The 56,884-nt window shown below is 40.2% G+C and carries 62 protein-coding genes and 1 pseudogene (2 of these 63 running past the window's edge); 48 read left to right on the forward strand and 15 right to left on the reverse strand.

The window, feature by feature from the left end; translation table 11 throughout:
* Positions 1–199 carry the end of an ABC transporter ATP-binding protein gene (locus ACQKMH_RS04990; protein WP_427586342.1) on the forward strand. It extends 596 nt beyond the left edge of the window, so the window shows 199 of its 795 coding nt (coding positions 597–795); its start codon lies beyond the left edge, outside the window; it ends in the stop codon at positions 197–199.
* A 164-nt stretch (positions 200–363) separates the two neighbouring features.
* Here the strand turns inward: ACQKMH_RS04990 and ACQKMH_RS04995 are convergent, their stop codons facing one another.
* Positions 364–918: a MerR family transcriptional regulator gene (locus ACQKMH_RS04995; protein WP_427586343.1), complete on the reverse strand. Its 555-nt coding sequence runs from the start codon at positions 916–918 to the stop codon at positions 364–366.
* 268 nt (positions 919–1,186) lie between these two features.
* On the opposite strand from ACQKMH_RS04995, the gene ACQKMH_RS05000 reads away from it, so the two are divergent.
* Positions 1,187–1,618 carry a VOC family protein gene (locus ACQKMH_RS05000; protein WP_427586344.1) on the forward strand — a complete coding sequence of 144 codons (432 nt, stop codon included), beginning with the start codon at positions 1,187–1,189 and terminating at the stop codon, positions 1,616–1,618.
* Between the two features lie 123 nt (positions 1,619–1,741).
* Here the strand turns inward: ACQKMH_RS05000 and proC are convergent, their stop codons facing one another.
* Complete coding sequence (proC, locus tag ACQKMH_RS05005) at positions 1,742–2,587, reverse strand: pyrroline-5-carboxylate reductase (protein ID WP_427586345.1); 846 nt, start codon at positions 2,585–2,587, stop codon at positions 1,742–1,744.
* Positions 2,588–3,106: 519 nt separating this feature from the next.
* Here proC and ACQKMH_RS05010 point away from each other — a divergent pair.
* The 3 genes from ACQKMH_RS05010 (at position 3,107) to ACQKMH_RS05020 (ending at position 5,578) form a co-directional block, all read left to right on the forward strand.
* Positions 3,107–4,075, forward strand: a complete 969-nt coding sequence (locus ACQKMH_RS05010) for an MBL fold metallo-hydrolase (RefSeq protein ID WP_427586346.1) — start codon at positions 3,107–3,109, stop codon at positions 4,073–4,075.
* Between the two features lie 23 nt (positions 4,076–4,098).
* Positions 4,099–4,890, forward strand: a complete 792-nt coding sequence (locus ACQKMH_RS05015) for an SDR family NAD(P)-dependent oxidoreductase (protein ID WP_427586347.1) — start codon at positions 4,099–4,101, stop codon at positions 4,888–4,890.
* Between the two features lie 160 nt (positions 4,891–5,050).
* A complete protein-coding gene (locus ACQKMH_RS05020) occupies positions 5,051–5,578 on the forward strand; it encodes a hypothetical protein (protein ID WP_427586348.1) in 528 nt (175 codons plus the stop codon).
* Between the two features lie 88 nt (positions 5,579–5,666).
* Here the strand turns inward: ACQKMH_RS05020 and ACQKMH_RS05025 are convergent, their stop codons facing one another.
* The gene (locus ACQKMH_RS05025) at positions 5,667–6,326 is read right to left on the reverse strand and encodes a C40 family peptidase (protein ID WP_427586349.1); all 660 of its coding nucleotides are present in this window, start codon (positions 6,324–6,326) and stop codon (positions 5,667–5,669) included.
* Positions 6,327–6,740: 414 nt separating this feature from the next.
* On the opposite strand from ACQKMH_RS05025, the gene ACQKMH_RS05030 reads away from it, so the two are divergent.
* From ACQKMH_RS05030 to ACQKMH_RS05040, 3 genes are all read left to right on the forward strand, one after another.
* Positions 6,741–8,000, forward strand: a complete 1,260-nt coding sequence (locus tag ACQKMH_RS05030) for a DNA polymerase thumb domain-containing protein (protein WP_427586350.1) — start codon at positions 6,741–6,743, stop codon at positions 7,998–8,000.
* A gap of 26 nt (positions 8,001–8,026) precedes the next feature.
* Entirely contained in the window at positions 8,027–8,359 is a 333-nt protein-coding gene (locus ACQKMH_RS05035) for a YolD-like family protein (RefSeq protein ID WP_427586351.1), read from the forward strand.
* 205 nt (positions 8,360–8,564) lie between these two features.
* Complete coding sequence (locus ACQKMH_RS05040; protein ID WP_427586352.1) at positions 8,565–8,888, forward strand: iron-sulfur cluster biosynthesis family protein; 324 nt, start codon at positions 8,565–8,567, stop codon at positions 8,886–8,888.
* 41 nt (positions 8,889–8,929) lie between these two features.
* Here ACQKMH_RS05040 and ACQKMH_RS05045 read toward each other — a convergent pair whose 3' ends face one another.
* Positions 8,930–9,829 (reverse strand): alpha/beta hydrolase, encoded by a 900-nt coding sequence (locus ACQKMH_RS05045; protein ID WP_427586353.1) that lies wholly within the window; start codon positions 9,827–9,829, stop codon positions 8,930–8,932.
* A gap of 132 nt (positions 9,830–9,961) precedes the next feature.
* Between ACQKMH_RS05045 and ACQKMH_RS05050 the strand changes: the two genes are divergently transcribed.
* Both ACQKMH_RS05050 and ACQKMH_RS05055 read left to right on the forward strand, forming a co-directional pair.
* Positions 9,962–10,222, forward strand: a complete 261-nt coding sequence (locus ACQKMH_RS05050; RefSeq protein WP_230156865.1) for a YqkE family protein — start codon at positions 9,962–9,964, stop codon at positions 10,220–10,222.
* Between the two features lie 186 nt (positions 10,223–10,408).
* Entirely contained in the window at positions 10,409–10,846 is a 438-nt protein-coding gene (locus ACQKMH_RS05055) for a MarR family winged helix-turn-helix transcriptional regulator (RefSeq protein ID WP_427586354.1), read from the forward strand.
* Positions 10,847–11,464: 618 nt separating this feature from the next.
* Here the strand turns inward: ACQKMH_RS05055 and ACQKMH_RS05060 are convergent.
* From ACQKMH_RS05060 to mciZ, 3 genes are all read right to left on the reverse strand, one after another.
* Positions 11,465–11,890, reverse strand: coding sequence for an organic hydroperoxide resistance protein (locus tag ACQKMH_RS05060; RefSeq protein WP_427587512.1), 426 nt, complete (start codon positions 11,888–11,890; stop codon positions 11,465–11,467).
* A 359-nt stretch (positions 11,891–12,249) separates the two neighbouring features.
* Positions 12,250–13,158 carry an aldo/keto reductase gene (locus ACQKMH_RS05065; protein ID WP_427586355.1) on the reverse strand — a complete coding sequence of 303 codons (909 nt, stop codon included), beginning with the start codon at positions 13,156–13,158 and terminating at the stop codon, positions 12,250–12,252.
* Between the two features lie 56 nt (positions 13,159–13,214).
* Positions 13,215–13,376, reverse strand: coding sequence for a Z-ring formation inhibitor MciZ (gene mciZ, locus ACQKMH_RS05070; protein ID WP_230156873.1), 162 nt, complete (start codon positions 13,374–13,376; stop codon positions 13,215–13,217).
* A 75-nt stretch (positions 13,377–13,451) separates the two neighbouring features.
* Here mciZ and ACQKMH_RS05075 point away from each other — a divergent pair, with 75 nt between their 5' ends.
* Together ACQKMH_RS05075 and ACQKMH_RS05080 are read left to right on the forward strand one after the other, a co-directional pair.
* Positions 13,452–14,003: an NUDIX hydrolase gene (locus ACQKMH_RS05075; protein WP_427586356.1), complete on the forward strand. Its 552-nt coding sequence runs from the start codon at positions 13,452–13,454 to the stop codon at positions 14,001–14,003.
* Positions 14,004–15,176: an endonuclease Q family protein gene (locus ACQKMH_RS05080; RefSeq protein WP_427586357.1), complete on the forward strand. Its 1,173-nt coding sequence runs from the start codon at positions 14,004–14,006 to the stop codon at positions 15,174–15,176.
* Positions 15,177–15,230: 54 nt separating this feature from the next.
* Here ACQKMH_RS05080 and ACQKMH_RS05085 read toward each other — a convergent pair whose 3' ends face one another.
* The gene (locus tag ACQKMH_RS05085) at positions 15,231–15,794 is read right to left on the reverse strand and encodes a GNAT family N-acetyltransferase (RefSeq protein ID WP_427586358.1); all 564 of its coding nucleotides are present in this window, start codon (positions 15,792–15,794) and stop codon (positions 15,231–15,233) included.
* A 140-nt stretch (positions 15,795–15,934) separates the two neighbouring features.
* On the opposite strand from ACQKMH_RS05085, the gene spoIIM reads away from it, so the two are divergent.
* The 17 genes from spoIIM to lysA all read left to right on the forward strand — a co-directional run bounded on the left by spoIIM (position 15,935) and on the right by lysA (position 31,735).
* Positions 15,935–16,582, forward strand: a complete 648-nt coding sequence (gene spoIIM, locus ACQKMH_RS05090; protein ID WP_427586359.1) for a stage II sporulation protein M — start codon at positions 15,935–15,937, stop codon at positions 16,580–16,582.
* A gap of 119 nt (positions 16,583–16,701) precedes the next feature.
* Positions 16,702–17,160, forward strand: coding sequence for a Fur family transcriptional regulator (locus ACQKMH_RS05095; RefSeq protein ID WP_427587513.1), 459 nt, complete (start codon positions 16,702–16,704; stop codon positions 17,158–17,160).
* 198 nt (positions 17,161–17,358) lie between these two features.
* On the forward strand, positions 17,359–17,586 hold the full coding sequence (locus ACQKMH_RS05100) for a YqzK family protein (protein WP_230156881.1): 228 nt from the start codon (positions 17,359–17,361) through the stop codon (positions 17,584–17,586).
* A gap of 5 nt (positions 17,587–17,591) precedes the next feature.
* Entirely contained in the window at positions 17,592–18,485 is an 894-nt protein-coding gene (xerD, locus tag ACQKMH_RS05105; protein WP_427586360.1) for a site-specific tyrosine recombinase XerD, read from the forward strand.
* Between the two features lie 291 nt (positions 18,486–18,776).
* Complete coding sequence (deoB, locus tag ACQKMH_RS05110) at positions 18,777–19,964, forward strand: phosphopentomutase (RefSeq protein ID WP_427586361.1); 1,188 nt, start codon at positions 18,777–18,779, stop codon at positions 19,962–19,964.
* A 15-nt stretch (positions 19,965–19,979) separates the two neighbouring features.
* Complete coding sequence (locus ACQKMH_RS05115; protein WP_427586362.1) at positions 19,980–20,792, forward strand: purine-nucleoside phosphorylase; 813 nt, start codon at positions 19,980–19,982, stop codon at positions 20,790–20,792.
* Between the two features lie 64 nt (positions 20,793–20,856).
* Positions 20,857–22,161, forward strand: coding sequence for a pyrimidine-nucleoside phosphorylase (locus ACQKMH_RS05120; protein WP_230156888.1), 1,305 nt, complete (start codon positions 20,857–20,859; stop codon positions 22,159–22,161).
* A gap of 205 nt (positions 22,162–22,366) precedes the next feature.
* Positions 22,367–23,533, forward strand: a complete 1,167-nt coding sequence (locus ACQKMH_RS05125) for a D-alanyl-D-alanine carboxypeptidase family protein (protein ID WP_427586363.1) — start codon at positions 22,367–22,369, stop codon at positions 23,531–23,533.
* Between the two features lie 131 nt (positions 23,534–23,664).
* Positions 23,665–24,015 carry an anti-sigma F factor antagonist gene (gene spoIIAA / locus ACQKMH_RS05130; protein WP_057914308.1) on the forward strand — a complete coding sequence of 117 codons (351 nt, stop codon included), beginning with the start codon at positions 23,665–23,667 and terminating at the stop codon, positions 24,013–24,015.
* Between the two features lies 1 nt (position 24,016).
* The gene (gene spoIIAB, locus ACQKMH_RS05135) at positions 24,017–24,457 is read left to right on the forward strand and encodes an anti-sigma F factor (protein ID WP_034308139.1); all 441 of its coding nucleotides are present in this window, start codon (positions 24,017–24,019) and stop codon (positions 24,455–24,457) included.
* 13 nt (positions 24,458–24,470) lie between these two features.
* Entirely contained in the window at positions 24,471–25,238 is a 768-nt protein-coding gene (gene sigF / locus ACQKMH_RS05140; RefSeq protein WP_034308137.1) for an RNA polymerase sporulation sigma factor SigF, read from the forward strand.
* Between the two features lie 308 nt (positions 25,239–25,546).
* Positions 25,547–26,836, forward strand: a complete 1,290-nt coding sequence (locus ACQKMH_RS05145; protein WP_427587514.1) for an NCS2 family permease — start codon at positions 25,547–25,549, stop codon at positions 26,834–26,836.
* A 152-nt stretch (positions 26,837–26,988) separates the two neighbouring features.
* Entirely contained in the window at positions 26,989–27,612 is a 624-nt protein-coding gene (locus ACQKMH_RS05150) for a stage V sporulation protein AA (RefSeq protein ID WP_427587515.1), read from the forward strand.
* The gene (locus ACQKMH_RS05155) at positions 27,602–28,024 is read left to right on the forward strand and encodes a stage V sporulation protein AB (protein WP_063233148.1); all 423 of its coding nucleotides are present in this window, start codon (positions 27,602–27,604) and stop codon (positions 28,022–28,024) included. Before ACQKMH_RS05150 ends, ACQKMH_RS05155 begins: the two co-directional genes overlap by 11 nt.
* A gap of 43 nt (positions 28,025–28,067) precedes the next feature.
* Positions 28,068–28,649 carry a stage V sporulation protein AE gene (locus ACQKMH_RS05160; RefSeq protein ID WP_427586364.1) on the forward strand — a complete coding sequence of 194 codons (582 nt, stop codon included), beginning with the start codon at positions 28,068–28,070 and terminating at the stop codon, positions 28,647–28,649.
* Between the two features lie 4 nt (positions 28,650–28,653).
* Positions 28,654–30,120, forward strand: coding sequence for a spore germination protein (locus ACQKMH_RS05165; protein WP_427587516.1), 1,467 nt, complete (start codon positions 28,654–28,656; stop codon positions 30,118–30,120).
* A 286-nt stretch (positions 30,121–30,406) separates the two neighbouring features.
* Positions 30,407–31,735 carry a diaminopimelate decarboxylase gene (gene lysA, locus ACQKMH_RS05170; protein ID WP_427586365.1) on the forward strand — a complete coding sequence of 443 codons (1,329 nt, stop codon included), beginning with the start codon at positions 30,407–30,409 and terminating at the stop codon, positions 31,733–31,735.
* Positions 31,736–31,772: 37 nt separating this feature from the next.
* On the opposite strand, the gene ACQKMH_RS05175 is transcribed toward lysA, so the two are convergent.
* A complete protein-coding gene (locus ACQKMH_RS05175) occupies positions 31,773–32,642 on the reverse strand; it encodes a DUF1002 domain-containing protein (RefSeq protein ID WP_230156894.1) in 870 nt (289 codons plus the stop codon).
* 582 nt (positions 32,643–33,224) lie between these two features.
* Here ACQKMH_RS05175 and ACQKMH_RS05180 point away from each other — a divergent pair.
* A complete protein-coding gene (locus tag ACQKMH_RS05180) occupies positions 33,225–33,569 on the forward strand; it encodes a GNAT family N-acetyltransferase (RefSeq protein WP_427586366.1) in 345 nt (114 codons plus the stop codon).
* A gap of 28 nt (positions 33,570–33,597) precedes the next feature.
* On the opposite strand, the gene ACQKMH_RS05185 is transcribed toward ACQKMH_RS05180, so the two are convergent.
* The gene (locus ACQKMH_RS05185) at positions 33,598–34,131 is read right to left on the reverse strand and encodes a DUF309 domain-containing protein (RefSeq protein WP_427586367.1); all 534 of its coding nucleotides are present in this window, start codon (positions 34,129–34,131) and stop codon (positions 33,598–33,600) included.
* A 163-nt stretch (positions 34,132–34,294) separates the two neighbouring features.
* Positions 34,295–34,387, reverse strand: coding sequence for a YjcZ family sporulation protein (locus ACQKMH_RS05190; RefSeq protein WP_081108854.1), 93 nt, complete (start codon positions 34,385–34,387; stop codon positions 34,295–34,297).
* A 216-nt stretch (positions 34,388–34,603) separates the two neighbouring features.
* Between ACQKMH_RS05190 and ACQKMH_RS05195 the strand changes: the two genes are divergently transcribed.
* The 18 genes from ACQKMH_RS05195 to ACQKMH_RS05280 all read left to right on the forward strand — a co-directional run bounded on the left by ACQKMH_RS05195 (position 34,604) and on the right by ACQKMH_RS05280 (position 52,561).
* Positions 34,604–35,371, forward strand: a complete 768-nt coding sequence (locus ACQKMH_RS05195; RefSeq protein WP_427586368.1) for a segregation/condensation protein A — start codon at positions 34,604–34,606, stop codon at positions 35,369–35,371.
* Complete coding sequence (gene scpB, locus ACQKMH_RS05200) at positions 35,358–35,939, forward strand: SMC-Scp complex subunit ScpB (protein WP_427586369.1); 582 nt, start codon at positions 35,358–35,360, stop codon at positions 35,937–35,939. The genes ACQKMH_RS05195 and scpB overlap by 14 nt, the downstream gene beginning before the upstream one ends.
* A gap of 40 nt (positions 35,940–35,979) precedes the next feature.
* Positions 35,980–36,396, forward strand: a complete 417-nt coding sequence (locus ACQKMH_RS05205; RefSeq protein ID WP_427586370.1) for a hypothetical protein — start codon at positions 35,980–35,982, stop codon at positions 36,394–36,396.
* 22 nt (positions 36,397–36,418) lie between these two features.
* The gene (locus ACQKMH_RS05210) at positions 36,419–36,904 is read left to right on the forward strand and encodes a YpuI family protein (protein WP_427586371.1); all 486 of its coding nucleotides are present in this window, start codon (positions 36,419–36,421) and stop codon (positions 36,902–36,904) included.
* 123 nt (positions 36,905–37,027) lie between these two features.
* Entirely contained in the window at positions 37,028–37,903 is an 876-nt protein-coding gene (locus ACQKMH_RS05215) for a superoxide dismutase (RefSeq protein ID WP_427586372.1), read from the forward strand.
* A 450-nt stretch (positions 37,904–38,353) separates the two neighbouring features.
* Positions 38,354–38,917, forward strand: coding sequence for an alkyl hydroperoxide reductase subunit C (ahpC, locus tag ACQKMH_RS05220; protein WP_057217417.1), 564 nt, complete (start codon positions 38,354–38,356; stop codon positions 38,915–38,917).
* Positions 38,918–39,089: 172 nt separating this feature from the next.
* Positions 39,090–40,736 carry an FAD-dependent oxidoreductase gene (locus ACQKMH_RS05225; RefSeq protein ID WP_427586373.1) on the forward strand — a complete coding sequence of 549 codons (1,647 nt, stop codon included), beginning with the start codon at positions 39,090–39,092 and terminating at the stop codon, positions 40,734–40,736.
* A 163-nt stretch (positions 40,737–40,899) separates the two neighbouring features.
* The gene (locus ACQKMH_RS05230; protein WP_427586374.1) at positions 40,900–42,060 is read left to right on the forward strand and encodes a D-alanyl-D-alanine carboxypeptidase family protein; all 1,161 of its coding nucleotides are present in this window, start codon (positions 40,900–40,902) and stop codon (positions 42,058–42,060) included.
* On the forward strand, positions 42,053–42,646 hold the full coding sequence (locus ACQKMH_RS05235; RefSeq protein WP_427586375.1) for a nucleoside recognition domain-containing protein: 594 nt from the start codon (positions 42,053–42,055) through the stop codon (positions 42,644–42,646). The genes ACQKMH_RS05230 and ACQKMH_RS05235 overlap by 8 nt, the downstream gene beginning before the upstream one ends.
* Position 42,647: 1 nt before the next feature.
* Positions 42,648–43,187, forward strand: a complete 540-nt coding sequence (locus tag ACQKMH_RS05240; protein WP_427586377.1) for a spore maturation protein — start codon at positions 42,648–42,650, stop codon at positions 43,185–43,187.
* 275 nt (positions 43,188–43,462) lie between these two features.
* Positions 43,463–44,203 (forward strand): pseudouridine synthase, encoded by a 741-nt coding sequence (locus ACQKMH_RS05245; protein WP_427586378.1) that lies wholly within the window; start codon positions 43,463–43,465, stop codon positions 44,201–44,203.
* A gap of 215 nt (positions 44,204–44,418) precedes the next feature.
* Positions 44,419–44,949 carry a thiol-disulfide oxidoreductase ResA gene (resA, locus tag ACQKMH_RS05250; RefSeq protein WP_427586380.1) on the forward strand — a complete coding sequence of 177 codons (531 nt, stop codon included), beginning with the start codon at positions 44,419–44,421 and terminating at the stop codon, positions 44,947–44,949.
* An 18-nt stretch (positions 44,950–44,967) separates the two neighbouring features.
* Positions 44,968–46,617 carry a cytochrome c biogenesis protein ResB gene (resB, locus tag ACQKMH_RS05255; protein WP_427586381.1) on the forward strand — a complete coding sequence of 550 codons (1,650 nt, stop codon included), beginning with the start codon at positions 44,968–44,970 and terminating at the stop codon, positions 46,615–46,617.
* On the forward strand, positions 46,610–47,788 hold the full coding sequence (gene ccsB, locus ACQKMH_RS05260; RefSeq protein WP_427586382.1) for a c-type cytochrome biogenesis protein CcsB: 1,179 nt from the start codon (positions 46,610–46,612) through the stop codon (positions 47,786–47,788). Before resB ends, ccsB begins: the two co-directional genes overlap by 8 nt.
* Before the next feature lie 299 nt (positions 47,789–48,087).
* A complete protein-coding gene (locus tag ACQKMH_RS05265) occupies positions 48,088–48,804 on the forward strand; it encodes a response regulator transcription factor (RefSeq protein WP_427586383.1) in 717 nt (238 codons plus the stop codon).
* Entirely contained in the window at positions 48,804–50,594 is a 1,791-nt protein-coding gene (locus tag ACQKMH_RS05270; RefSeq protein ID WP_427587517.1) for an ATP-binding protein, read from the forward strand. The genes ACQKMH_RS05265 and ACQKMH_RS05270 overlap by 1 nt, the downstream gene beginning before the upstream one ends.
* Before the next feature lie 217 nt (positions 50,595–50,811).
* A complete protein-coding gene (gene sigX, locus ACQKMH_RS05275) occupies positions 50,812–51,372 on the forward strand; it encodes an RNA polymerase sigma factor SigX (protein ID WP_427587518.1) in 561 nt (186 codons plus the stop codon).
* A complete protein-coding gene (locus ACQKMH_RS05280; RefSeq protein WP_427586384.1) occupies positions 51,338–52,561 on the forward strand; it encodes a GerMN domain-containing protein in 1,224 nt (407 codons plus the stop codon). The genes sigX and ACQKMH_RS05280 overlap by 35 nt, the downstream gene beginning before the upstream one ends.
* A gap of 128 nt (positions 52,562–52,689) precedes the next feature.
* Here ACQKMH_RS05280 and serA read toward each other — a convergent pair whose 3' ends face one another.
* The 4 genes and pseudogenes from serA to ACQKMH_RS05300 form a co-directional block, all read right to left on the reverse strand.
* Complete coding sequence (serA, locus tag ACQKMH_RS05285) at positions 52,690–54,264, reverse strand: phosphoglycerate dehydrogenase (protein ID WP_427586385.1); 1,575 nt, start codon at positions 54,262–54,264, stop codon at positions 52,690–52,692.
* A 765-nt stretch (positions 54,265–55,029) separates the two neighbouring features.
* Entirely contained in the window at positions 55,030–55,545 is a 516-nt protein-coding gene (locus tag ACQKMH_RS05290) for a hypothetical protein (RefSeq protein ID WP_427586386.1), read from the reverse strand.
* Between the two features lie 6 nt (positions 55,546–55,551).
* On the reverse strand, positions 55,552–55,965 hold the full coding sequence (locus ACQKMH_RS05295) for a hypothetical protein (protein ID WP_427586387.1): 414 nt from the start codon (positions 55,963–55,965) through the stop codon (positions 55,552–55,554).
* Positions 55,966–56,517: 552 nt separating this feature from the next.
* Positions 56,518–56,884 (reverse strand): annotated as a pseudogene (locus tag ACQKMH_RS05300) (cupin domain-containing protein) (its annotated part continues 253 nt past the right edge of the window); the annotation flags it as partial.

Here is a 56,884-nt window from a genome sequence, read left to right on the forward strand (position 1 = left end):
GTTAACGACGTTGATGGTGACTCACAATATGCAGCAGGCAATCGATCTCGGAAATTCCTTGATCATGATGGATAAAGGACAAATCATTTTTGAAGCAAGAGGTGCTGAAAAGCAGAAGCTTACCGTTGAAAAACTGCTTAACGAATTCCAGCGCATCAAAGGTGAAAAAATGCTCAATGACCGTGCAGTGTTGATTTAAATGATGAAAAGGCCCGACCCAAGTGAAAGATTAACCTTGGACCAGGGCCTTTTTATTTTGGGGGCAATTAATCCGTTGGGTTCTTGAATCGAATGTATATCCATGAAGAACCTGGCATAGGAAAGATGGCTCTGATTTGGCCCCATTAACATCCTTGAATGGAATTAATCGCTGTCGGCTGTGTTCCATGAAGAAGTATCGTTCTTTCTGTTATTTCCAAAAATCATTTTTATGAATGGTATTTTCTTCGTTTTTTTAGTGGCGGCAGTTTCTTCAGCTGCGAGGAAATAATCGAATGGCTGGGCTGTTGGTGTTTCTAACGCTTCAATACGAGCTTCAAGCTTTTTCACGAGTTTATGCATTTCTTCCATTTCACTTCTGTGCTGTAAAAGTTGATAGGATACAACATCATCCGCTTTTGTTTTCAGTCCATTTTCAAGCCTGACGACCCGTTCTATCAGTTGGTCATGATCTTTATTCATTTCGGAGTGTTTCGGGACGGAGGCTTTCCTGATCTTTTTCTCTGATATACTGACCTTTTGGAGAATGATACCCTCGTTCAGTTGATCTTGGATTTTTCTCAATAAGGCAATGTCATCATCTGAAAATTGGTAGTGCCCAAGTTGATTCCGTTCTACTTCCATGTTCAATTGGGTAACCCAGCGTTGAATCGTACTATGGGATACATTCAGTAACCGGGCAACTGCACTTGTATTCATCGAGATTCCCCCTTTTGGTTGTTGAATTCGATAAGGAAGAGGGAATTCCTTTACAGATGACAAAACATGTATTCATTCGGCAAAGAAAGTGGATTTCCTACGTAATTTGCATGTAAACGGTCAATGAAGAAATTTCTTGGAGGCATTTGACGTTCCTTGTTTTAGTTCAATAGTTGGGAGGCGTATGTCTTATGGTCATTTAAGGCGAAAAGGAAATTTGAACTAGATGTCGAATTACCATTTGAGCAACGAAAAAAGGAGGACTAGTATGAACAGGATTAACATTGTAACTTTAGGTGTTAAGGATATGAATAAATCCTTAAGGTTTTATCGGGATGGATTGGGATTTCATACATCGATTAAAGAGGACCAGCCCTCCATTGTTTTTTTTAATAATACGGGGACGAAACTTGCTTTATATCCTTTGGAGGAATTGGCTAAAGACATCAATGAGAAAGAACCGCCTAAGCAAAGTGGATTCTCGGGCATTACCCTTGCGTATAACGCTAAATCAATTGGTGAAGTGGATGATGTGATCAACAAGGCGGAAAAGGCCGGAGGAACAATCGAGAAATTTCCTCAGGATGTTTTTTGGGGAGGATACAGCGGATATTTTTCAGACCCCGATGGTTACTATTGGGAGGTTGCGTATTCGAAGGATTGGAGTTTTGATGAAAATGATATGCTGATTATAAAGTGAACGTTCACTTCGGAAGAAATTAGGCCTCCTGTATTCCTATATAAGCCGTTCGAATCATAATGGGCTGTTGCCCTGCCACTGCCTATACGGAGTGTTAGTCAACAGCCAGGTCATCATGTTCATTTACTGCGAAACTACATACTTGGCAAGCTCTTTACTTATTTGATTGCCCATTCGCTTCGATTGTTCGGTCGCTTCTTGTACACAGGCAATGAACGCTTCCTGCACTTGATGTGCTTGTAGTGCCTTCAATCCGGCTTCCGTCGTTCCGCCTGGTGAAGTTACTTCCTTCCTAAGCACGGCAGGTGTTTTAGGTGATTTCTGTAACATATCGGCTGCACCCAACAGTGTCTGGAGAATTAATTGCTTCGCGGTTTCGGAATCGAGGCCTATTGTTTCAGCTGATTGTTCCAATGCTTCCACCAAGTAATAAATATAAGCCGGTCCGCTTCCTGATAAGCCCGTTACCGCATCGAGCTGAGTTTCTTCTACGATTGCCACCGTCCCAACCGTTTCAAAAAGGGTAATTGCCGTTTGTAATTGCGATTCTTTCGTATGACCATTAGCGGCAATGGCGGTTGCTGATTTTCCTACGGCTGCTGATGTATTAGGCATGGCACGGACGATGGAGAACTCCTTGTTGGCGATCCCTTCAAGGCTTGATGTATGGACACCGGCCACAACAGATATGAACAGCATTTCTTCGCGAATGTATTCTTTTATTGATTGCATCGTTTCTAAAATATCTTTCGGCTTCACAGCCAGTACGACAAGGTTTGCATCCTCTAATAATCGTTGAAGCGATCTTGTTGTGGTTACACCGTATTGTTTCTTTAAATAATCAAACCGGTCATCATTTGATTTATTTGTTACAAAAATATTTGCTGGGTCAATTACCTGTTGAGTCACCAGCCCCGAAATGATTGCTTCTGCCATCGATCCAGCTCCGATAAATGCGATTTTTTTCATAGTTCTCGCTCCCTTTTCTTTTGTTTACGGTCTTTTTTGAAAAATAAAAAGACCCCTCATCCAATAAAGGACGAAAGGTCTAGCTTCCGTGGTACCACCTTTGTTCAACTTTTCCATAACAAATAAACAGAAAAGCTGCACTTGAATCCTCTAACGCGGGAATTACGTCAGGTTTTCCTGAAGGCTCATAAGGTAGGTTCAATAATGAGGGGGCGGTGAAGCCTTTCAGCACATTCCGAGCTTCACTCTCTTTACGCCATCAATAAATTTACTTGGCCTTAATCAAAGCCATGCCGTCTTTAATTACTTGTGATTATGAAGGATAGATCAGTACTCTGTCAATGATAATATATGCATGGACGTCAAAAAATAGACATGAATTATGTGAAAATAATGACAGTAATTAAAAATACATGTAAAATGGTAATTATACACTCATTTTCTTGATAAGTGCACCAAGAATCCGGTCTTGCGTATAAAAAGATTTATATAAATATAACTTCTAAGGTGGAAATGATTATGGCGAATTGGAATGGAGATATTGCAAAAATAGCTTTGCCCACGCCGTTTGCAGTGGGTGATGTAAATGTTTACGTAGTTAAAGGGGATGCTTTAACGTTAATTGACACTGGAGTCAAAACGAAACGATCAAAGGAAGCCTTGATTCAGGGGCTTGGCGATTTGGGTCTAAAACTGTCTGATATCGAACAAATCATCTTGACCCATCATCATCCTGATCATGCTGGTGCTCTTGATTTCTTTGATAAGGAAATTCCGGTTTATGGACATAAAAATAATCAGCGCTGGCTGACTATCAGTGATGAATTCCTTGAAATCCATAATCGTTTTTTCCTTGATTATGCCACGAAGTTTGGAGTGGCAGAAGAGCTGAAAAGTAAACTGATACATAACCGCGATGAAATCAGGTTCCTTAGTGAACGGAAGTTGCAGGGATATTTGGCTGAGGGGGATGAGCTTCCTGGTCTTCCGGGCTGGAAAACGATCGAGACTCCAGGGCATGCACAAAGCCATTTATCCTTCTACCGGGAAAGTGACGGTGTCATGATTGCCGGTGATCATTTACTAGCTAAGATTTCACCTAACCCATTAATGGAACCTCCGCTCCTTCCAGGCGGCTTAAGGCCTCGTCCGTTACTGCAATATAACGCATCACTTCAGAAATTATTGGAATTCTCCATATCCACCGTGTACTCCGGACATGGATCCGAAGTTGCAGGAGATGCGGTTGCCGACTTGATTCAATATAGATTCGAACGGCAGCATAATCGGGCCATGCAGGTGAAAAGCATGCTTCAAGATAAGCCTTTATCCGCCTTTGAAGTGTGTCAGCAACTGTTTCCGAAAGTATATCTACAGGAAGTCGGTCTTACACTTTCGGAAACAGTCGGTCAACTGGACTATTTAGAAGATTTGGGTGAAGTCGAAACAGAAATCCAATCTGGAGTCATTCTATATTCAATCGCTTAATGTTTTCAAGGAGGCTCATTTTTTTGAATAAGTTGCAAGGAAAAGTAATTGTTATTACCGGAGCTTCCGGAGGAATTGGCAAGGAAGTTGCAATCAAAGCGGCAAAGCAGGGAGGCCGTCTCGTTCTTTTGGCTAGAAGCCTGGATAAATTACAACAGCTAAAGAATGAGCTAATCAACCAATTTGGTGTTGATGCATATGCATATAAGCTTGATGTTGCAGACACCGATCAGGTGAATAGGGTATTTAATGACATCCATGCCCAAATAGGTGAAGTGGATGTATTGGTCAACAATGCTGGTTTCGGCACGTTTAAAGAAGCCCAGGATACGGAATTGGACGAAACAAAGGCAATGTTTGCTGTCAACGTGATTGGATTGATGGCCTGTACAAAATTAGTGCTTCCGTATATGAAGCAGAGAAAATCAGGTCATATCATCAATATCGCTTCACAGGCCGGTAAAATTGCCACGCCTAAATCCACTTTGTATTCGTCGACCAAGTTTGCAGTTCTTGGCTATTCAAACGCACTTCGGCTTGAGTTGATGGAAGATCATGTTTTTGTGACCACAGTCAATCCAGGGCCTATAGAAACGAATTTCTTTAACATTGCGGATGAATCAGGAACATATTTAAAGAATGTTGAAAAATTCATGCTTAAGCCTGAGGATGTCGCATCTAAAATCGTAGCGGCGATGCTGACCAATAAGAGGGAAATCAATCTCCCTGGCTGGATGGATTTAGCTGGGAAATGGTATAACATGTTTCCAAAGATCACCGAAACTTTAGGAAAAAAAGCATTTTTTAAAAAATAGGCTAGACTTTCGATACCACAACAATACGAAAGATGGTCTAGTCAAAAAGGGGGAGTGTCTAATGACATTCCCCTTTTGTGTGAAAATAAAAAGGAACTTCTTTGAATAAATTGGTAACCATTTCATCGGGAAATCCGTCTATTTCTTAGGAGGGATTTTCATGAAGATGGTAATAAACCTTTTTATATATATACTAGTTTCCTTTATTTTGGGGGGCTGTCAATCCTCTGATTGGAACATGCATGAGGCCGTTGATAAAGGGGAAGATGGTTTCATTACCGATCTTGACGATAAAAAGATTTTGATTAAAGGGACGTACTATAAGGTGACCAACCATACATATATTCAAGATCAACATGGGAAGGACCTCGATTATTCTGACTTGGAGATCGGGATGAAAGTGAAACCATGGCACCATGGCGAGGTCATGGAATCATTTCCTGGGAAAGCGGAAGCGGTGTTGATTCTTGTTTTGACGGACGAAAAGAGCTTAGCTGAACAAAGGGCGGTCACGGCTGCCATCGAGCATGTCAGCAAAGCGGAAAGTCAGCGATTCATGGTCCTCGAAGTCGTCCATTTACCCTCGGAGCATGTGTATAATATCGAAATGATGAATCGCTCCAACTTGGATTCATCTTTCATGGTGACTGTAGAAGATTTAACGGATGAAATATTATATATAAAATAAATCAATAAAACCGGACTGAATCATTTATGAATTCTGTCCGGTTATTTTATGGGGATTCGCTTACAAGAATGAGCGAATGTCCTGGATGTTATAAAGTTTTCGCACCTAGGTATTTCGGTTTCCAATAAGAGTTATCCATATTAGTGATGGTTATTCCTTTTGAAGACGTAGAACTAATGAATTGACCATTTCCGATATAGATCCCAACATGTGATACGCCTGTTCTTCCGGAAGAAGTATCAAAGAATACAAGATCCCCCTTAGATGGTGAAGATACTTTTAAACCAGTATTGGAATAGAGCAATGATGCTGTACGCGGTAAGGTAATTCCTTGTGATTTCTGGAATACATAATAAATGAAGCCTGAACAGTCAAATCCAGCTGGTGTTGTCCCGCCCCATTTGTAGGGTTTGCCGATTAAGGTTTTTGCATAACTGATCAAGCTGGTATTATTGACCTTATAAACACCAAGCGCATTAAATGTGCCTCGGCCGGCAATTCCGTCGGCGGTTAATCCTTTAGCTTTCTGGAATTTTTTTACTGCGGATACAGAATAAGTGCCGTAATATGTAGTCAGTGAACCTGAATATGTGAAATAACCTTTGGTTTTTAAAAGTTGTTGTAGTTGTTTGACATCGCTATGTGTCATTCCGGGTTTGAGGGTTTGATCTCCGATATTTGCAAAGGCTTGCAGGGGGGTTAGCATCATGGCAGATGCAACAGCAGCTGAAGCGATCCATTTCTTCATAATTTTCATTTCCTCTCTATCTATCTCTCTATTATTCTTAACAATATTATCCTACAATACCATTATGACAATTAGACATAATTTTGATTACAATTTCATTACAAAAAATGAGTAGTAAGACTTAAGATAATATAGACGAAAGTCTGTTGAAATGGATAAAAAAATTTAATAAAACTAAGTATTTGGGCATGATTAAAATTATTCAAGTTACGAATTTATCTATTTCAAAAAAACTATATGGATATTGAGGGTAATTTTGGTATTTTATCTATTATTAGGCTGCATTATATTTTTCGAGGAAATTCCATTAAAAAGTAGAAATTTGTATGAAAACTTCCATTGAATAAGAACGTATATTCGGTTAAAGTTATGAATATAATAAAAGCGAACATATATTCTTGTTAGGGTGAAAAAATGATGGATTATGGGACGATGCCGAAACAATCAATTATGTGTATCGATATGAAAAGTTTTTATGCAAGCTGTTCAGCGGTCATGCTTGGTTTGAACCCACTTGATTGTTATTTGGCGGTGGTTGGTGATTTGAAGAGGACAGGGAGCATTGTGCTTGCGGCTTCTCCAAAGATGAAGAAGGAGTTTGGCATCAAGACAGGTTCGCGGATGTTCGAGATTCCGAATGATCCAAGAATTGTCGTCGTTGAACCCAAAATGGCGACCTATTTAAGGGTCGCGACGGAAATCACCCGTTTGTTTAACCGTTATGTGCCTAAAGAAGCGATTCACGTATACAGTGTGGACGAAAGTTTTGTGAAAGTCGATGGTGCCGCTTCTTTATGGGGAGATGCCCGGATGATAGCTGAAAAGATAAAAGATGAAATCGAACGGGAATTACAGCTTCCCTGTGCCATTGGAATTGGTCCGAACATGCTTATGGCAAAACTTTGTCTTGATTTGGAAGCCAAACATGTAGGGATTGCCGAATGGAAGTATGAGGATGTGCCAAGCAAATTATGGCCGATTTCCCCACTTCGTGAAATGTGGGGAATCGGCAGGCGCGTAGAAAAAACCCTTCATGGAATGGGAATATTTACGGTTGGGCAGCTTGCCAATTATGATCTTGAATTACTTGAAGCGAAGTTTGGAATTATGGGCAATCAGCTTTACCATCATGCGTGGGGAATAGATTTATCGGACATGGGGGCAGTGATCATCGAAGGACAGGTCAGCTTTGGCAAAAGTCAGATTCTGCTGCGGGATTATAAGGAGGAGCATGAGGTAAAGCAGGTCATGCTGGAAATTTGCGAGGAAGTTGGAAGAAGGGCACGCACCCACCGCAAGGCAGGAAGGACGGTCAGTTTAAGTATTGGTTACAGCAAGGATGAGTTTGGCGGAGGTTTCCATCGTTCGCGTTCGATTAGCGAACCGACCAACATTACGATGGAGTTATATAAAGTTTGCCTGGAGCTTTTTCATGAGAACTATAAGCAAAAAACGGTTCGGAGCATAGAGGTCAGGCTCTCGAATATTGTGGATGATAACGAGATGCAGCTGACTTTATTTGATGCTTCGCGCTGGAAGAAGCGGGAGTTGAGTTACACGGTTGATCGAATTCGCCATAAATATGGATCCAAATCGTTATTGCGTGCAGTTTCGTATACCGAAGCAGGCACAGCTGTTTACCGAAGCAGGCTGCTTGGCGGGCATAAGGCGTAAGGCTGAATTTGAAGGGAGGGAAAAGAATGATTCGTGATCGCGGCCGTATCAAATGGACATCGATGATGTTGCCGGAGCATGTGAAAATGCTGCGGGATTGGGTGGTGGAGGATGGCCATGAAGCGAAGCGCATCGTGGATGAGCAGCAATTGGAAGAAATGAATGTGGTGATGGGGGAAGCGATGGAGGAAAGAAAGGATGTCACGATTGCTCATTATGAAGGAAACCGGTATCAGCTGTTAATTGGCAGGATTCATTATTATAATGAGCTCACCCAAAAGCTTCATGTCATCGATCGTTTTCAGCAGGCTCATTATATCAGGCTTTCTGATATAGCGGATGTAAGGATAATGGAATAATGGAGCGAAGGGTTCCCGAGAGCCGCCCTTTCATTTTCGAAACAATTTCCGTCCTCTTTCATAATGAAAGGAAATCATCGGGGCATAGAGAATCCGCACTTGTTAGCACAGTTAGCGAAGGAAAAGGAAGCAGGCAGTTTCGTTAACAGAAACGTTTTTATCGTTTATAATGAGGAAATGCAAAGACTTCGGGAGGCATGTAATCATGTATATTGAATGGACGGAAAGAGCGGCAGAGAAAATAGCCAGTAAGATACAGGGGCAAAAAGGATATTTACAGTTGAAATATGATACGGATGGCTGTGGCTGCGTTGTAAGTGGCGTGACGGCGCTATGGCTGGTCAACGAACTTGAAGAAGGTACCGAAAAAGCGGAAACGAACGGACTCCCTCTATACGTAGAAACATCAAAAATGATTTTTCTGGATGAAGTCATGAAAATAGACTTTGTGCCGGAAGCGAACAGCTTTCAGTTAAAAAGCCCGAATCAAATCTTAAATCCGAGGATGAGCTATTTTAATAAAATCTAACACAACAAAGAGGGAATCTTGGATACCCTCTCTTTTCCTTCTCAGACAAGTTTGAGAAACTGATCGATTTGATTTTCATATTCTTGTGGATTTTCATTATAGGATTGAGCGTGGGCCCCTTGTTTAGCAATATACAGCTGCTTTGGGCCCTCTTTTGCTGCATATAATTCCATCGTCATGGAAGCGGGGATGAAGCTGTCATTTTCACTATGGATGAAAAGCACGGGGTTTCGGATGTTTTTCATATAATTGATCGGGGACACTTCATTTGTCCAATATCCGTCACGGAATTTGATGAACGTACGCCCAAGCGGCAAAACGGTCCAAGTGGGAATGGGGATTTCAAGCTTGAGCTGGTGTTTGATCTGATCCTCGAAATTTGAAAATGGACAGTCGGCAATGTAAAAATCAGCGCCATCTTCAAGCATTCCGGCATATAAAAGAAGGGTTACGGCCCCCATGGATTCCCCATGAATGCCAATGTGAAGATCGGAACCTTTACGTCTTTTCAATTCATCGATAACGGCCTTTAGGTCGAATTTTTCATAATGTCCATAACTGCTCGTCTTGCCACCAGAATCCCCATGACGGCGGTGGTCATAAATGATGGCATTGAAGCCCCGCTTAAGAAAAATATTCATGTACTTAATCGAATTGACTTTGTTCTCCGTCACACCATGAGAAATGACCACCCACTTATTGGTTTCATACGGTTCGATAAATAAACATTTCAAAGAATATCCGGAGGGTGAAGGTATCCAGATTTCCGTTTTAGGCAGATTATCGAAATCCTCCCTAATCAGGCGTTTAGCCAGGATTTCACGATTTTGGATAAAATCATCTTCCTTCTTTTTCATGTACATGATCCGATTGGAAAAATAAATGCCGACGCCGATGATATAGGTTAGAATTCCAGCTATTGCAAGCCACCATTTTTTCATGAATGCTCCTCCTTGGTTGATTTTCTTTATTTTACCATGAGGGAAATGGGAAAACACTGTTTTGAAAACCTAACGAGAAAAACGGCAATCGTGATATAATGATTTCATTATACTGGCTAGGAGGTTTTAAGGATGAAAAAGAAACAGCCGCGCAATCAAAATCAAAGTAAAAACCAAGATAAAGATTCATCATCATTGAAACTTGGTGATATGCTCAATCAAGATATCATGTCCCAGCTTCGTCAAAAACAAAAAGAATTGAATGAGGCTGAAGTGGAGAAGAAGGCAGCGGAAGAAGAAAAAAAACGTGCAGAAAGAAAACAGCGTGAGAAAAACAAATCATTCGAAGAGCTATTGGGTGAAAGCAATCTGAACTGGAAGAACTATAAATAAAATAAAGAAAAAAAGGAGCGGTCTAAGAAAGAGGGCTGTCTCCCTTTTTGGACTTGTTTCATCGATAAGAAGAACCATTCTTTAGAAAAGCAGACTATTCCTTTATTTTATAAATGATAACGATTATATTAGAGGTAAGTTCGATATGCATTCATATCGGATGGACTACTACTAGCTGGTGATTTGATGCAAAGTAAAATAGAAAATGTACTGGAAGACCAATTATGTTTCCTGCTTTATGCAAGTTCAAGGGAAATGACGAAAAAATATAAACCGCTGCTTGATAAACTCGAAGTGACATATCCACAGTACCTCGTTCTCCTTCTACTATGGGAGCAGGATACACTTACAGTCAAAAAAATAGGGGAATTACTTGCCCTGGACTCAGGAACGCTTACCCCCATGTTAAAACGAATGGAACAGAATGGTCTGATTGTTCGTGAACGTTCCACTCAAGATGAACGGTCCGTCATGATTCAGCTGACGGAAAAAGGAATGGGTTTACAGGAAGAGGCTTGTTTCATTCCCGATCGCATTTCAGCTATGTCGGGTGAGGATAAGAAGGTGGTCGAGGATTTGAAAGCCTCACTGCTCCAACTATTGAAAACATTACAGAAGTTTTAGCGAAAAGAAAAAACGCTTGGGGAGCACAAGTGTTCAGTTTGTAGACAAAAAGGTTTCGGATTGGTCTCATTCCGAAACCTTTTTGATTTTTTATTGGTTTGAAGCAGTTATAGAGAATAGCTACCTCACCAAGGTCATTATTTAGGCGATTTTTGGCCCTTGCCAAGTCCAGTTGGCTATCTTCTACATTCATGGCAGCGAAAGTAAGCATCGCCTGCATCGACAATTTTTTAATTCCCCTTAAAGTAGTCTGTTCGAGGACGTGTATATGGTAAAGTTGGTTTGATTTAATTTCTTCTTTGAAGAAGTCCTTGATAGGCACGTGTTTCCTTACAAACGATTTTCTTTCGGAAGCTTTCATTTTTTAAAAAAGACTGTAGGCAAAAGGTGTTCTATATAAAAGTTAAAACAAAGTTGATTAGAGCGGGTGTGCGAGACTCCTGCGGGAATACGCGTCCGCAGGCGCAAAGGGCGGACCGCCCGCGGAAAGCGAGTGCCTGGAGTGGAAATGAACGGTCAAATTTCAAAAAACTAAAAAAACTGTGGACAAACTCCATTATTATTGAGTTTGTCCACAGTCTGAAACGCTTGGGATAGCCCAAGCGTTTTTTTATATTATTAATCTACATCGATTTCAATAGTGACGTCCACATTGCCGTTGATAGCTTTTGAATAAGGGCACATTTGATGCGCTTTATGAACAAGAGTTTCAAATGTCTCTTTATCGATTCCAGATCCCTTCACAGCTAAAGTGACAGCTAAGCTGTATTGGTGCATTTCCCCCATCAATAAACTGACGCTGGCGGTGACTTTGGAATCAAATGAAATGCGTTCAATTTTACCGACTGATTGCAAAGCACTATCAAAACATGCAGCATATCCAGCAGCGAAAAGCTGTTCCGGGTTGGATGCTTCAGGCATCTGTTTGGCCCTTGGTGTTCCAGGCATCGCTATATCAACCGTAAAGTTACCATCAGCAGAAATTGCTGTTCCTTCTCTTCCGCCATCAACCGTTACAGACGTTGTAAATAAAGTTTTTGTCATCATTATTTCTCCCTTGTCTTTATATTTTAATTGTGCACAACTGAATTGTACAACATCGTTTTTAGAATAGCAATAAAAAAGAATAGTTGAAAAACAATAGAAATGCATACTCTCGGTAACATGGAGGCTAAGATCTCCGGCACTAATTCCATCTCTGCTGGTTTGCGAATATTTTAGAAAAAGGAGGTAAAACTGTTGGGGAAAGCAAAGCGATTAGTGATAGAAAACAGCAAGACGGTAAAGAAGTGCGGTATGGCGAAGAAAAAGCGAGGGAAACGGAAATAGGCTGCCTATCCCGCCGATTAAACGGAGATAAGGCAGCCTACCGATGTCCAGATAGTTAGTTTGATTGAATCATTTTAATTCCGATGACTTTCATATTTGTTCGCTTTGGTCAACTGCTCCAAGATAGCAAGTTCCGATTTAGACAGTGAAGAGCTGTTTGCGGCCTTGCAGTTTTCACGCAGCTGCTGCACTGAGCTTGCACCGGGTACAACGGTAGCGACGCTTTGATGTGACAATACATATTGAAGCGCCGTTTCATTCAACTTCCTATCAGAAAGTTTGTCCTTTAATTGCGGAAGCAAATCTTTAAGTTCGTGATAGCTATAGTCAAGGTACCCATCGGCATTTGCCTTTTCAAGCATTCTCTCACTAAGCAGCCCTTTAGCAAGGGGACCGCGGGCGATGATGCTGATCTGTTTGTTGGCCAAAAGGGACATCCACTCTTCCGGGCGGCGGTCTAGTAAGTTATATTGCATCATAACGGAATCAAGCTCAGACTTTTCAGTGAATTCCTTGATCACATTCGGACGAATCGAGGAAATTCCATAATATCGAATATAGCCTTCTCTTTTAAGTTCTTCAAATGCTTCTACCGTTTCTCCGATATTGTCTGAAATGGTGCCGCCATGTAACTGATAAAGATCAATATAATCAGTCCCCAGTCGTTTTAAGCTATCCTTTACTGCCGTTTTAATGTAAGCACCAGAAGGATCCCAGCTCCAGGCATCCTTATTGTCGTTCCAACGGTTTCCAACCTTGGTGGCTATGTATACCTTATCGCGGACAGATTTTAAATTCTTTCCGACGATTTCTTCATTCACCCCGAAATCATATAAGTCAGCAGTATCAAAATAATTGATTCCTTCATCTAAAGCGGCCTGTATGATTTCAGATGCCTGATTTTCAACAGTTCCCAAGGACATGCATCCGAGCCCGATTTCAGAAACTAGCAATTCGGAACTGCCTAGTCTGCGTTTTTTCATGTTATCCACTCCTTTAACATTCATTGTAAAGGAGAAAACCAATTCACTCAAAGAATTCACTTTATCCGTTTTAAAGGAGCGGGTGGTGCCTGTGGGTGTATGTCGGCAATCCAATCATTGATATAGACATATTGATTTTGCAATTGTTTTAGTTTTTGAATGATTTCCCAACTTTTTCCGGATAAAGTAACGCTTTTTTCTAATACGTAAACTTTCATTAAATCGCCCTCCATCTCTATTATGGTAAAATGTATGAGGAATCATGCGGCAATTAGAACAGAGGAGTGGTCAAGATGAAAAAATTTGAAGAGAAAACGCTATCTTCGGAAAAAATCTTTACAGGAAAGGTAATCAGCCTGCAAGTGGATGATGTAGAGCTTCCTGATGGAAAAACGGGAAAACGTGAAATAGTCAAACATCCGGGGGCGGTTGCCATCATAGCGCTTACGGCAGAAAATAAAATCATCATGGTTGAACAGTACCGAAAAGCGCTGGAGAGAAGCTTGGTGGAAATCCCAGCAGGAAAGCTGGAAAAAGGCGAAGAACCAGTTCTGTCGGCTAAAAGGGAACTGGAAGAAGAGACAGGTTATGAATGTGAAAAAATGGAGCACATCATATCCTTTTATACATCCCCGGGGTTTGCCGATGAATTGGTCCATCTCTATGTGGCCCACAATTTGAAAAAGAAAGAAAATGCGGCACCACTTGATGAAGATGAATTTGTCGAGATGATGGAACTTACGCTGGAGGAAGCTCGGAGTTATATGGCTGAAGGGAAAATCCAGGATGCCAAAACGGCATATGCTGTTCAGTATCTGCTTTTGAAAGAGGCGATGACTTCATAAATGAAAGAGTTTTACGCAGACCTTCATATCCATATAGGCAGAACGAGAAGCGGAAGGGCTGTAAAAATAACCGGTGCTAAAACATTAACCTTCAGTAAAGTGCTGCAAGTTGCAAGTGAACGGAAGGGTCTTGATTTAATCGGGATCATCGATTGCCATTCTCCTGAAGTCATCGAAGAAATCGAACAGGGGATTGTGGATGGGGAAATTACGGAAAAGATTGAAGGCGGCCTTCTGTACAGGAATACAACAATCATCCCAGGCTCGGAGATTGAGATTTATGATCAGAATTGTAATGGACCAATCCATGTCCTCGCCTATTTTCCAACTTTAAAAGCAATGAAGGAATTCTCTACATGGATGGGCGGCCATGTTAAAAATATCACCTTAAGCTCCCAAAGGATTTATTGTGATGGGAGAACGTTACAAAAAATCGTCAAGTCTCTGGGAGGACTGTTTATCCCGGCCCATGTTTTCACACCATTTAAAAGCTTATATGGAAAAGGGGTGCGATCCAGTCTGACCGAAGTATTCGATCCGCAACTGATTGATGCGATCGAGCTTGGTTTAAGTTCAGATACAGAGATGGTCAAGGATATCGAAGAGTTGGAATCCTATGTATTCGTGACAAATTCCGATGCGCATTCGCTTGGGAAGATCGCTCGTGAATATCAAAAAATCCGACTTGAAGAACCAAGCTTCAATGAACTGGAAAAGGCCCTTAGAGAAAAAGAAAATCGTAAGGTGACCGCCAATTATGGATTGAACCCATTATTGGGAAAATATCATCAAACCGTATGTTCAGCTTGTTTACACCAGGTATTGAGGGATAGTGAATCATGTTCTGAATGTGGGAATAAATCCATAATAAAAGGGGTATCGTTACGGATTGAAGAACTTTCCAATATGAATGGAAGCCATCGAAGAGAAAGACCGCCTTATATCCATCAAGTACCACTCGATTTCATCCCTGGATTGGGACCTAAATCCATGGAAAAACTACTGGAGGCATTTGGAACCGAGATGAATATCCTTCATGAAGTTACGCTTGAACAGCTCAAGGAAATCGTTCCTGAAAAATTGGCTTCTTATATCGATTCTGCAAGAAAAGGGACCCTTTCTTTTGAAGTGGGGGGCGGAGGCAGATACGGAAAGGTCAAAAGGGAAAGTTGAATATAGTCGAACAAAAAAAGTCCTGTAGATGAGCTTGTCATCTGTCAGGACTTTTTAGTTTGTTGTCTTTGCATAAATGGAGGTATTCCGCAATTCCTTGCCGTTTGCACTTAGGCAGTCATTATGCAAAGTTCCTTCAAGGGTATACCCTAGTTTCTCGGGTATCCGTTTGCTGGCAATATTATTGGGGTCACAACGGATTTCGACCCGCTTTGCGCCATAATGATAAAAAGCGAATTTGGTTAACTTTTCTATCGCTTCCGTTATGTACCCTTTTTTACTGAACCTCGAATCAATCCAATAACCAATTTCAAATTTTGGGATATCCCAGTTAATTCGGTGCAGACCAGTGGAGCCGACGAATTGATCGTCTTCCTTCCTATAAATATGAAGTCTGATATCCTCTTTTAAAATAAAGTCCGCATATGATTTTAGAACGTTCTGTTCTGACGTTTCCAAGGACGCATCCTGATGCGCAAATGGCAGCCATTGTTTTAATTCGGGTTTAGAATGGACGAGGGCTTCGTAAACATCATGGCCATCACCAGGCAAACAAGGCCTAAGATATAATCGTTGGGTTTCAATTTTTTCTGGGAAATCCATAAATATAGCTTTCATCTCCTACCTCCTTGCAATGGGTATGGGAAATTATAACATGGATTAAGTTGGAGGTGTTCTACCGGACGGAGAAAGTTTTCTTAGCATAAATGAGAGAGTGAAAACATAGATTCTAGTAAGCGGAGTTGGGAGGATGAAAGATGAAAAAAAAATCTGTCGTACAAAATGCCGTAATGAAACATATTAACGAACATTCCTCATTATATGTCTTTATCACTGTGCTTTTTTTGATGGGTGTCATTTTTGGAGCAGTACTTGTGAATAGTTTGAGCTTTACCCAAAAGGAGGACTTGTTCTATTATTTATCTCAATTTTTCGGACAAGTATCCAAAGGTGAATTTGCCTCTTCGCATGATATGTTCAGCCAAAGTATTATGCATAATATAAAATATATAGGCCTCATCTGGATTCTGGGAATTTCGGTCATCGGTTTGCCGGTCATTTTGGTTTTGTTATTTATAAAAGGAATGGTTGTTGGATTTACAGTCGGATTTTTAGTCAATCAAATGGGATGGAGCGGGTTCTTATTATCATTTGTCTCCATTCTGCCCCAAAATATATTCATCGTGCCGATATTCATCGTGATAACCGTCCTTGCTGTTTCACTATCAATGAAAATGATCAGCAGGATTTTCCTTAAGCAGATCCGTGAGCCGCTGAAGCCAATAATTTCACGGTATATTTTTTCATTGATTATGTCAGGATTGTTTTTGATTACAGCTGCAGCATTTGAAGCGTATTTATCACCTTCTTTAATGAAAAACGTCGTAAGTTTATTGGGTCATTGACGGAGATTTGCTTTTATCGCAAATTTTTTTATCATTAACAAGAAATCTATTTTGACAGTTTTCCCTCTTTTGATATAATGGATAAGATAGCGGCGCGGGAGGGAATATTAGGTATGGAAATAGAAAACAGAATTGATAGGATAAAAAAGCAGTTGCACTCGTCCAGCTACAAATTAACGCCTCAGCGAGAAGCGACCGTCCGCGTTTTACTTGAGCACGAAGAGGATCATTTAAGCGCAGAAGACGTTTACCTCCTTGTCAAAGAAAAGTCGCCGGAAATTGGATTGGCAACAGTATACCGTACGCTAGAGTTGCTGACTGAATTGAAGATAGTAGATAAAATTAACTTTGGAGACGGGGTTTCCCGTTATGATTTAAGACAAGAAGGAGCTGCGCATTTCCATCATCATCTTGTTTGTGTGGAATGTGGTGCGGTAGATGAGATCCAGGAAGACTTACTTGAAGACGTGGAAGCCATTGTGGAACGCGAATGGAAATTCAAGATAAAAGACCATAGATTAACCTTTCATGGCATTTGTCATCGATGTCATGACAAAGAAGAAAATAAAGGTGAATGAAGTATGACCTTTTCCATTTAATGGAGAAGGTTTTCTGCGTTTTTTTAGAATCTTTTGCAAAGGCATCAAGAAAACAGTTTTAAGGAATGAATTTTCTCACGTAAAGGCAGTTTTTCCTTTCCCCTTACCGAAACGCGTATAAAACTTGTCCTGTTGGGCATAGATTGATACAAAGGATTGATTGGGAGGGGAAAGAAGATGAAAACGACATTATCGCTTGTTTTGCATACGGCTAAAGTGATGGTTCTCTTTGTTGGCTTCACTGTTCTTTTTTATATAGGAATGGTATGGTTAAATCAGGAATATCAAAATTATCATCGTTATGATGAACCCAAAGGAATGGCTGTGAAAGTATCGAAGGCTGTTGATACGGGTGAGGATGCATGGCTGGAACGCTTAATGTTGTTTTATTTAAACGGGGAGTAATGAATATGGAGAATCAAATCAGGGATTTTATTCATTTTTTAACCATTGAAAAAGGACTTGCCAAGAATACGCTCGTTTCCTATGAGCGTGACTTAAGGTCATATTGGAGCTATCTGAAAGATGTTGAATCCATTATCGAATGGAATGATTCACGGCGTGTGAACATCTTGCATTTTCTCGTTCAATTGAAGGATCAAGGAAAATCATCGAAGACGGTAGCACGTCATATTGCCTCGATCCGGTCCTTTCATCAATTTCTTCTAAGGGAAAAAGTAACCGATCAGGATCCGTCCATACATATAGAAACGCCGAAACCGGAACGAACCCTCCCGAAAGTATTAAGTATGGAAGAGGTTGAAGCGTTATTGGAAGCCCCGAAGTTCATGGACGAATTCGGCCTGCGTGATAAGGCGATGCTTGAATTGATGTATGCGACAGGGATGCGCGTTAGTGAGTTGATATCCATGGATGTAAGTGATGTACATGCATCAATGGGGTTTGTCCGTTGTGTCGGGAAAGGAAATAAGGAGAGGATCATTCCGATTGGACAAACGGCATTGGGTGCGATTGAACATTATTTGGAGAGTTCCCGAGGGAAATTAGCCAGTCACAAGCACAGGACAGATTCACTTTTTTTGAATCATCATGGTAACAGGCTGACAAGACAGGGATTTTGGAAGATTCTAAAAAAACTTGTAAAATCGGCACAAATAGAAAAAGAAATCACACCGCATACACTAAGACATTCTTTCGCGACACATCTATTGATGAATGGGGCTGATTTACGTGCAGTCCAAGAAATGCTGGGTCATGCGGATATTTCAACAACACAGATTTATACACATATTACGAACGTCCGGATCAAGGATGTATATTCAAAATTCCATCCGCGAGCTTAGAAGAATAGCAGAATGATAGGGAGGCTGTGAATTTAACTGAAAGGCAGTTAAAGGACCAGCCTTTTTATAATGTGGACTGGACCTAAAAGCAGCAAATGATTCTTGGTCATACATGTATTAGACTTTTTTTTTCTGAAATATATTATTTGTTTCCAACATAGTAATCGTTTACAATGTAGAGAGGTCAGACTTCTGACGTTTTCGTGATTTCATTTTATTGAAGAGTAACGGAGCGATATAAGGGTAAAATACAGAGTATAAAAGTGATTTACTATTTTAGGAGGAATGAACATGAAAGGGAATTCAGCATTTAAACGAATATTTGTAGTCGTTATGGATTCAGTTGGGATTGGCGAAGCACCTGATGCAGATTTATTTGGTGATAAAGGGGCTGATACTCTCGGCCATATCGCAGAAAAAATGAATGGTTTGAACATGCCGAATCTTGCAAAATTGGGTTTAGGAAACATCCGTGAAATAAAAGGGATTGAAAAAGCTCAGCAACCGCTCGCATACTATACGAAAATGAAAGAAGCATCTACAGGTAAAGATACGATGACTGGACATTGGGAAATAATGGGATTGAATATATCCACTCCATTCCGTGTATTTCCAAATGGTTTTCCTGAGTTGTTAGTGAATGAACTTGAGGTGAAAATGGGTCGTGGAATTATTGGGAACGTCCCAGCCAGCGGTACGGAGATCATTGAAAGACTTGGCGAGGAACATATGAAGACGGGTGCATTGATTGTATATACATCAGCTGATTCCGTTTTACAGATTGCTGCACATGAAGACATCGTGCCGATAGACGAAGTATATAAGATTTGTGAAATTGCACGGGAAGTGACAATGGCTGATGAGTATAAGGTTGGACGCGTTATTGCTAGACCATTCACAGGTGAACCAGGTAGCTTCAAAAGAACGTCTAACCGTCATGATTATGCATTGAAGCCTTTTAACCGGACAGTTATGGATGAATTGAAAGATTCCGGATATGATGTTCTCGCAATCGGGAAAATTTCGGATATTTTTGATGGAGAAGGTGTAACTGAATCTTTACGGACCGTATCTAATATGGATGGAATGGATAAATTAATCCAAACGATAGAACAGGACTTCAAAGGGTTAAGCTTCCTTAATCTTGTCGACTTCGATGCTTTATACGGACATCGCCGCGATCCAGAGGGATACGGAAAAGCCTTGGAAGAATTCGACGCTCGGATGCCGGAAGTTCTCGATAAACTACAGGAGGATGATTTATTGATCATCACTGCCGATCACGGGAATGATCCGGTTCATGAAGGAACCGATCATACACGTGAATTTGTGCCATTATTAGTCTATTCCAAACGATTTACTAAAGGTGCCGAGCTTCCAGTAAGAGATACATTTGCTGATATCGGAGCGACGGTCGCTGCTAATTTTGATGTAAAAATGCCTGCCTTCGGGAAAAATATATTGGGCGATATAAATTAAGGGGAGATTAAATAGATGTTTAATAAAATAGAGACAGCTGCTGCATTTATAAAAAATAAAATTGAAGGCTCCCCGGAGATAGGATTGATTCTTGGTTCTGGACTTGGAGTATTGGCAGATGAAATTGAAAATCCCATAACGATCCCATACCACGAAATCCCGGAATTTCCGGTATCGACTGTTGAAGGACATGCAGGACAGCTTGTCATTGGTCAATTAAGTGGCAAAAAAGTTGTAGCCATGCAAGGACGCTTTCATTTTTATGAAGGTTACTCCATGGAGAAGGTCACATTTCCTGTACGTGTTATGAAACTTCTTGGCGTTGAGCAATTAATTGTAACGAATGCTGCTGGAAGTGTTAATGAAAGCTTCGCACCAGGCGACTTGATGCTGATTACGGATCATATTAATTTAATGGGGGCAAACCCATTGATCGGTCCTAATGAGGAGCGTTTTGGGCCTAGGTTCCCTGATATGTCAGAAGCTTATAACAAGGGGCTGCGGACTCAAGCTAAAAAAATCGCAGCAACACTCGGGTTGGATATTAAAGAAGGTGTCTATATCGGGAATTCAGGTCCGACATATGAGACGCCTGCAGAAGTGAAAATGGCCAGAATCCTAGGCGGGGATGCAGTTGGGATGTCAACGGTTCCAGAAGTTATCGTGGCTAGACATAGCGATATGAAGGTGCTCGGAATATCATGCCTTACCAATATGGCGGCAGGCATTCTCGATCAGCCTTTGTCGCATGAAGAGGTAATTGAAACGACGGAAAAAGTGAAAAGCAGTTTTCTGGATTTTGTGAAGCACATCGTTAAAGACATATAAAATGATCAAAAAAATAAAAGTGCACCTGAGAGAATCGGTGTCTTAAAAAAGTGGGGATTCTATTATGAGAATGGTAGATTTAATTGAGAAAAAGCGGGATGGAAAGGCTCTTTCTACAGAAGAAATACAGTTCATCATCAAAGGGTTTACTGATGGAACGATTCCTGATTACCAAATGAGTGCTTGGTCAATGGCTGTTTATTTCAAAGGCATGAATGAGCAGGAACGTGCTGATTTAACCATGGCAATGGTCGAGTCAGGCGATCAAATCGACTTATCGATGATTGAAGGAATCAAGGTCGATAAACATTCAACAGGCGGTGTTGGGGATACCACAACACTAGTGCTTGGGCCATTAGTTGCTGCGGTAGGTGTTCCGGTTGCAAAGATGTCAGGACGGGGTCTTGGCCATACAGGCGGAACGATCGATAAGTTGGAGTCTGTAAAAGGCTTTCATGTTGAAATCGAAAATGACGAGTTCATTCGGCTTGTAAATAAAAATAAAATAGCTGTCATTGGACAAAGTGGTAACCTGACTCCAGCGGATAAAAAGTTATATGCATTGCGCGATGTTACGGCTACCGTTAACAGTATCGGTTTGATTGCTGGTTCGATCATGAGTAAGAAAATTGCCGCTGGTGCTGATGCAATCGTACTCGATGTTAAAACAGGAGCTGGCGCTTTCATGAAAACTCTCGAAGATTCTGAAGAATTAGCGCATGCAATGGTGAGCATCGGGAACAATGTCGGGCGAAACACGATGGCTGTCATTTCCGATATGAGCCAACCGCTGGGCTACGCAATCGGAAATGCATTAGAAGTGAAGGAAGCCATCGATACACTTAAAGGGGAAGGCCCGGAAGATTTAACGGAACTTTCTTTAACACTAGGAAGTCATATGGTATACCTTGCCAAAAAGGCAAGTTCGCTGGAGGAAGCAAGAACCTTGCTTGAAAATGCGATAAAAGATGGTTCTGCACTAAACTCATTCAAGGTTTTCCTAGAAGCTCAGGGAGGCGATGGTTCGGTTGTAGATCAGCCGGAAAAACTTCCGCAGGCTGCTCATACTTTCGAGCTAGAAGCGAAAGAGGACGGATATGTATCGGAGATCATCGCTGATGAAGTGGGAACGGCAGCTATGCTTTTAGGCGCCGGGAGAGCTACAAAAGAATCAGAGATCGATTTGGCAGTCGGGCTTGTACTCCGTAAAAAAATCGGGGAAACTGTGGCAAAAGGTGAATCCCTTGTGACGATTTACAGCAATTTTGAAGATGTTACAAAAGTAAAAGAAAAATTGTATGAAAGCATTGCGATTTCAAAAGAGAAAGTCGAAAAACCTACCCTGATCTATAAAGAAATCATGGAATAAATGATTTTAAAAAGGTCACCCTTTTTTAGGGTGACCTTTTTGTGTCTTTCCAATGAATGTTAAAAAAGAGGATGCCCATGCGCATCCTCTTTTGCTTTTTGTTAATTGGTACTAATATCCAATATATGTTCAAAATTCATCTTTAATTGTATAAAAATGGGTTTGATGGAAAAAATAAATGATATCAAGATTGGAGGGTATGGAGATGAAGCGGATTCTTTCTCTATTTATAACCGTATTAATAGCAATAGGCTTTTGCATCCCACATACAGAAGCAGCTGAAGGTAAAGGAGTCGACTTGGCGGCCAATGCTAAATCCGCTATTTTGATTGAACGGGATACAGGCGCCATTCTGTATGATAAAAATGCAGACATTCGTCTTTCACCGGCTAGTATGACGAAAATCATGACAATGCTGCTGATCATGGAAGCGATCGATAAAGGCGAACTAAGCATGAAGGAGAAAATCAGGACAAGTGAGTATGCAGCATCGATGGGCGGGTCCCAAATCTTCCTCGAGCCAGGTGAAGAAATGACCACAGAACAAATGCTTAAAGGCATCTCGATTGGTTCGGCGAATGATGCATCGGTTGCAATGGCTGAACGTCTTGACGGCTCTGAAGAAGAGTTTGTTAAGAAAATGAACAAAAAGGCGAAAGACTTAGGTTTGAAAAATACAAAGTTCCAAAACGCGACGGGCCTTCCAGTTAAAGATCATTACAGTTCGGCCCATGATATGTCGATTATGGCGAAGGAACTATTGAAATACGATACGATTACAAGGTTCACGGGTACATATGAAGATTATCTCCGTGAAAACACCGATAAGAAGTTCTGGCTCGTTAACACGAATAGATTAGTAAAATTTTATCCTGGAGTGGATGGGCTAAAGACAGGGTTCACTAATGAAGCGAAATACTGTCTTACAGCCACTGCAAAAAAAGGAAATATGCGTGTCATTGCGGTCGTTTTTGGAGCCGATTCTCCAAAGGAACGAAACGCTCAGGTCACCAAGATGCTAGATTATGCATTTTCACAATACATCACATATCCGATTTATAAACGCGGCGAGGTGTTAGGTGAATCTAGGGTGAGTAAAGGCCACAAGAAAGCGGTGGTGGGAGTGACAAGTGAACCTATTTCAGTTTTGACAGCCAAGAACGGAACGGCAAAGGACTTTACAAAAAAAGTCACTCTTGATAAAGATTTGAAAGCCCCTATAAAAAAAGGTGATCAAATTGGTACGCTTGAATTGAAGAAAAACGGTAAGGTGTATGTCGAATCTCCAATTGTCGCGAAGGAATCTGTTGAAAATGCCAGCTGGTGGCAATTGTATAAACGTGCTTTCGGCATGTTTACTCAAGCGAAATAGAATAAATTGTCGCAATGCCTGGTATTAGTACTAATTTAGGCGAAACTCCACTAGTTTTGCTGTTAAGAAGGAATCGGCAGGTAAAAAAGAGAATTTGACTCATTACAAGACAGTGAAGGAGGCTGTATATAGTGAGTCTTACGATTAATATGGAGGCGAAAAATCGTGTATTGTGCATTCGTCTCAAAGGTGATTTAGATCATCATACAGCAGAAAAATTGAAGAACCAGGCAGAGGCAGCCATTCAAAAGCATAACATCCAGCATATTATTCTCAACATGGAAGAATTGCATTTTATGGACAGTTCAGGGCTCGGAGTTATTTTAGGGCGTTATAAGCAGGTAAACAAAAAGCAAGGTGAAATGGTGGTCTGTGCAATTTCTCCAGCAGTAAAGCGGTTATTTGAGATGTCAGGGTTGTTTAAAATTGTTAAAATGGAACTATCCGAAAAAAACGCTTTGCAAAGACTGGGGGTTGCCTAAAATGAAAAATAAAATGGAAACGAAATTTTCCGCACTAAGCCAAAATGAATCTTTTGCCAGGGTAACTGTTGCGGCTTTCATTGCCCAATTGGACCCGACGATGGATGAATTGACAGAAATCAAAACTGTCGTGTCAGAAGCCGTTACGAATTCGATTATCCATGGGTATGAGAGTGATCCGGAAGGGTGGGTCTACATTTCAGTGGTCATCGAAGGTGATACAGTAGAATTGACCATTCGGGATGAAGGACTGGGCATTGAGGACGTCGAGGAGGCTAAACAGCCTTTATTTACGACAAAGCCCGAACTTGAACGTTCCGGTATGGGATTCACCATCATGGAAAACTTCATGGATGAAATCAATATAATTTCCCATAAGGGTGAAGGCACGATCATTCGATTAAAAAAGCACTTAACTACAAGCAGAGCTTTGTGCAATTAAGGGAGACTTGCATATGGATGTGGAGGTTAAAAACGAGAAGAGCAAAAAAGGCCAGCCCCATTTAAAAGATGAGGAATTGAGGAATTTGATTCAACGCAGCCAGAGCGGTGACCAAGATGCAAGGAACTTGATTGTCAATAGCAATCTCAGGCTTGTATGGTCAGTAGTGCAAAGATTCCTCAATCGAGGTTATGAACCGGATGACCTTTATCAAATTGGCTGCATAGGTCTTTTGAAGTCCGTGGACAAATTTGACTTATCGTTTGAAGTGAAATTCTCAACGTATGCTGTACCAATGATCATTGGTGAAATCCAACGTTTTATCCGTGATGACGGAACAGTTAAAGTGAGCCGTTCTTTGAAAGAAATGGCGAATAAAATTCGCAGGGCTAAAGAAGAACTATCCAAGACATATGGCCGAGTCCCGACTGTCAATGAATTGGCGGAACATCTTGAGTTATCGCCAGAGGAAATCATCATGGCACAAGAAGCTAGCAGGAGCCCTTCATCCATCCACGAAACGGTTTACGAGAATGATGGAGATCCGATTACTCTTCTTGACCAGATTGCCGACCATAACGAAACATCTTGGTTTGATCAAATCGCATTGAAAGAAGCGATTCATGAATTGAATGAACGTGAAAGGCTGATTGTTTTCCTAAGGTATTATAAAGATCAGACACAGTCGGAAGTAGCGGCAAGGCTTGGTATATCCCAAGTACAGGTGTCAAGGCTGGAAAAGAAGATTCTTCAGCAAATGAAAAACCACATGAATCAGTGATTCATGTGGTTTTTTTATTTGGCTGGAGATAAATCGCGGATTTAGGAAAAAGTAAAAGTAATGGACCCTCGTGATTAGTTAGGAATCAAATTTATGAAAATATGTATGGGAATCAAATTTTTTAGTTGAATTTACAATTAAAAACGAATATTATAGTAAAGGTCGCGTTTTTCATTCGTTTTTTTATCTTTCATTCAGCGAATATTTAACCAGGAAAAGCGACGATGCAGTACAATTTTAGGACACCTTGTTCTTTCGTGCAAACGGTTGTCGGTGTTTCCTTTAGATCTGGAGGTCTAAATATGTTTATGGAAAGGTTTTTCTCCCTGAAAGAAAATGGAACGAGTGTCCGTACAGAAGTCATGGCGGGCGTTACGACATTTTTGACTATGGTTTATATCCTAATTGTGAATCCGGCTTTATTGTCTTCAATCGGAATTCCATTTGAACAAGTTTTCATGGCAACGGTCATATCATCGGTCATAGGTACCCTTATCATGGGGCTCGTAGCAAAATATCCGATTGCGATAGCACCGGGGATGGGCTTGAATGCTTATTTTGCTAGCGTAGTGGGGGCACAGGGCCTCTCATATCAGACTGTATTTGGAACGGTTTTCATCGCCGGTTTGCTCTTTTTATTAATTAGCGTGACGAGCTTGCGCAAAATGATAATCGATGCGATTCCTAACTCACTAAAATATGGAATCACATCCGGAATTGGTTTATTCATCGCGTTTATCGGGTTGAAAAATGCGGGAATTGTAGTATCTAATGAATCAACGATGGTGACTCTTGGCGATTTGCATCAGCCTGGAACCGTTTTAGCGTTGATAGGTTTATTCATTACCTTGATTTTAATGGCCCGTAATATCAAAGGGGCCATTTTTATTGGTATGATCATTACGGCAGTTATCGGCTATTTTATCGGTTTGCTAAATTTTGATGGCTTCTTATCCGTACCTCCAGCACCGGTATTTTTCGATATCGATATTGCTGGAGTCTTCACCCATTCTTTATATTCAGTTGTATTCGCCTTTTTACTTGTGACGATCTTTGATACGACAGGTACATTGATCGGTGTAACGGAACAGGCAGGACTGACGAAGGATGGTAAGATCCCTCGTGCCAAGAAAGCCTTTTTAGGTGATGCGATTGCAACGACAGTCGGATCAATGTTTGGAACAAGTCCTTCAACTGCTTACGTTGAATCGAGCACGGGTGTGGCTGCAGGTGGACGTACCGGGTTGACGGCTACAGTTGTGGCGATCCTGTTCGCTGTATCGATTTTCTTTTCTCCATTAATATCTGCGATCTCTTCAGTTCAAGCAATCACTGCTCCTGTTTTGATCATCGTAGGATGTTTCATGATGGAGGGGCTGGCTAAAGTCAACTGGAAAATTTTCGATGAAGCATTTCCAGCTTTTGCAATCATTTTAACGATGCCGCTTACTTCAAGCATATCAACGGGGATTGCTATAGGGTTCATTACTTATCCTCTAATGAAGGTATTCAGTGGAAAAGGAAAATCGGTTCATCCACTCATTTATATTTTTGGATTGATATTTTTGGTTCAACTGATTTTCTTCCCCACCCACTAATTTATGGATGTAAATCAAAGAGACATGCTGTCATTGCAGCGTGTCTTTTTTTTGTTTGCAATTAGTAATATTTGGACATCGGCCACTTCCTGCATTTTCAATCTGTTTACAATCCATACTACTAGCATAAGGAAATAAAAGGTCGGGATGTGATGATAGTGGCAGTTGTATATATCAGAATGAGGAACCGTGTACAAGTAAATGGAAATCAAACGGTGAGGATAAAAGATATTGCGAGGATAATCGGACCTGAAGAAGAGATTCAAATAATTGAAGAAATCTTATTATTAACGGTCAAGAAGGAAGATAAGAATATTATTGTCATTGATTTGGCTCAAGTTATCATGGCCATTCGCAAAGTGGATCCGGGTATTGAAGTGGAGACATTCGGACCCTCCCAAACCATCATCGAAGTCATCCTCTCGAAAAAGAAAATGTCAATCCTGGCCTTCATCCTAGTCTGGTTCTTGTTGTTTATCGGCGGTGGTATGACCATCATGAATTTTCATGTTGATGTCAGTATGGGGGAAGTGCATCAAAAAATCTTCACGATCATAACCGGAAAAGTGGATGAAAAGCCGCTATTGATTCAAATCCCATATAGCTTCGGCCTTGGTATAGGCATGATCTTATTTTTTAATCACTTTTTTAAAAAACGCTTCAATGAGGAACCCAGTCCGCTCGAGGTTGAAATGTTCAACTATCAGCAGGATTTGGACCGGTATGTAACCATGAATGAAAATAAGGAGAACGTGCGCCATCTTGATGACAGGTAAAATTATCTTCGGAATCTTTGTCGGTTTAGCTGGAGGTTTTGCTACAGGTGCCGGTTTTGTAGCGTTTTTAACTGTACTTGGGGTGATTCCGAGACTGACTCAGCTGACCAAAACAATGAAAATGATACATTACTACGAAGGAGCTATCATTGCCGGGGTTGTCGCAGGAACATGGTTCGGATTGCAGGAAACGGAATTTTCCCTTCCGCATTTTTTATTAATTCCGATCGGTTTGGCTGACGGGATCTTTAATGGGATGCTTGCTGCTGCCTTAACTGAAGTTCTGAATGTATTTCCTGTTCTGTCTAAACGAATCGGTATACAAGAGAAAATCATTTATCTGTTAATGGCACTCGTATTGGGGAAGATAGCCGGTTCTTTATTCCAATGGATTTATTTTGTCGATTTGTAAGTTTTTAAGGTAACTATTCCTGGTAATGAAAGGTAGGCTCAAGATGGTGACCAAACGAAAAGTGATATTGATAACGGATGGAGATGAGTATGCTAAACGGGCTGTCGAACTTGTCGCCAAGGAAATTGGGGGACGATGCATCTCCATGTCGCAAGGTAATCCATCACGATATACGGGCTTGGAGCTTGTTGGACTAATAAAGAAGGCGAAGAATGATCCTGTGTTGGTCATGTTTGATGATAGCGGATTTATCGGTGAAGGATCCGGTGAACAAGCGATGAAAGTAGTTGCCGAACATCCTGATATTATTGTCCTTGGAGTGATTGCGGTCGCTTCAAGGACTAGAAGGGAAGAATGGACCAAGGTTGATATCTGTATCGACCGGGATGGGAATTTGACACCGAACGGGGTGGATAAATACGGCGCCGAGGAATTTGAACTGGGCAAGATAACAGGAGATACGGTGTATTGCATCGATCAATTACATGTACCCATAGTAGTTGGGATAGGGGATATCGGTAAAATGTCCCATCAGGATGATTTTAAAAAAGGTGCACCAATCACGAAGCTAGCGGTGGAAATTATATTGGAAAGGAGTGGTCATGATGACTTCAGAAAAACCTGAAAACATGATACCGATTCCGAATAGGGTAGCGGAAGTTGACGAGTACATGGAAGAGAAAGTAGGTCTGGGCGTCAGCTTCGACTTAGGGGTAAGAAGGATAAAGGTACTTAGAAAAGATGTGCATCTTTACTATATAAATGGGTTGACGGATACAGAATTCATCATTGAAATCCTCGACTCACTAATCCATAACAAAAATGCTGAAATCTTGACTACTAAAGTTTTTGATGTAGTCAAAGACTTGCTCGTACACCAATCCGTCGAGGAAATAAAGACGATGGATGAGCTTGTTGATCAGGTATTATCCGGTTTAATAGTCATTGTTGTTGATGGTAAACCAATAGGATTGGTTGTGGATGTCAGGAGTTATCCCGGGAGACAGCCACAAGAACCCGATACGGAAAAAGTCGTCCGAGGATCAAGGGATGGTTTTGTTGAGAATATCATCGTTAACACTGCGATAACCAGACGGAGAATACGGGATGAAAGATTACGTTTCGAAATGTTGCATGTAGGGGAACGATCGAAAACGGACATATCCATTGGTTACATTAAAGATATTGCCGATCCTGATTTAATAGATATCGTTCGTAAGGAATTGAATAGTATTGAGGTTGATGGCATAACGATGTCTGATAAAACGATTGAAGAGTTCATCGTCAAGCAAAGATTTAACCCATACCCGATGGTCAGGTATACGGAACGGGCTGATGTAGCGGCAACACATTTACTTGAGGGGCATGTCCTTATTTATGTCGATACTTCACCGAGTGTCATCATTACCCCGTCCACTCTGTTTCATCACATGCAACATGCTGAGGAGTATCGGCAGGCACCTGCAGTTGGATCCTTGGTACGCTGGGTACGTTTTTTGGGGATTTTCGTTTCTTTATACTTGCTGCCGATTTGGTTGCTGTTTTGTTTAGAGCCTTCCCTCCTGCCTGAAAAGTTTGAGTATATCGGGCCAAATGAAAAAACGCATATACCGATAGTGGTCCAAATCTTCATTTCCGATATTGGTATAGAATTTTTAAGGATGGCAGCCGTCCATACCCCGACCCCGCTTTCTACGGCGATGGGCTTGGTTGCTGCCGTTTTGATAGGACAGATTGCGATAGATGTTGGCTTATTTGTTCCTGAAGTGGTTCTCTATGCTTCCGTAGCGACAATCGGCACATTTGTCACTCCGAGTTTAGAACTAGGGGTAGCGAATAAAATTTCCCGTTTAGCGCTCCTAGTGTTGGTTGCTGCATTTAAAGTGCCTGGCTTAGTCATTGGCATCACACTCTACATTATTTTGCTTACTAGCATAAAAACGTTAAACACACCATATTTATGGCCGCTTCTCCCATTTCAACCGAAGGGTTTATCACATATAATATTTAGAAGACCTTATCCGGGATCTGTGGAACGTCCAAGTATTGTTCATCCTCAGGATAGATTTAGGCAGCCAAGAAAATCTAAAGGTTGATGTTGTCTAAAAGTTGTGGTAATTTAATTTTATTCGAATAAAGCGGTAAAGTTAAGGCTTCCCAAAGAGATAGAGCTTTTGTTTCTAGAAGTAAAACGAATCTGGCTTGTCTTTCGAACTACTAAGCAGTTATGGAGAACAATATTTAACGGGGATAATCAATTAGATTCGAATGAGGCTTGATCATATAGAGAGTCCTTTTCACTAATATCAGGTTTCTTTATTTGAGGCTGCCTCATTTCTTGTTAATCTTTTTTTAGTTTTAAGTCAGGAAGGTGAAGCTATCATGCATTTGTACGGAACCGGTGGTGTCAATGAGCGTGGACATTTGGAGATTGGCGGAGTGGACACGATCGAACTAATCGAAAAATTTGGTACACCACTATATGTTTATGATGTAGAACTAATTCGTGAACGAGCAAGAGGGTTCAAGAGAACTTTTGAGGAATTGGGGATATCAGCACAAGTTGCTTACGCAAGTAAAGCCTTTTCTTCGATTGCCATGGTCCAGTTGGCTGATCAAGAGGGCCTTTCTCTCGATGTTGTCTCAGCAGGGGAATTATATACGGCAATTAAGGCGAATTTCCCAACTGAACGCATCCACTTTCATGGAAACAACAAAAGTGAAGAAGAGCTACATATGGCTTTGGATTATAAAATTGGCTGTATAGTAGTCGATAATTTTTCAGAGTTGGAATTGTTAGAAGAGATTTGTACAAACCGTGAGCAAAAGGTTAAAATCCTTCTTCGTGTAACACCAGGCATCGAAGCCCATACGCATGATTACATCTTGACAGGGCAAGAAGATTCGAAATTTGGTTTTGATCTTATTAATGGCCAGGCTGAAGAAGCCCTTAAACAAGCACTACAAAGCGAATGGCTGGAAGTACTAGGATTGCACTGCCATATTGGTTCCCAGATCTTTCAAACGACTGGTTTCCTTCTTGCCGCTCAAAAAATTATCGGCAAGCTGAATGATTGGCATGGTACCATAGGTTTTCAACCAAAGGTATTGAACCTCGGAGGAGGATTCGGAATTCGGTACACTCAAGAGGACGACCCGCTACCTGCTTCTCAATATGTAGAAGAAATCGTTAGGGAAGTGCAGAACCTGATTGCCGAATCCGATTTAGGAATGCCTGAAATCTGGATCGAACCTGGTCGTTCATTAGTCGGAGATGCCGGTATGACTTTGTATAAAGTCGGTTCTGAAAAGGAAGTGCCTAATGTCCGTAAATATGTTGCCATTGATGGGGGCATGAGTGATAATATACGTCCAGCACTTTATGAAGCTAAGTATGATGCAATTCTTGCAAATCGGCCACTTGATCCTGTAGAAGAAACAGTGTCCATAGCTGGGAAATGCTGTGAAAGCGGAGATATGTTGATTTGGGATTTACCATTGCCTAAAGCAGGACGCGGGGATGTATTGGCAGTCTTTTGTACAGGAGCATACGGATATTCCATGTCGAATAATTACAATCGGATTCCGAGACCGGCTGTCGTCTTTTGTGAAAATGGGGAAGCTCGATTAGTCATCAAACGCGAGACCTTCGATGATCTTATCCATTTGGATTTGGCCCTTCACGAAGCCGCAGTCTTGAATAAAGAATAAAAAGAGGGTGGCATAGGCCATCCTCTTTTTATTTATATCAGCTGAAAAATGATTTGATCGCGTCTATTAAACTACTGAAAACTTCTTTCAATTTATCTAAAAATGATTGACCCTCTTCGGACTCCAGAAAATTGGATAGCTTATCTTTTGCAGCAGTAAGCTGATCCCCGACAGCGTTCCAATCAATATTCAATTCTTTTAGCTTATTGAATAAATCAATTAAACTTTGAACTTGAGCCTCATTTAAGGCGATTCCAAGTTCTTTTGCTGAAGATTCGACAACATCGCGAACCTCTTCGGTATTGGCTGGTGGATTTTCAGCCATATTTTCTTTGATTTTTGTTACCAGTGCAGAGGCTTCCTCCGTACCGATTTCATCACCTAACTTAGCTGTTTTTACCATTTCCTCATTTGCTGCCTGTTTCACGTCTTCCGGAATCTTCTTATCAGAAGAAATCTCATATGCTTTGATGACTCCTGTCAAAGCCGCTGTACCGGAAACGGGAATAGGTGCTGTGACATAAACGGTAGCATCTTTTACTCCTGCAGTGGCCAGAGCATTGATATACATTTCATCGGTGACCCAGTTAATGTTTTTCGACTCCAGTTTAAGGCCAGTACCTTTTTCCTCCAATGTAATGGCAGAGGAAGAAATCGCTTTTGTACCAATCAGTCGGCTGGCGATATAGTCTCCTAGGTATTCATGTTCCTCCGCATTTGTAACCGTTAAAACCTCAACATCATTGGGGGCTTTCATTTCTGACAAAATCATATTTTTTTGTTCGTTTGTCAAATTTTCACCAAGTGTGACGATCATTTCACCAACAGCTGCATCTGCAAAAGCCTTATATGGCAATAATAGACATAATAAAATAGTTACAATGACCCATTTATTACTTTTTTTCATGGTAATCCTCCTTAACTTTTCCTGCTGAATTGGAATCTTTCATTTAAAGGGCGGCGCTCTAAATGAAGATTCATAGTATTGGACGAAACAAAGGATAAAAAAGATACATATTTTCTTAAAAAAAATATTATGGCCCAAGAAAGCTAATGATCTTTCAAGGGAGAAAAATGATTGCATCCTTGTCTTTTATACCTAAGAGGCACTCTATGAACCTAAGATCACTTTATCAATGTAGTAAAATCGAAGCAAGATTGCAAGGGATATTTGTCAGATTGTGTTAGGTTATAGTAAAATGAATTCGATATTTAAATATTTGGACCATTAATAAAGGGAGTATGGGATGAGGAAAAGTAATAAAACTCTTTTACTTATGATACTTGTTATCGCTTTGATGTGGGGAATCGTATATTGGTTGTTTATCGCGTAGCACATAGCACATCCATAAATCAAGTGCTGAAAGTGATGTTGAAACGTACGAAGTTTTTATGTATGATGGAAATGTTATAAGTGAGGATTATTATTCAAAGCGAATTAATTGGAAACAGGTAGATAATAAAACGTTATTTAGTAACGAGGGATATTATGTTGATTAAGTATAAGAAAAGTTATGAGAAATTTGCCATGGGATTATTATCTTTCATGCCAAATGAAAAAGAGATAAAAGTGCTTCGGAATACGATGAAGAATTATGAAACAGATGAAAATCTACAGCTGTTCTTATGGAAAGATGAAGAGATTATAGGCTTGATCGGAATAGAAGTCTCTCCAAATCACATTGAGATTCAACATATATCTGTAAATCCATCTTTTCGGAAGCAAGGTATCGGTAAAATGATGGTCAGGGCTCTTAAGGAGCAATATCCTGACAAAGAATTAAAGGCAAATGAGTTTACGGAAAGCTTTCTTGACAGGTGCGAAGAAATCTGAATATGAAAGTGAGAATGGAGGACAGCCTTTAAGGGCGGTCCTCCATTCTTTTTCGAAGGGATAGTTGCCGAGTCCTTTCAGAAATGACATCCGAACGGTCACGCATTAGATGCTTATCAACTATTGATGAATTAGCCATGTCACTATTTGCGCACCATATGTATCCTTCATGCAGGCACATCGATTGGCATTTTTCGATTAACCCTTGATCTGCTATCGGAAGATTAATGCTTTCATATGGCTTTTGGGATAACATTCGTTCGAGGGTGTTCTCGAGCAAATTGAACAGTTCTTCGGGATCAAGCCCCAACTTTAGGAGCTCGGGCTTTTTAGAGTGGAGATTAGCCAGGGCTTTAGTCAGGGTCCTGACAGCACCCTTAGTGTTTCCCCTGCGATCATGGTATTGGGCAACAGCAATTTGAATGAGGCCGACCCAATGGGAGTCACGCTCTTTTGGAGCGGTTTCCTTCCAATATTCTTCAAGAATTTCATGACATTCGAAATAATCCCTTGTCCCATGGAAATGGACAAGGAAAGAAAGGTAGTCGTCCGCGTAATTCAATAGGAGCACCCCTTTTGTTTTGATGGAATCATCTAAGGCAGAAAAGCCATTTTTCCATAGCTTATGATCTGCAATGTTTTCTTTCTAAGTGTAGCATAGAATTTTTTCTTGGAAAATAAAGAAAGCTGATTGCAAAGCAATCAGCTTGATTCATCAGCCTTCATTAACACCAAGAAGCACCGACGATAACTAACAATATGAACAATACTACAATAAAGGCGAATCCGCCGCCGTGTCCAAAACCACCTGCACCCATAATAAGTACCTCCTTTGTTCTGCTATTCTTACATTTCTAGGTTATGTTGTATTTACGAATGTGATTGGGCATTGACCCAATTGTCAAAATTCCCTTAAAAGAACTTTTTTCAAGGTCCGTAAATTATTATTATTGGATAAAGGGCGGCAATCCACTATACTTGATTAGGAAAAGAAATAGGCCTTTGGGCCAATTGGATTTAAATGGGGTAATTTAATGGGTTATAATATAAAAATTGACGCTTTCGAAGGTCCGATGGATTTACTCCTACATTTGATAAATCGACTTGAAATAGACATCTACGATATTCCGATGGCAGATATTACAGATCAATACCTAGGTTACATCCATACGATGCAGCACCTTGAATTGGATGTGGCCAGCGAATATTTGGTAATGGCTGCAACGCTGCTTGCTATAAAGAGTAAAATGTTGCTGCCGAAGCATGAAGATGAACAATTGATTGATGAAGATGGGGAACTATTTGAAGAAGATCCACGGGATGAGCTTGTGGAGAAGCTTTTAGAATATAAAAAGTATAAGCATGCGGCCGAAGAATTTAAAGGGATGGAAGAAGAACGCAGTTTGATGTTCACTAAACCTCCAAGTGACTTGTCCGGATATGTTAAAGAAGCGGAAAGTGATAAACAAGAGTTGAATATCAGTCTATATGATATGTTGGGCGCTCTGCAAAAACTGCTCCGCAGACAAAAAATACAAAAGCCGCTTTACACGAAAGTAACGAAACAAGAAATATCGATAGAAAAACGCATGGATGAAATCATGATGGAGTTACAATCCATCAAAGGGAAGAAAAGCTTTTTTGAACTGTTTTCGGTTCCGGTTAAAGAGCATATTGTCATCACCTTTATGGCAGTACTGGAACTAATGAAACTAAATGAAATCAACGTTGAACAAGAAGATAATTTTTCGGAAATCATGATTGCAGCTAAGAAAGGTGTAGAGCCAGTTGGAAGTTATTAATTGGAAAGGTATTCTTGAGGCATTACTGTTTGCGGCTGGAGATGAAGGACTCTCCATCAAACAAATTGCGTCAGTCCTTGAAATTACAGAATATCAAGCAACGGACATCGTTGAAAGTTTAAAGGAAGAATATATATCGGATACACGCGGAATTCAAGTGATTGAAATAGCGGGTGTTTATCAAATGACGACAAAAAAAGTACACTCGGATTACTTGAAAAAACTTGTAGAAACATCAAGCGCACAAGGCTTATCCCAGGCTGCTTTGGAAACACTCGCAATCATTGCATATAAGCAGCCGATTACTAGAGCTGAAATTGATGAAATTCGTGGTGTCAAAACAGAACGTCCCATTCATACACTTGTCGCCAAAGTCTTAATAAAAGAGGTCGGACGTGCTGAAGGGTCCGGTCGGGCTTACTTATATGGAACAACAAAAGAGTTTTTGGATTACTTCGGATTGAATTCCATCGAAGAATTACCGCCGCTTGCCGATAATTCGGATGATAGCTTCGAAAATGGTGAAGCGGATTTGTTTTTTGAAAAATTTCAGCAAACAATCGAATAATTGTGATAATATAGAAAAAATGAATACGGGGGGATTGCGGGTGCAAATCGTAGCATGCAATGGATTTGAGCTTGAAAAAGAGAAGTCAAATTCGCCGGAGGAATTTTTTAACCGATCCGTTATACAATACATGAAGGATGGAAAAGAAAAGACACTGAATGTCCTGTATCTTCGTTATTTTGATGAGATGGTCTCTCGTTTTACACCCTATCCCGCCAATCCTATATTCAAAAGTTTTAACAGAGATATTTATCTGGCTGATATCATTGCCATGGTCTGCCTGCTTAAAGACCCGAGTTTGATCAACCGAAAACGTATATATATAAATTCAGAGAAAGAGTTAGCTAGTTATTTCGAAAATATAGATTTTGAAAAATTGGAGAAAGTGTTTATATCTATTGACCAAGCTAAACCATATAATATAGAATCACATGTTGACTATTATATTCAATCTTAATCATTTTGAGGAGGGTTCACGGTTGGGGAATACATTGGTAAAATCTCAGCTTGAGGATGTAAAAAGCTTTTTAGAAACGACAGTGGCTCAGCTAGAAGAATTTATAAATCAGACGACCTATTCTAAGCTGCAAGAAGAAAAGCCTGGTGATGAAACCTATTATAAAGGAGTCCTTTCCAGTTTAAGAAGATTGCTCGTCAGTTGTGAAGAGGGCTTGGAAGCTTGTCAAATCGTTCTTAAAAATGATGTTTTTAATAAAGCGGCAGCTGAAAAGACGCTTTATAGGGTATATCATCAATGTATCGAAGAATACTTTTCCCCAAAATCGGATCGTTGGTTTGAGGACAGCAGATCTGCATATACAGGGAAAAACTCGATTAAATTTCACCAAAGTGTACCGGACAGCATAATATCCATTCTGAAGGCAGTAGAAAGTGGATTCCAGACCATGCGTGAAGAATTGGAGTTTTATGAAACGGATTACCGAACGAAAATGTTACAGTCATGATATAGAAACAGCTAGGCTCAATAGGCCTTGCTGTTTTTTTGTATATAAATGGAATCTCCGCTTAATCGAAACATAAAATACTTTGATGATTTATGTGCCATAAGGTTACAAGGAGGTTGTAAGATGTCTGAAGAAAGAGAGTACGCAAAAGAGGTAAGTGATTGGATTGACGAGATCATGGAATATCTTGAGAAGATCGATATCACCGATTCGAATTTGTTGTCAAATATTGAACGGCTTTCCCAGTGGACCAAAGATTTGGATACGGAAGAAATAGATTATGAAGATATGGTCCTGATTGAAGAAGAGATGACTCGGGTCTACGGGGAAATTGAAGAAATCGCTAGAGATTACGGTATACAGGAAAGGCAATCAGTACCAATTGGGAAGCATACGCTACCGCCGTTACCGTATGCCTATGAAGCGTTGGAACCGACGATTTCAAGGGAAATCATGTACCTGCACCATGATAAGCATCATCAAGCCTATGTCGATGGTCTGAATAAAGCGGAATTGATGATGAAAAAAGCGAGGGAAACGAATGATTTTTCCTTGTTGAAACATTGGGAAAAGGAAGCAGCCTTTCATGGTTCGGGTCATTATCTTCATACATTATTTTGGGAAGTGATGATTCCAGGAGGAGGCGGGCAGCCAAAGGGAGACTTACTTAGACAGATTGAACAGGACTTTGGAAGCTTTGCAACTTTTAAAAATCAGTTTAGTGAAGCGGCCAAACAGGTTGAAGGTGTTGGCTGGGCGATTTTAGTCTGGGTTCCACGTGCCAGGCGTCTTGAAATACTTCAATCGGAACTGCATATGGTTTTAACCCAGTGGGATACGATTCCAATCCTTGTTCTGGATGTGTGGGAACATGCTTATTACCTGCAATATAAAAACAATCGGGCAGCCTATGTGGATAAATGGTGGGACGTGGTAAACTGGCCGCAAACAGCTGTAAGGTTCACCGAAGCGAAGAAGCTTATTTGGAAAAAACAATAACGGATAAAAATGAAAGAATGACATAGGATAGCCAATTCAAAGAGCCGGGCCGTGATGGTTCGGTTTTTTTTGCTGAAATCATGTATGAAGAATCATTTAGGGAAAAAATGGCAATGATATAAAGAAGTGGCCTTTCAATTAAAAATTGGATGAAAAAGAGCTATTGATTCTCATTTAAAGTTGATTATTTGATTGAAAAGGGGGCGATAAAACCATTTGAAATAATGAGCTTGTTTCTTATTTTTTACTCTTGAAATAACATTGGAAAGGTTTGAAATATGCTATTTTGTAGTACCATGCCTTTTTAAAATTAATTAATTTATATCAATATAAAAACTGTGACTAATTTGTGAACTTAAAAATTATTAAGGTATATTTATTGACTAGTTTCTATTTAATAATTATTATAAATAGGAGCGTATTAAAAAAAAGCTATTGGAGGAATTTATTATGTCATTGATCAATAAACAAGTTGAAGATTTTAAAGTACAAGCTTACCATGCAGGAGAATTCAAAGAAGTTACACTTGAAGATGTTAAAGGAAAATGGGCAGTATTCTTTTTCTACCCAGCTGACTTCTCATTCGTATGTCCAACTGAATTAGCTGACCTTCAAGATAACTATGAAACATTCAAAGAAATTGGTTGTGAAGTTTACTCAGTATCAACAGATACTCATTTCAGCCACAAAGGATGGGCAGATGCTACTGATACAATCGGTAAAATTCAATATCCTATGTTAGCAGACCCAGCAAACGTCTTATCCCGTCAATTCGGTGTTTTGATTGAAGAAGATGGATTAGCTCTACGTGGAACTTTCATCGTAAATCCAGAAGGACAAATTAAAGCATACGAAGTGAATGACTTAGGAATTGGCCGTAATGCTGAAGAACTTGTGAGAAAAGTTCAAGCTGCACAATTCGTAGCAGAACACGGAGATAAAGTTTGCCCAGCTAAATGGACTCCAGGTGAAGCGACGCTAGAACCAAGCCTAGACCTTGTAGGTAAACTTTAATTCTTAATGGAAAAATCCATTACTCCGGTTAATGGACCCATGATTATGATAATGGGGACAATTCGTTCCTGACAAGTATCTAATGACAAAAGGCACTTAGCTAAAATAAGTGCCTTTTGTTTTTCAAAATAATCAGGTTAGCACATATTATTATTCAGCTAGGAGAACAAATATGAAAAAAATATATGATCTATTAATTATTGGTGGCGGCCCTGCTGGCCTCTCAGCGGGCGTATATGCAGGAAGAGCCAAATTAAAGACTATAATTCTTGAAAAAGGCACTGGGGGCGGACAAGCCGCAACTACATCTGAAATAGCCAATTATCCTGGAATCCGCCATATTTCAGGCCCAAGATTAGTTGAAGAAATGAAGCTTCAAAATGAAGATTTTGGAGTAGAATTCGCCAAAGCGGATGTAACGGGCGTGGATTTCTCTGGTGAGGTAAAAGTCGTTAAAACTCTTGGTGGAGACTATCATGCACGGGCTGTCATCATTGCAACAGGTGCTACTCCGAGAACTCTAGGATTTCCAGGTGAAGAGGAATTTACCGGGCGTGGCGTAGCATATTGCTCAACCTGTGATGGTGAATTCTTTGAAGGATTGGAAGTTTTCGTTATCGGGGCAGGATATGCAGCAGCTGAAGAAGCTATCTTCCTGACTCGTTTTGCCACAAAAGTTACCATCATTGCACGGGAATCAAGCTTCTCGTGTGCCCCTTCCATTGTTGATAAAGTAATGGCAAATGATAAGATTGAAGTGAAATTCAATACGGAGATCCTTGGGGTGCATGGAGATGGAATGATTCAAAGTGCCCGTTTCATCAACAACGAGACTAAAGAAGAATTTGAATATAAGGCGAAGGAAGAAGACAATACGTTTGGAGTATTCGTATTCATTGGTTACGAGCCTAAAACAGAGATTTTCAATGGCCATATCGAAATGGATCATGCTGGTTACATTCTCACGGATGATGATATGAAAACGAATGTGAAGGGTGTATATGCAGCGGGAGACTTAAGGCCAAAATCCTTGCGCCAGATTATCACAGCTGTATCTGACGGAGCGATTGCTGCAACGGATGCAGGTAAATATATTGAAGAAGAAAAAGATCGCTTAGGCATTAAAGATGAGCCTGAGGTTGAAAAGCCGGCGAAAAAAGAACAGGCCGCAGTCCCAGCAGGAAAGAGCTCTTTATTAAGTGATGCGTTACGCGGCCAATTAAAGGGAATCTTCGGCAAGATGGAGAAAGAAGTAACATTGGTGTCCATCGTCGATGAAAGTTTGCCAAAATCAGTCGAATTACGCGACTTCTTGTTGGACGTTGCGGAATTAGGCGACAAGATTCATCTTGAGTTATACAACAAAGGGGAAAATGAGGAAATTGAAGAAAAGATCAATGCAGATAAGTTCCCTGTCGTGTCCTTATTAAATTCGAATGGTGAATACAGTGGGGTCAAATACCACGGCGTACCAGGTGGACATGAGTTGAATTCCTTCATTTTGGCTATCTACAACCTGGCTGGACCTGGTCAAGCTTTGGATTCAGCCGTCTTGAGTTCAATTAAAGGAATCAGTAAAAAAGCGAACATCAAAGTGATGGTTTCATTGTCATGTCACTACTGTCCAGACGTTGTAGTGGGCGCACAACGCATTGCTATTGAAAACCCTAACGTTGAAGCTGAAATGGTCGATATAAGCAATTTCCAGGAAATTAAAAAGAAATATAAAGTCATGAGCGTGCCGGCTATGATCATCAATGATGAAGAAGTGGTATTCGGAGCTAAGAAAATTGATGAAATCGCAGCATTGTTAGTATGATAGAACACTAAATCGATAGGGGGCTGTCCCCCTATCGATTTTTTTATTGGAATTGACCATTGAAAATCAGAGGATATCATGGGGGTTACATTCTTTTTATTCATAACCCTTGTCCCTTTGCATAAACTTGTACAAAAACAAGTAAAGAGACGAGGGGGCACTCATGCGTTTTCGATATAAAGGGTTATCAAGTCTGTGTATTGTCATTCTCCTGCTGTCTTTTATGGCACCTGTACAAAGCGCCAACGCAAATGTAGCCGTCAGTGCCCACAGCGCGATTTTGATGGATGAGGATAGCGGAAGGGTCATTTATGAAGTGAAAGCTCATGAAAAAAATCGCATAGCAAGCATTACGAAAATAATGACGGCTATCTTGGCTATTGAATCGGGACAAATGGATGAAACGGTAAAGATAAGTAATAATGCCTTCGGGACGGAGGGTTCTTCCCTTTATTTAAAAGAAGGAGAAAAGATTAAGCTCGAAGATTTGGTTTATGGCTTGATGCTGCGTTCAGGAAATGATGCAGCAGTCGCAATCAGCGAAAAGGTTGGTGGAAGCTTGGATGGATTCGTCTGGATGATGAATCAAAAGGCAGAAGAAATCGGTATGAAGGATACCCATTTTTCAAATCCACATGGTCTGGATAATACGGAAAACCATTATTCAACCGCATATGATATGGCTATACTGACTCGTTATGCCATGCAAAATGAAACATATGTAAAGATTGCCGGCACCAAGGAGCACAGAGCCCATAATTCAACAGAACAATGGGATTATATCTGGAAGAACAAAAATCGCCTTCTTACACAATTATATGAGTATTGCACAGGTGGGAAAACAGGGTATACCAAACTAGCAAAACGCACCTTGGTCACGACGGCAACAAAAAAAGGGCATGACCTGATCGCAGTGACATTGAATGGCCCTGATGATTGGAATGATCATATTCAAATGTACGAATCCGCTTTTAAGGATTATAAGCCAACGGAAATTTTACCTGAAGGCATGGTAAAAAATATGCAAAATAAAACGTATGAAGGGCATGTTTACATTAAAAATGATTTTTCGTATCCACTCACGAAAGATGAAAGAAAATTGGTCGATGTGAAAATGAAATTGTTGAAACCGCAGAAAGCTTGGAAAGATAAAAGGAAAATACCGGATGTTGTCGGGAGAGCTTCCATCTACCTCGATGGAAAGAAAATAGGTACTCGTTCGATTTTTTATGGGGAATCAAAAGAAAGCTTCAAACAACAATCATTCCAATCATCATGGGCTGAGGTGTTCGAAGCAGTATTGGGAATCGAACGCAATGGTTAATTACATTTGGGTTGGAATGACTGTAATCGGGATTGTATTTGGCATGATTAATGGGACGATGGATCAGGTGAATGAGGCTCTTTTTGTCAGCGCAAAGGAAGCGGTCACCCTTTGTCTGGGTCTTATGAGCATTCTTGTTTTTTGGTTAGGTTTGATGAAAATAGCGGAGGAATCGGGACTGCTTGATAAACTATCCATCTTGTTCAAGCCATTCATGAGATGGCTATTCCCTGAAGTTCCTCCTAATCATCCCGCTATGGGGTATATACTATCGAATATGATGGCAAACACATTCGGTCTGGGTAATGCGGCTACGCCACTTGGTATAAAAGCAATGGAGCAGCTAAAGAAACTAAATGGCGGTAAAGCAACGGTCAGTCGATCGATGGTCACTTTTTTAGCGATCAATACCTCAAGCGTAACGTTGATTCCGACGACAGTCATCGCAATCCGCATGAATTACGATGCCCACTCCCCGACGGACATCGTTTTTCCGACTATAATAGCTACGGCCATTTCTGCCGTTGGAGGAATCGCGATAGATCGATATTTTTATTACAGGAGAAAGAGGAGCGGGAGGGAATAGGATGTTGCACTGGATGACCACTATCTCGATTTGGATGATACCGATTTTGATTCTCTCTATATTACTGTACGGTACATTGAAAAGAGTCCCCACCTATGAAACTTTCGTCGAGGGAGGGAAAGAGGGGATTAACATGTCCTTTTCACTTATCCCTTTCCTGGTAGGGATGCTTGTTGCCATTTCAGTATTTAGGGCATCAGGGGCATTGGACTTCATTGTACAATCACTAAACCCATTGCTTTCCCTGCTTCATTTTCCGTCAGAGGTTTTACCGCTTGCGATTATTAGACCAATATCAGGTACGGCCGCTTTAGGTATGACCAGTGATCTGATATCGGTTTATGGTCCGGACTCCTTTGTTGGACGCCTAGCTGCCACGATTCAGGGAAGTACAGACACCACCTTTTATGTATTGACCGTTTATTTTGGAGCTGTCGGAATAAAAAAAATGGGAGATGCCCTTAAGGTCGGCCTTTTGGCAGATTTGGTCGGTATCATAGCAGCCGTTATCGTCGTCACACTGGTTTTCGGAATGAATTAAGAGAGGAAACGGGCAATCCCGTTTCTTTTTTTTGTCTTTTTTCTTGGGATCAAACTTACATCTAAAAGAAACATTTTTTTGTATGGAAAAAAAAGCTATGTTACACTCATTATGGAAACTAAACCATTTAACCATCTCAGATTTGGTGTAATAATAAAAGAAAAGCTCTTAATCGCGAAAAACCTTTTGTTTTTGCCACTCTATATGTAATAATTGTATGATTGTGTATGTATAGACACTAACAAACGAATGATTATACTATGGGGTGAAGATAGATGGAACGATTACAAAAGGTGATAGCACATGCTGGACTGGCTTCCCGTCGGAAAGCAGAAGAGTTGATTTTAGAAGGTAAGGTAAAAGTGAACGGTAAAGTAGTGAAGGAATTAGGTGTGAAGGTGGGTCCTAATGATAAAGTTCAAGTTAATGAAGTCCCGCTTGAAAAAGAAGCTCCTGTTTATTTCGTATTCTATAAACCGCGCGGTGTCATTTCGGCAGTTTCGGATGATAAGAATAGAAAAGTGGTAACGGATTATTTCCCTTACATCAATGAACGGATTTATCCAGTTGGCCGCTTGGATTATGATACTTCCGGTTTGTTGATTTTAACCAATGACGGAGAATTTGCCAATACGTTAATGCATCCGAAGCATGAAGTAGATAAAGTGTATGTGGCAAAAGTGAAAGGGATGCCTTTGCGTGAAAGCTTGAAAAAGTTGGATAAAGGTATCAAGTTGGAGGACGGCAAGACTGCTCCAGCCAAAACTAGAGTATTGTCTACCGACAAAAATAAGGAAACGGCCATTGTTGAAATCACAATACATGAAGGCAGAAACAGACAAGTCCGCCGGATGTTTGAGGCGATTGGTCATCCTGTCATTAAACTGAAGAGGGAACAATATGGATTTTTGACCTTGGACGGTTTAACTGCAGGAGATTCCCGGGAACTGACTCCGCATGAAGTTAAATTAATGCGAACTTTAGCATCGACCGATCCTAAACAACGGAGAATGTAAGAAAGAATTTTTCAATTATTAATAGGTTGAAACCACTACCCCATTCTTCCCATGGTGGAAGAATAGGTGGTGGAAAACAGTCTGTAAATACAATTTCTTTCATGAAGCAAGCAGGAATGAAAGTCATAAAACCTTCGGAAATGTAATTAAAAGGGACATGGTGGTAGATGGTATAATGGTATGGTTAAATTTGGTGTGGACTTAGGAGGATTTCTATGAATAAAAAGAAGCGACGCCTAATAAGCAGGACCATCATTCTTTTGCTTTTAGGTGCAGCTTTAGTGTTTGCCCTTTATACGAACTTCACTAAAGATAAGAATGAAAGTTTGAGAAAAGGATCCGATGCACCCAATTTCGTTTTGACGGATATGGAAGGTAAAGCGCATAAACTGTCCGATTACAAAGGGAAAGGCGTCTTCCTGAACTTTTGGGGTACATATTGTAAGCCGTGTGAGTATGAAATGCCTTATATGCAAAATCAGTATAAAAACTTTAAAGACCAGGGCGTGGAAATATTAGCCGTTAATGTCGGGGAATCTGACTATGCTGTCAATAATTTCATTACAAAGCATGATCTTACCTTTCCTGTCATGATCGACAAAGGCAGGGAAGTGGAAAATGCCTATCGCGTGGATATTTTGCCAGTCACCTTTTTGGTTGATAAAGAAGGTAAAGTGATAGATATCATCACCGGAGCTTTGACAGAAGAGAGCATCCAAAAGCATATGGAGAGAATTAAACCATAATATTGGGGAGTTTTTGACATGAAAGAAGTAAAATGCGATTGTGGTCATGTAAATCCGTTTGGCACAAAAATTTGTGGGAAATGCGGGATGTTGCTTGGTAACGACAAAGAAAACAAGCTTATTGATATGCGATATGAAGGAAGTGCAAGGCGTTCACAAACCTATCAAAAAACGTTCATTGATAAAATATGGAACTTTTTTTCTTCCGTAAAGGTAGGAGTGACGCTCATTGTCCTTGCTTTGGTCGCTTCAGCTATCGGGACGATTTTACCTCAGGAAATGTACATCCCTTCAACTGCGACGCCGGCAGAGCATTATGAACTTGAATACGGCTGGGTCGGAAAGTTGTATTATGAACTCGGATTTCATAATTTGTATAGTTCATGGTGGTATTTGATTATCATTGGCATGCTGGGCATATCACTTTTGATTGCCAGTATCGACCGTTTTTTTCCTTTATATCGATCTTTAAAAAACCAAGGGGTCACTCGTCATGATGGTTTCATGAAACGGCAGCGGATTTATGGAGTGACGAAGCTTGAAGACCAAGATATAAACCTTGAAGAAGTAAAGAATCGACTAAAAAGGCAGCGTTATCATATACGAGAGGAAAACGGTCATATACTTGCCGAAAAAGGTCGATTTTCACGTTGGGGACCCTATGTAAATCATATTGGACTTATCATTTTTTTAATTGGAGCATTATTGCGTTCTGTCCCTGGGATGTACATCGACAAAGTCCTTTGGCTCCGGGAAGGCGAGAGAAAAGAAATCCCGGGTACCAATGGCGAATACTATCTCCAGAATAATGAATTTACCTTGGACGTGTATGACAAAGGAAATGAAGAAGATGAACAATTTAGTGCTGCAATAGATAAAACAGGTACGATAGTTAAAACCTATCAATCCGATGTCACACTCTATCAGCGCAAGGGAGAAACCATACCAGGGGAAAAAGTGGATCTTGAAAAGCTTAAAGATTTTAAAATCAAAGTCAATGAACCTCTGAAACATGATCATTATGCCCTCTACCAAGTAGATTATAAACTGGATGAACTCAGTACGATGGCTTTTAATTTAATGAACAAAAACACAGAAGAGAAGTTTGGCAGCTTAAAGGTTGATTTGAATGATCCTCAAAAGAAATACGATTTGGGTAAAGGTTATTCTGTTGATTTGATCAGCTATTTCCCCGATTTCGAGTTCGATGAAAAAGGTGAGCCCAGAACGATATCGAAGATTCCGAATAATCCAGCATTTATCTTTAAAATGCATACACCGGACAAGCCTGAGGGTGAAGTCAGTTTTGTAGCCATTAAAAAAAATGTGGAGCCATTAGGGGAAAACACGTATAAAATGGCTTTTAGTGGTGTGGAGACGCAAGACGTCACGGCTTTGACCGTTAGGAAGGATTTAACGCTTTGGATCCTTTTCTCGGGTGGAATCATTTTCATGGTGGGTGTGGTCCAAGGTTCGTATTGGAATCACCGACGTATATGGATTAAGAGGAAACACGATGAGATATTGATAGCCGGCCATACAAATAAAAACTGGCACGGTATTAAAAGAGATATAAAACAAGCGTTAGAATCCACATCTCTTGGCGAACCAACGGATCAACTTGAGGAGGAGAAATCTTCTACAAAGGGGGAAGCTTTAAATGGCTGAAGTAAGCAGTAACTTTTTATATGCAGCTTTCTTATTATATCTTGTCGCTACCTTTTTATTTGGAGGGGCGATAAAGGATAAACGGGGAGCGGAGGAAAAGAAACAAAATAAATGGGCTAAACTGGGGATTTTCATCACCATTCTCGGTTTTGCTGCGCAAATAGGGTATTTCATCACAAGATGGATTGCTGCCGGCCATGCCCCGGTAAGTAACCTGTTCGAATTTACGACCTTTTTCGGAATGATGCTGGTCGGTGCTTTCATTTTAATTTATTTCCTTTATAAAACACCTGCACTTGGGTTGTTCGCTTTACCGATTGCGTTATTGATAATCGCATATGCAAGCATGTTTCCTACAGAAATAGCGCCACTCATACCTGCTTTGCAGAGCGATTGGCTTCATATTCATGTGACGACGGCAGCGGCAGGACAGTCGATCCTAGCGATAAGTTTCATTGCAGCCATCATTTATCTGGTTAAATTCGTCGATCAAACACAATCCAGTAAAAGAACGTTCTGGCTAGAATTCATCATGTTCACATTAGTAAGCGCTCTTGCTTTTGTCATCATCACCTCAACTTTTTCAGCGATGGATTATAAAGCGAATTTTGATTGGGTCGATAAACACGGTGCGGAGGTTAAACAGGAATTCAACCTACCTGCTTTAGTGGGTCCCAATGAAGGGAAACTAATTGAGCCGGATCGGTTTGAACCGATGGTGAGCATGCCTCCACTGATCAATGCTAAGAAATTGAATACTGTCATTTGGTCAATCGGAATGGGACTCGTCCTTTATGGTCTAATAAGATTGATTGCGCGTAAAAGGGTGGCAGCATTGATAAAACCGATCGTTAAAAATGTGAATTTGAATTTATTGGACGAGATCAGTTATCGTTCAGTCCTTATCGGTTTTCCAATCTTTACACTCGGTGCACTTATTTTTGCAATGATCTGGGCTCAAGTGGCTTGGACAAGATTCTGGGGCTGGGACCCAAAAGAGGTCTGGGCACTCGTTACCTGGTTGTTTTATGCAGCTTTCTTACATCTGCGTATGTCTAAAGGGTGGCAAGGGGAAAAATCAGCTTGGCTTGCCGTCATCGGTTTTGCCATCATGATCTTTAACTTGATATTCGTTAATCTTGTTATTGCTGGTTTGCATTCATATGCTTGATTCTGTATTGTAATAGTTAGATGAAGGGGGTCTTTTGATAGAAACGTCGAGGAGATGGTTTATCGATTTTTCTGGAGAATGATCCCTTTTTCTGTCCCTCACTTTAAAAGGATATAACGGTTTTAGAATAGCCACTTTGAGTTAGTGGGGGAGCGGTGGAAGTCATTTTATTGTGACAATATGGTGAAAAGTTCATAGAACCCATACGAAATTGTCTTTTTAACGTACTTTGGAGGGAAAAATTATTAGTCATGGAAGTATTCATTTTGTAGAATATAAGATAGGAGGCTGATTACATAATGTATAATGCTATTACTATTCTCGTGGTGGATGATGAGGAAAGAATCCGCCGGTTGTTAAAGATGTATTTGGAAAGAGAAGACTACATAATTGATGAAGCTGAAAATGGAGAAGAGGCTTTATCAAAAGCCATTGAAAATGATTATGATTTAATCTTATTGGATATTATGATGCCTGGTAAAGATGGAATAGAAGTTTGCCGTGAGTTAAGGGAGAAGAAAACAACACCCATTATCATGCTGACGGCAAAAGGTGAAGAAGTGAACCGGGTTCAAGGGTTCGAAGTGGGGACCGATGATTATATCGTCAAACCGTTCAGTCCCCGTGAAGTTGTGTTAAGGGTCAAAGCTTTATTACGGCGTTCTTCAAACACTAGTTATATGCAGACCGAAACGACGGCAAAAGATGTGATTGTCTTCTCGCATTTAACCATTGATAATGATGCCCATCGTGTACTTGCCGATAATAAAGAGGTTTCTTTAACGCCAAAAGAATATGAATTATTATATTTCTTAGCGAAATCCCCAGATAAAGTATTCGATCGGGAGCAACTGTTAAAAGAAGTATGGCACTATGAATTCTTTGGAGACCTTCGAACTGTTGACACGCATGTTAAACGCTTACGTGAAAAATTAAACCGCATATCCGAAAACGCAGCCAAGATGATTGTCACTGTTTGGGGTGTAGGTTACAAGTTCGAAGTCATGAACGACTGATGATGCTATGGGGAAGTGTTGTAGGGAAGCTTTGGGCAACGATTCTATTGCTTGTGTCGTTTGTATTAATCGTATTAACCGTTTTGCTCGTCGAGTTTTTTGAGAATTTCCAAATTGAAAATATTGAAAATGATTTAACCAAAACGGCTGAACAAATCATCAAGGTGACAAATGATCATCAAGGATCTAACACGGATGTTTTACAAATAGCTTCAGAATTAATAGGCAACGAAACGAAAATGATCATTCTAAACGATGACAAAATGATTTTCTCATCCATTGGTGATACGGAGATTGATATCACTCCGGAATCCATTAAGAATGACTCCGAATTGCGCAAGGTTTTTACGGAAAGAAAGACAGTAAAAAAGGAAATGGCTCTATCCGATGGAAAGGGGAACCAGGAATTATCCGCAATTGTAGTAGGGGTTCCGCTTGAACTGAATGGGGAACAGGATGAAGTTTTCTTATTTCAATCGTTGGAATCCATGGAAGAAACGACTAAATCCACTACACAGTTCATTTTATTGGCCGCAGGGATCGCCATTATCTTGACAACGGTTTTTGCTTTCTTTTTATCGACTAGAATCAATGCCCCATTGGTGAAGATGAGGGAAGCCGCACTAGCCATCGCCCGGGGGAAATTTGATACAAAGGTGCCAATCTTGACACAGGATGAGATCGGTGAGTTGGCCATAGCGTTCAATCAGATGAGAAAGCAACTGAAATTCAATATAAATGCACTTAGCCAGGAAAAAGAACATCTTTCTAGCATTCTTAGCAGTATGGCTGATGGGGTCATTACATTCAATAAGGATGGCACAATTCTTGAAACGAATCCCCCAGCGGAAAGGTTTCTCCAATCCTGGTACTTTGAAAAAGGCTATAACCGGGAAGATAATGTGAATGTCCCGTTGGTGTTGATGAACCTTTTTGATGAATCAGAGTCCTTCGATAAGGAGCGAATTGGTGAAATTACCTTGCAAGGTCGCGATTGGGGATTGATTGTCAGTCCATTATATACCAATGGCGACAATATTCGGGGAGCGGTGGCCATCATACGGGATATTAGTGATGAAAGACGAATGGACAAACTAAGAACGGATTTCATAGCAAATGTCTCCCATGAGTTAAGAACGCCGATTTCAATGTTACAAGGGTATAGTGAAGCGATTGTAGATGACATTGCAAGCAGTGAAGAGGAAAAGATGGAAATGGCCCGAATCATCTATGATGAGTCTTTGAGAATGGGACGTTTAGTCAATGATCTACTCGATTTAGCAAGATTGGAATCGGGAAAAATGAATCTTAGCTACGAACGTGTGCCCATTTCTTCCTATTTAAAGAGGATTACAAGTAAGTTTTCCGGGCCGGCCAAGGATAAAGGGATTTCGATATCCACGGTTCTTCAAGACGATGAAATCGAATGGCATTTTGATCCTGACCGCATTGAACAGGTTTTGACGAATTTAATTGATAATGCAATTCGACATACTCCTCCAGGAGGAAACATTGATGTCATTCAGAGGACAAGTGATCGAAGAGGTCTGATCATTGATGTGAAGGACTCTGGATCGGGTATTCCCGAAGAAGATTTACTTTTTGTTTTCGAGAGATTTTATAAAGCGGACAAAGCAAGGACCCGCGGACAGTCAGGTACCGGATTGGGATTGGCAATCGTAAAAAATATCATCAATGCCCATGATGGCTACATTTCGGTAAACAGTTTACCTAATAAAGGGACAACATTCAGTTTTATCCTGCCTCGAATTATGGAAAATGCTGAATGAATAACGGGTAGCTTGCCAGAAAATCTTGTTTCATAAGAAACTGTGAAGACAAAGGCAATTGGATTCATTTCCAACTTGTCTTTGTTTTTTTTAGGAAGCAAGATAAGAAGTCTTGGATTTGTGGAAATTAACGGTACTTTATAATAAGATTAAAGCCAAAGAATGTAACTTTTATGTAAGAATGACGACTATATTTATGAACGGATGTGGGGAAATGATGGATTCCGTTTTCCACGATCTTTATGAAAAATATCATCAGGAAATTTATCAATTCATATTTTATATGACCAAAAATCGAGAAACGGCAGAGGACCTTGTTCAGGAAGTCTATATCCGGGTTATGAAGGCATATGAACGGTTTGAAGGAAAAAGCAGTGTAAAAACATGGATTTATTCGATTGCAAGAAATGTGACGATTGATTATTTTCGGAAACAAAAAGGGTGGAAGGACAAAATCTTTTCTAACTTTGATTGGGATAGGCAATTGATTATAGATACTCAGCCCATTCCGGAAGAAGTGGCTATTATGAACGATGACATCCAGGATATTTATCGATGCTTAAACAGATGTACCACGAATCAAAGATCCGTCATCATTTTACGATATATATCTGGCATATCAATAACAGAAACCGCTGAAGTATTGAACTGGAGTGAAAGTAAGGTAAAAACGACCCAACACCGTGCGTTAAAGGCGATCAAAAAGATGATGGAAGATTTATCAGGAAAGGAGGGACACCGCATTGAGAAAATCCCATTGGAAAGAAAACGAAATTGAAGACATGTTGCGCGAGCTTCCAAAAGTAAAAGATGAACGAACCAAGGCAGAGGTGTTTGCGAGAATACATGATAAAAAGAGAAAGAAACATTGGTTACCCTTAATTGCGGGCGTTGCCTCCTTATTTTTAATGGTAGTTTTGGCGTCATCAATCATTATTGGAAAAGAAGGAACTACAAATCAAGAGGACACCGGCGAGAGTGGAAAATTATCCATTTCAGAAAGTAAGGAAATGTCAGAGTCAAAACAACAGGGTGCAAAAATTAATGAGAATACTTCAGAAGATAAACAGGGGAATCAGGAGTTTTTGAGTAAGCAAGCAGAAAGTGAATCTAAAGACGAGGTTTCACAAATAAAACCTTTTAAAAAGGACAAGGAAAAAACCTTCGCACATGCGATTTATCAGGACGACCTAAAAAATGAATCGACCATTACCATGGGTGTACCAGATGATCATATGAAAGTCATCGTTCCCATTTCTATCAAACTCAATCTCTTTGACAGAACGGATACACTGAATCAGTTAGTGAATCAAATGTCCGATATCAATGAAGAGCAATATGGGCTATCTGACTATTTTCCACTTGATATAAAAATTAGCCAAGGAAACGATATGACCACGGCTCATATCGAGTTTCAAGAAAACAGCCAATTATTGGATGATGATGCACTGTTTCTCCATTCGATGGAAGAAACGTTTTCCTATAATAGTATAGAGAAGATGACGTTTGCTACAGATGGTAAGCAAGGTGCAATGTTTTTACATGCGGGATTTTTAAAGGAGGCGGAGGTACCTCAACAAAAAAATCGCACATACCTTCTTTATCAAAAAGATGAAACCTCTCCACGGTTGCTTGTTCCAAGCAAAAGGGATTATCAGGATTTTGAGGAAGCCCTTCAAGCGGGAAAAGGTGAGCAGGATATAGAGGGAATAAAACCTGCAATCCCGGAAGACATGAATTGGGACAATATAAATTCAGAGGGTGGCCTTGTGACCATTCAATTATCAGAGCATGCGGCTATTGAAAATAGTGAGGAATCTCTTCAAGCTTTAGAAGCCATACTCTTCATTGCTAAGGATTTTGGTTTTAAAAAAGTCAAGTTTGAAAACGCTCCTATTGAAAAGGTGGGTCGTCTGAATTTAACTGACGACATAGTAGTGCCTAAAGCACCGAACCAAGTGAATTGATGCAGGGACAGGGCTAAATGATGAGGATCCGTGCCGTATTTGTTCAGAATAAAGGATTGGAGTTAAAAACACACTAATCATTGTATGCAAATAGAAAAGTGCCCTCTTCTAGCGGGCACTTTTTCTTCTTATAATGAAATGCGGGCCAAGAATGTAACTTCTTCTGTTTCCATTAAAAATTGCTTCATGTTGTCTTCTAATGGTTTATCAAAGCTTAAAACCATGATGGCTTCCCCTCCAGCTTCTTTTCGACCGACCTGCATGGCGGCAATGTTCACACCGTGATCTCCAAGCACCTTACCTACGTTACCGATTACACCAGGTTTATCGGTATGCTGGATATATAGTAAATTTTCTTCCGGTTGAAAGTCGATTTTGAAGCCATTCAAACTTACAATTCGAGAACCGTAATTTGCGATATACGCTCCACTGATTGTTAATTCACGGTTATCACCTTTTACCTTAAGGCTGATCAGGTTAGAGTAACCTAAAGAATCCGAAGAGATCTTTTCCCCAACTGTGATGCCACGCTCTTTTGCGACCAGTAAGGCATTAACCTCATTGACGGATGCATCAACTCTTGATTTGAAGAAACCTGAGATTAAACTTTTTGTCAAAATCGCTGTATCGAAGTCCAATGATTCTCCTGCATACGTAACAGATATTTCCTGAATACCTTCTTTCATGCACTGAGAAGCAATGGATCCCATTTGCTGGACGAGTTGATAGAAAGGTTGAACTTTTTCAAACACCTCTTTAGAAATGGCTGGAAGGTTGATAGAACTCGAGACTGGATTTCCCTCGAAATAGGTCAGTACTTCTTGTGCGACCTGTACGGCTACGTTCAATTGGGCTTCTTTTGTAGATGCCCCTAAATGAGGTGTAGCGATGACACTATCCAGTTCAAGCAGTTTATGGCCAAGTGGAGGTTCTTCGACGAAAACGTCCAGTGCAGCCCCTGCTACATGACCTGCAACTATCATTTCATATAAATCATCCTCATCTAGAATTCCACCGCGGGCACAGTTCAGGACATAAACGCCTTTTTTACAGGTAAGCAGTTTTTCTTTATTGATTAATCCTCTAGTTTCATTCGTTAGAGGTGTATGTACAGTAATGATATCTGCTTTAGGAAGCAAATCATCTAAGGGAAGGGATGTTACGGACATTTTCTTGGCACGATCAGCAGTAAGGAACGGATCATATACAATGACATCCATACCAAACACTTTAGCACGTTTGGCAATTTCCCCTCCGATACGGCCAAACCCAATAATTCCTAACGTTTTACCGCGAAGTTCCGTTCCTGTGTATGAAGATCGTTTCCACTCCCCATTCTTCAGAGAAGCATAAGCTTGCGGAATATGACGCATTAACGAAGCCATCATAGCAAATGTATGTTCAGCTGTTGAAATGGTATTGCCGTCAGGTGCATTAACCACGACTATCCCGCGTTTTGTCGCAGCAGGGATGTCTATGTTATCGACACCGACACCAGCGCGTGCAATAATTTTCAACTGTGGCATACGGTTCATTAAGTCTTCCGTTACCTTCGTTGCACTTCTTACAAGTATTGCATCAATCTGATCAAGTTCGCTTGCCGCTTCCTCTACTGTCTTCTGAATAAGAAGAATATTGGATGCCTCTGATAGCGGTCCGAGTCCTTCTGGTTTGATGGCATCTGCCACTAAAATCCGATACACGTTAAACACCTTCCTAGGTAAAGAATTATCTTAAATTTCAGTTAATTTTACAATTGAACTGTTGATTATGTCAATTTGGCATTTCTTGATGTAAGCGCTTAAAACAATGATTAATATTGGTATTGTTTGTTCAAGACCGCAGTATTAATGACTTTATCATTAATTGCCTAAAAAAGAAAAAAATTTGATTATTTAAAATTGTCATTTAAAGACATCAACTTTTATTCGGTTAATATCGATTCCAAATGACAATCAAAGTTCATATTAAATGGATCATCCAAGAAAAAATGCTATTCAAAAAAAGAATTTCAGATATAAGGGGGAATTTGTGATTATTAAAGTAAATGGTAGGGGATTAAAGGGTACATTAGTTAAGCATCTCATCCAACGCTTTCAAGGCATCGACTTGTATATTAGCATCAGTATGAGAGTAAGTATCCAAAGTTACCTTAATGGATTTTGTCCTTGTAGCTCCTAAGCGACTTTAGGATGGACATTGGCACTAAATACAAGTGATGCGCAAGAACGAAAAAAGATTGATTAGCGGATGGAAAGGCTGGTAAAGAAACTTTGGATTTTTTTCGTTATCTCAAATAGTGAAAATATAAAACCGCTCTAAAAGAACGGTTTTAATGGAATTAGTTTGTTGTATCTCCTGATTTTCTTCATTTCTTATTCATACCTATACTAATTGGTTGCTTTTCATTTAATTTCGTGCCTACCTATGAATATTGATTATTTAAATGACTTGTTTTAAAAATATAATTATTGTTGATAAAGGTTAGGATAGATAACACTTTGTAAGAAAATTACTTCTCTTTTTAGGGAATCTGTTACTGTTATTACCGAATTCATATCCTTCTGCAATAAGCCGATTTGATTTTCCATTTTCTTTATTTTTTTAGTTAGTTCCTCGGCTTCTTGTTCTGCTTTTTTATCTATTATAATGGCTTCTTCAATTGCAATGGCGGTACCACCAGATGAAATTAAGTCTCCAATCGCTCCTAATGTGGCGCCTAATAAGGTTAATATAAAGCCTGTATTTGATTCAGACCCTGATGCTGAAGTATCCGAGTTTGCTTCAGATCCTGATGCTGAAGTATTCGAGTTTGTAGAAACCTCCTCTACTTCAATCTGTTCTACCTCTTTAGTTTCTGCTATAATCCCTAGAATAGCGATGAAGTTTCCTATGTTAGTAATCATCGAACCAAATAAATCAATCTTATCCCCAATATATGGAGGTATGGAGGATAAAGGATGTTCTTCTTCTGGTACTACCATAACTTCTCACCTTCTTGGCTGTAATTTTATTTTTTTAATTATACTAATAGTGGTCAAATCAAGCTCTTGTTCAATCTCTTTTAATTTGTAAATTACTTTTTCTATTTCCTCTACTCTCAGAACTGTGAGAATATTATTATCAATTTTATATAAAAAACCTTCTAAGCAATATAAAATATCGTTACATGATTTTATTAACAATTCATGTTCCTCATCCAAAAAAAATGGAGGAGCAATAGTCTCTAAAGATTGTACACTAGTCTGTCCTACACGAATGGCATTTTTTAAATCAATACAGTATTGGTCATAATCCGAAACTATACCATCAGCATAAGTAGGATGTACCATATTTGAAATATAAACTAAATTCCCTCCAATTAAATGTATAGTTTGACCATATTTTTTTAAATTTGCTCTCATGTAATCCCCCCTGATTTACTAAATCCTTGGGCGTTTTTCTTAGATAATGTATGCAATCTAAAAAAAAATGTTCAAATAAAAACTGATAAATCCAAGTATCATAAATCCGTATATACATAAACCTGCCTCATAGAGTTTTCTATAGAATTTATTCGTACAGACAGACTATTTAAAATCCGTTTTCTATTGGGGACATCATCTGAAAAGCCCGGAGGAATTATTCGTTAAGCTAACCAACCACCACAAGGTGTACTTCAATTATAATGTTAAAAATAAAGAAAGGGATCTTCCTTTTGAAGATCCTTTTTTCTCTGTTAATAGATGTTATTGATTGATTTTTTGATGAACTAAAGGGGCAGTTTTGATGAAGTAGGATTTTCAGTAAATGCCCAAAAATTATCAGGATGAGAAACTAAATTTGGTTACCTCATCGATATAAGCATCTTTACGCCTGTCCGGGTGATTTTCTGGATACCGTTGTATTTGACGACTGGCCATTTCTCCTTTCGCAATACGTTTATAAGCTCCGATCCTACATGTAAATGGTCCTGTCGGATCTTGAGCAAGCAGCTGATGTGTGAAGCTCTTTGGTACAGTACCGTAAGGCTCCGAAACCTTCTGGATTTCCATTGAGCCTGGCACCTTTGCTTGGAAAATGTATCGCTGTTTTGCAGGGATGTGGGCAAAGGAAGTACACCGAAATTCGCAGCCAGCACGTCCTTTGGTGTGTGAGCGAACCAATCGGTAATAGTGAAGGTGTCGAGCTCTGAGAAATTGCCATCGTCGAAGACGAGCAGAAATTCGCAACCTTCCTCCAGTCCTTGAATCGAACGTGGAATTCCCGCAGGAAAGAACCACAAATCCCGCGTTGACATCGGCTATAAAGTTCCGCCCGTCCTGATTGACCGAGGTGATTCGC

The sequence above is a fragment of the Peribacillus sp. NPDC097895 genome, from assembly GCF_050277555.1.
Lineage (GTDB): Bacteria > Bacillota > Bacilli > Bacillales > DSM-1321 > Peribacillus.

What these genes read in the sequence shown, in the direction of transcription:
- ACQKMH_RS05160 (WP_427586364.1), top strand. Translation starts at nt 28,068, where the DNA reads ATGGTGACCAAACGAAAAGTGATATTGATAACGGATGGAGATGAGTAT.
- spoIIM (WP_427586359.1), top strand. Translation starts at nt 15,935, where the DNA reads ATGAAAAAAAAATCTGTCGTACAAAATGCCGTAATGAAACATATTAAC.
- ACQKMH_RS05060 (WP_427587512.1), bottom strand. Translation starts at nt 11,890, where the DNA reads ATGACAAAAACTTTATTTACAACGTCTGTAACGGTTGATGGCGGAAGA.
- ACQKMH_RS05155 (WP_063233148.1), top strand. Translation starts at nt 27,602, where the DNA reads ATGACAGGTAAAATTATCTTCGGAATCTTTGTCGGTTTAGCTGGAGGT.
- ACQKMH_RS05040 (WP_427586352.1), top strand. Translation starts at nt 8,565, where the DNA reads ATGTATATTGAATGGACGGAAAGAGCGGCAGAGAAAATAGCCAGTAAG.
- ACQKMH_RS05225 (WP_427586373.1), top strand. Translation starts at nt 39,090, where the DNA reads ATGAAAAAAATATATGATCTATTAATTATTGGTGGCGGCCCTGCTGGC.
- ACQKMH_RS05215 (WP_427586372.1), top strand. Translation starts at nt 37,028, where the DNA reads ATGTCTGAAGAAAGAGAGTACGCAAAAGAGGTAAGTGATTGGATTGAC.
- ACQKMH_RS05230 (WP_427586374.1), top strand. Translation starts at nt 40,900, where the DNA reads ATGCGTTTTCGATATAAAGGGTTATCAAGTCTGTGTATTGTCATTCTC.
- ahpC (WP_057217417.1), top strand. Translation starts at nt 38,354, where the DNA reads ATGTCATTGATCAATAAACAAGTTGAAGATTTTAAAGTACAAGCTTAC.
- ACQKMH_RS05150 (WP_427587515.1), top strand. Translation starts at nt 26,989, where the DNA reads ATGATAGTGGCAGTTGTATATATCAGAATGAGGAACCGTGTACAAGTA.
- ACQKMH_RS05045 (WP_427586353.1), bottom strand. Translation starts at nt 9,829, where the DNA reads ATGAAAAAATGGTGGCTTGCAATAGCTGGAATTCTAACCTATATCATC.
- ACQKMH_RS05190 (WP_081108854.1), bottom strand. Translation starts at nt 34,387, where the DNA reads ATGGGTGCAGGTGGTTTTGGACACGGCGGCGGATTCGCCTTTATTGTA.
- ACQKMH_RS05120 (WP_230156888.1), top strand. Translation starts at nt 20,857, where the DNA reads ATGAGAATGGTAGATTTAATTGAGAAAAAGCGGGATGGAAAGGCTCTT.
- ACQKMH_RS05080 (WP_427586357.1), top strand. Translation starts at nt 14,004, where the DNA reads ATGAAAGAGTTTTACGCAGACCTTCATATCCATATAGGCAGAACGAGA.
- ACQKMH_RS05145 (WP_427587514.1), top strand. Translation starts at nt 25,547, where the DNA reads ATGGAAAGGTTTTTCTCCCTGAAAGAAAATGGAACGAGTGTCCGTACA.
- ACQKMH_RS05115 (WP_427586362.1), top strand. Translation starts at nt 19,980, where the DNA reads ATGTTTAATAAAATAGAGACAGCTGCTGCATTTATAAAAAATAAAATT.
- ACQKMH_RS05065 (WP_427586355.1), bottom strand. Translation starts at nt 13,158, where the DNA reads ATGAAAAAACGCAGACTAGGCAGTTCCGAATTGCTAGTTTCTGAAATC.
- ACQKMH_RS05055 (WP_427586354.1), top strand. Translation starts at nt 10,409, where the DNA reads ATGCAAAGTAAAATAGAAAATGTACTGGAAGACCAATTATGTTTCCTG.
- ACQKMH_RS05125 (WP_427586363.1), top strand. Translation starts at nt 22,367, where the DNA reads ATGAAGCGGATTCTTTCTCTATTTATAACCGTATTAATAGCAATAGGC.
- ACQKMH_RS05265 (WP_427586383.1), top strand. Translation starts at nt 48,088, where the DNA reads ATGTATAATGCTATTACTATTCTCGTGGTGGATGATGAGGAAAGAATC.
- spoIIAB (WP_034308139.1), top strand. Translation starts at nt 24,017, where the DNA reads ATGAAAAATAAAATGGAAACGAAATTTTCCGCACTAAGCCAAAATGAA.
- sigF (WP_034308137.1), top strand. Translation starts at nt 24,471, where the DNA reads ATGGATGTGGAGGTTAAAAACGAGAAGAGCAAAAAAGGCCAGCCCCAT.
- ACQKMH_RS05195 (WP_427586368.1), top strand. Translation starts at nt 34,604, where the DNA reads ATGGGTTATAATATAAAAATTGACGCTTTCGAAGGTCCGATGGATTTA.
- deoB (WP_427586361.1), top strand. Translation starts at nt 18,777, where the DNA reads ATGAAAGGGAATTCAGCATTTAAACGAATATTTGTAGTCGTTATGGAT.
- ACQKMH_RS05240 (WP_427586377.1), top strand. Translation starts at nt 42,648, where the DNA reads ATGTTGCACTGGATGACCACTATCTCGATTTGGATGATACCGATTTTG.
- ACQKMH_RS05295 (WP_427586387.1), bottom strand. Translation starts at nt 55,965, where the DNA reads ATGAGAGCAAATTTAAAAAAATATGGTCAAACTATACATTTAATTGGA.
- proC (WP_427586345.1), bottom strand. Translation starts at nt 2,587, where the DNA reads ATGAAAAAAATCGCATTTATCGGAGCTGGATCGATGGCAGAAGCAATC.
- ACQKMH_RS05235 (WP_427586375.1), top strand. Translation starts at nt 42,053, where the DNA reads ATGGTTAATTACATTTGGGTTGGAATGACTGTAATCGGGATTGTATTT.
- ACQKMH_RS05100 (WP_230156881.1), top strand. Translation starts at nt 17,359, where the DNA reads ATGAAAACGACATTATCGCTTGTTTTGCATACGGCTAAAGTGATGGTT.
- resB (WP_427586381.1), top strand. Translation starts at nt 44,968, where the DNA reads ATGAAAGAAGTAAAATGCGATTGTGGTCATGTAAATCCGTTTGGCACA.
- ACQKMH_RS05025 (WP_427586349.1), bottom strand. Translation starts at nt 6,326, where the DNA reads ATGAAGAAATGGATCGCTTCAGCTGCTGTTGCATCTGCCATGATGCTA.
- ACQKMH_RS05270 (WP_427587517.1), top strand. Translation starts at nt 48,804, where the DNA reads ATGATGCTATGGGGAAGTGTTGTAGGGAAGCTTTGGGCAACGATTCTA.
- ACQKMH_RS05175 (WP_230156894.1), bottom strand. Translation starts at nt 32,642, where the DNA reads ATGAAAAAAAGTAATAAATGGGTCATTGTAACTATTTTATTATGTCTA.
- ACQKMH_RS05075 (WP_427586356.1), top strand. Translation starts at nt 13,452, where the DNA reads ATGAAAAAATTTGAAGAGAAAACGCTATCTTCGGAAAAAATCTTTACA.
- ACQKMH_RS05245 (WP_427586378.1), top strand. Translation starts at nt 43,463, where the DNA reads ATGGAACGATTACAAAAGGTGATAGCACATGCTGGACTGGCTTCCCGT.
- ACQKMH_RS05000 (WP_427586344.1), top strand. Translation starts at nt 1,187, where the DNA reads ATGAACAGGATTAACATTGTAACTTTAGGTGTTAAGGATATGAATAAA.
- ACQKMH_RS05290 (WP_427586386.1), bottom strand. Translation starts at nt 55,545, where the DNA reads ATGGTAGTACCAGAAGAAGAACATCCTTTATCCTCCATACCTCCATAT.
- ACQKMH_RS05020 (WP_427586348.1), top strand. Translation starts at nt 5,051, where the DNA reads ATGAAGATGGTAATAAACCTTTTTATATATATACTAGTTTCCTTTATT.
- ACQKMH_RS05035 (WP_427586351.1), top strand. Translation starts at nt 8,027, where the DNA reads ATGATTCGTGATCGCGGCCGTATCAAATGGACATCGATGATGTTGCCG.
- ACQKMH_RS05010 (WP_427586346.1), top strand. Translation starts at nt 3,107, where the DNA reads ATGGCGAATTGGAATGGAGATATTGCAAAAATAGCTTTGCCCACGCCG.
- mciZ (WP_230156873.1), bottom strand. Translation starts at nt 13,376, where the DNA reads ATGAAAGTTTACGTATTAGAAAAAAGCGTTACTTTATCCGGAAAAAGT.
- xerD (WP_427586360.1), top strand. Translation starts at nt 17,592, where the DNA reads ATGGAGAATCAAATCAGGGATTTTATTCATTTTTTAACCATTGAAAAA.
- ACQKMH_RS05180 (WP_427586366.1), top strand. Translation starts at nt 33,225, where the DNA reads ATGTTGATTAAGTATAAGAAAAGTTATGAGAAATTTGCCATGGGATTA.
- ccsB (WP_427586382.1), top strand. Translation starts at nt 46,610, where the DNA reads ATGGCTGAAGTAAGCAGTAACTTTTTATATGCAGCTTTCTTATTATAT.
- ACQKMH_RS05050 (WP_230156865.1), top strand. Translation starts at nt 9,962, where the DNA reads ATGAAAAAGAAACAGCCGCGCAATCAAAATCAAAGTAAAAACCAAGAT.
- ACQKMH_RS04995 (WP_427586343.1), bottom strand. Translation starts at nt 918, where the DNA reads ATGAATACAAGTGCAGTTGCCCGGTTACTGAATGTATCCCATAGTACG.
- lysA (WP_427586365.1), top strand. Translation starts at nt 30,407, where the DNA reads ATGCATTTGTACGGAACCGGTGGTGTCAATGAGCGTGGACATTTGGAG.
- resA (WP_427586380.1), top strand. Translation starts at nt 44,419, where the DNA reads ATGAATAAAAAGAAGCGACGCCTAATAAGCAGGACCATCATTCTTTTG.
- sigX (WP_427587518.1), top strand. Translation starts at nt 50,812, where the DNA reads ATGGATTCCGTTTTCCACGATCTTTATGAAAAATATCATCAGGAAATT.
- ACQKMH_RS05085 (WP_427586358.1), bottom strand. Translation starts at nt 15,794, where the DNA reads ATGAAAGCTATATTTATGGATTTCCCAGAAAAAATTGAAACCCAACGA.
- ACQKMH_RS05165 (WP_427587516.1), top strand. Translation starts at nt 28,654, where the DNA reads ATGATACCGATTCCGAATAGGGTAGCGGAAGTTGACGAGTACATGGAA.
- ACQKMH_RS05030 (WP_427586350.1), top strand. Translation starts at nt 6,741, where the DNA reads ATGATGGATTATGGGACGATGCCGAAACAATCAATTATGTGTATCGAT.